The organism is Halopiger djelfimassiliensis (genome assembly GCF_000455365.1).
GTDB classification, from domain to species: Archaea; Halobacteriota; Halobacteria; order Halobacteriales; family Natrialbaceae; genus Halopiger_B; species Halopiger_B djelfimassiliensis.
This window is the reverse complement of sequence record NZ_HG315685.1, coordinates 103,786-161,456: the sequence shown is the minus strand read 5'-3', so window position 1 is coordinate 161,456 and position 57,671 is coordinate 103,786. Positions and strand designations below refer to the sequence as shown.

At 63.4% G+C, this 57,671-nt stretch carries 45 protein-coding genes, 2 tRNA genes and 1 pseudogene (1 of these 48 running past the window's edge); 24 read left to right on the top strand and 24 right to left on the bottom strand.

From position 1 onward, the window contains the following. Positions 1-276, top strand: the 3' portion of a protein-coding gene (locus tag TX80_RS06645; RefSeq protein ID WP_049923175.1) for a DUF2391 family protein. Its footprint begins 294 nt before the window's first position; only the last 276 of its 570 coding nucleotides appear in the window; its start codon lies beyond the left edge, outside the window; the stop codon is at positions 274-276. Positions 277-292: 16 nt separating this feature from the next. Here TX80_RS06645 and TX80_RS06640 read toward each other — a convergent pair whose 3' ends face one another. Then, positions 293-565, bottom strand: coding sequence for a hypothetical protein (locus TX80_RS06640; RefSeq protein WP_049923174.1), 273 nt, complete (start codon positions 563-565; stop codon positions 293-295). Positions 566-683: 118 nt separating this feature from the next. Here TX80_RS06640 and TX80_RS06635 point away from each other — a divergent pair, with 118 nt between their 5' ends. Both TX80_RS06635 and TX80_RS06630 read left to right on the top strand, forming a co-directional pair. After that, entirely contained in the window at positions 684-1,256 is a 573-nt protein-coding gene (locus TX80_RS06635; protein WP_049922350.1) for a magnesium transporter, read from the top strand. Next, entirely contained in the window at positions 1,253-1,852 is a 600-nt protein-coding gene (locus tag TX80_RS06630) for a magnesium transporter (protein WP_049922349.1), read from the top strand. Before TX80_RS06635 ends, TX80_RS06630 begins: the two co-directional genes overlap by 4 nt. 16 nt (positions 1,853-1,868) lie before the next feature. On the opposite strand, the gene TX80_RS06625 is transcribed toward TX80_RS06630, so the two are convergent. From TX80_RS06625 to TX80_RS06615, 3 genes are all read right to left on the bottom strand, one after another. Next, on the bottom strand, positions 1,869-3,764 hold the full coding sequence (locus TX80_RS06625) for a cation:proton antiporter domain-containing protein (protein WP_049922348.1): 1,896 nt from the start codon (positions 3,762-3,764) through the stop codon (positions 1,869-1,871). A 302-nt stretch (positions 3,765-4,066) separates the two neighbouring features. Beyond that, a complete protein-coding gene (locus TX80_RS06620) occupies positions 4,067-6,058 on the bottom strand; it encodes an AMP-dependent synthetase/ligase (RefSeq protein WP_049922347.1) in 1,992 nt (663 codons plus the stop codon). A 135-nt stretch (positions 6,059-6,193) separates the two neighbouring features. Then, on the bottom strand, positions 6,194-7,114 hold the full coding sequence (locus tag TX80_RS06615; protein WP_049922346.1) for an MBL fold metallo-hydrolase: 921 nt from the start codon (positions 7,112-7,114) through the stop codon (positions 6,194-6,196). A gap of 174 nt (positions 7,115-7,288) precedes the next feature. Here TX80_RS06615 and TX80_RS06610 point away from each other — a divergent pair. Further along, a pseudogene (locus TX80_RS06610) lies at positions 7,289-8,323 on the top strand (ATP-binding protein); the annotation flags it as partial. 215 nt (positions 8,324-8,538) lie between these two features. Here TX80_RS06610 and TX80_RS06605 read toward each other — a convergent pair. Continuing rightward, positions 8,539-9,447: a cation diffusion facilitator family transporter gene (locus tag TX80_RS06605; RefSeq protein WP_049922345.1), complete on the bottom strand. Its 909-nt coding sequence runs from the start codon at positions 9,445-9,447 to the stop codon at positions 8,539-8,541. A gap of 252 nt (positions 9,448-9,699) precedes the next feature. Between TX80_RS06605 and TX80_RS06600 the strand changes: the two genes are divergently transcribed. The 5 genes from TX80_RS06600 to TX80_RS19345 all read left to right on the top strand — a co-directional run bounded on the left by TX80_RS06600 (position 9,700) and on the right by TX80_RS19345 (position 12,162). Continuing rightward, complete coding sequence (locus tag TX80_RS06600; protein WP_049922344.1) at positions 9,700-10,113, top strand: fluoride efflux transporter FluC; 414 nt, start codon at positions 9,700-9,702, stop codon at positions 10,111-10,113. 50 nt (positions 10,114-10,163) lie between these two features. Further along, entirely contained in the window at positions 10,164-10,550 is a 387-nt protein-coding gene (locus TX80_RS06595) for a fluoride efflux transporter FluC (protein ID WP_049923173.1), read from the top strand. A 144-nt stretch (positions 10,551-10,694) separates the two neighbouring features. After that, positions 10,695-11,264, top strand: a complete 570-nt coding sequence (locus tag TX80_RS06590) for a magnesium transporter (protein ID WP_049922343.1) — start codon at positions 10,695-10,697, stop codon at positions 11,262-11,264. Further along, positions 11,264-11,842 carry a magnesium transporter gene (locus TX80_RS06585; RefSeq protein WP_049922342.1) on the top strand — a complete coding sequence of 193 codons (579 nt, stop codon included), beginning with the start codon at positions 11,264-11,266 and terminating at the stop codon, positions 11,840-11,842. The genes TX80_RS06590 and TX80_RS06585 overlap by 1 nt, the downstream gene beginning before the upstream one ends. Before the next feature lie 179 nt (positions 11,843-12,021). Then, positions 12,022-12,162: a hypothetical protein gene (locus TX80_RS19345; protein ID WP_195893048.1), complete on the top strand. Its 141-nt coding sequence runs from the start codon at positions 12,022-12,024 to the stop codon at positions 12,160-12,162. A 13-nt stretch (positions 12,163-12,175) separates the two neighbouring features. Here TX80_RS19345 and TX80_RS06580 read toward each other — a convergent pair whose 3' ends face one another. Beyond that, on the bottom strand, positions 12,176-13,384 hold the full coding sequence (locus tag TX80_RS06580) for a potassium channel family protein (protein WP_049922341.1): 1,209 nt from the start codon (positions 13,382-13,384) through the stop codon (positions 12,176-12,178). 115 nt (positions 13,385-13,499) lie between these two features. Here TX80_RS06580 and serS point away from each other — a divergent pair, with 115 nt between their 5' ends. From serS to TX80_RS06560, 5 genes are all read left to right on the top strand, one after another. Next, positions 13,500-14,879, top strand: coding sequence for a serine--tRNA ligase (gene serS / locus TX80_RS06575; RefSeq protein WP_049922340.1), 1,380 nt, complete (start codon positions 13,500-13,502; stop codon positions 14,877-14,879). Positions 14,880-15,249: 370 nt separating this feature from the next. Further along, positions 15,250-17,505, top strand: coding sequence for a tetratricopeptide repeat protein (locus tag TX80_RS06570; protein WP_049922339.1), 2,256 nt, complete (start codon positions 15,250-15,252; stop codon positions 17,503-17,505). A 6-nt stretch (positions 17,506-17,511) separates the two neighbouring features. Continuing rightward, positions 17,512-18,486 (top strand): hypothetical protein, encoded by a 975-nt coding sequence (locus TX80_RS06565; RefSeq protein WP_049922338.1) that lies wholly within the window; start codon positions 17,512-17,514, stop codon positions 18,484-18,486. A gap of 9 nt (positions 18,487-18,495) precedes the next feature. Further along, on the top strand, positions 18,496-18,627 hold the full coding sequence (locus TX80_RS19940; protein WP_268258133.1) for a hypothetical protein: 132 nt from the start codon (positions 18,496-18,498) through the stop codon (positions 18,625-18,627). Beyond that, positions 18,627-20,297: a HEAT repeat domain-containing protein gene (locus tag TX80_RS06560; RefSeq protein ID WP_049922337.1), complete on the top strand. Its 1,671-nt coding sequence runs from the start codon at positions 18,627-18,629 to the stop codon at positions 20,295-20,297. The genes TX80_RS19940 and TX80_RS06560 overlap by 1 nt, the downstream gene beginning before the upstream one ends. A 147-nt stretch (positions 20,298-20,444) precedes the next feature. Here the strand turns inward: TX80_RS06560 and TX80_RS06555 are convergent, their stop codons facing one another. Both TX80_RS06555 and TX80_RS06550 read right to left on the bottom strand, forming a co-directional pair. After that, a complete protein-coding gene (locus TX80_RS06555; protein ID WP_049922336.1) occupies positions 20,445-22,631 on the bottom strand; it encodes an elongation factor EF-2 in 2,187 nt (728 codons plus the stop codon). A 183-nt stretch (positions 22,632-22,814) separates the two neighbouring features. Then, positions 22,815-23,531 carry a hypothetical protein gene (locus tag TX80_RS06550; RefSeq protein ID WP_049922335.1) on the bottom strand — a complete coding sequence of 239 codons (717 nt, stop codon included), beginning with the start codon at positions 23,529-23,531 and terminating at the stop codon, positions 22,815-22,817. A gap of 194 nt (positions 23,532-23,725) precedes the next feature. Here TX80_RS06550 and TX80_RS06545 point away from each other — a divergent pair, with 194 nt between their 5' ends. Next, positions 23,726-24,481 carry a DUF5781 family protein gene (locus TX80_RS06545; RefSeq protein WP_049922334.1) on the top strand — a complete coding sequence of 252 codons (756 nt, stop codon included), beginning with the start codon at positions 23,726-23,728 and terminating at the stop codon, positions 24,479-24,481. A 164-nt stretch (positions 24,482-24,645) separates the two neighbouring features. Here the strand turns inward: TX80_RS06545 and TX80_RS06540 are convergent, their stop codons facing one another. Both TX80_RS06540 and TX80_RS06535 read right to left on the bottom strand, forming a co-directional pair. Continuing rightward, positions 24,646-25,254, bottom strand: coding sequence for a 30S ribosomal protein S7 (locus tag TX80_RS06540; RefSeq protein ID WP_049922333.1), 609 nt, complete (start codon positions 25,252-25,254; stop codon positions 24,646-24,648). A 2-nt stretch (positions 25,255-25,256) separates the two neighbouring features. Next, positions 25,257-25,685, bottom strand: coding sequence for a 30S ribosomal protein S12 (locus TX80_RS06535; protein ID WP_049922332.1), 429 nt, complete (start codon positions 25,683-25,685; stop codon positions 25,257-25,259). 298 nt (positions 25,686-25,983) lie between these two features. Between TX80_RS06535 and TX80_RS06530 the strand changes: the two genes are divergently transcribed. Further along, positions 25,984-26,637 (top strand): 4-vinyl reductase, encoded by a 654-nt coding sequence (locus TX80_RS06530; protein WP_049922331.1) that lies wholly within the window; start codon positions 25,984-25,986, stop codon positions 26,635-26,637. Between the two features lie 235 nt (positions 26,638-26,872). On the opposite strand, the gene TX80_RS06525 is transcribed toward TX80_RS06530, so the two are convergent. From TX80_RS06525 to TX80_RS06495, 7 genes are all read right to left on the bottom strand, one after another. Next, on the bottom strand, positions 26,873-28,384 hold the full coding sequence (locus TX80_RS06525; RefSeq protein WP_049922330.1) for an aldehyde dehydrogenase family protein: 1,512 nt from the start codon (positions 28,382-28,384) through the stop codon (positions 26,873-26,875). A gap of 446 nt (positions 28,385-28,830) precedes the next feature. Continuing rightward, entirely contained in the window at positions 28,831-29,292 is a 462-nt protein-coding gene (locus TX80_RS06520; protein WP_049922329.1) for a NusA-like transcription termination signal-binding factor, read from the bottom strand. Between the two features lie 3 nt (positions 29,293-29,295). Beyond that, complete coding sequence (gene rpoA2 / locus TX80_RS06515) at positions 29,296-30,495, bottom strand: DNA-directed RNA polymerase subunit A'' (RefSeq protein ID WP_049922328.1); 1,200 nt, start codon at positions 30,493-30,495, stop codon at positions 29,296-29,298. Next, complete coding sequence (locus TX80_RS06510; protein WP_049922327.1) at positions 30,488-33,409, bottom strand: DNA-directed RNA polymerase subunit A'; 2,922 nt, start codon at positions 33,407-33,409, stop codon at positions 30,488-30,490. Before TX80_RS06510 ends, rpoA2 begins: the two co-directional genes overlap by 8 nt. 9 nt (positions 33,410-33,418) lie before the next feature. Continuing rightward, the gene (gene rpoB / locus TX80_RS06505; RefSeq protein ID WP_049922326.1) at positions 33,419-35,248 is read right to left on the bottom strand and encodes a DNA-directed RNA polymerase subunit B; all 1,830 of its coding nucleotides are present in this window, start codon (positions 35,246-35,248) and stop codon (positions 33,419-33,421) included. Positions 35,249-35,254: 6 nt separating this feature from the next. Then, complete coding sequence (locus TX80_RS06500; protein WP_049922325.1) at positions 35,255-36,835, bottom strand: DNA-directed RNA polymerase subunit B''; 1,581 nt, start codon at positions 36,833-36,835, stop codon at positions 35,255-35,257. Further along, the gene (locus TX80_RS06495) at positions 36,836-37,063 is read right to left on the bottom strand and encodes a DNA-directed RNA polymerase subunit H (protein ID WP_049922324.1); all 228 of its coding nucleotides are present in this window, start codon (positions 37,061-37,063) and stop codon (positions 36,836-36,838) included. Positions 37,064-37,376: 313 nt separating this feature from the next. On the opposite strand from TX80_RS06495, the gene TX80_RS06490 reads away from it, so the two are divergent. From TX80_RS06490 to TX80_RS06475, 4 genes are all read left to right on the top strand, one after another. Then, positions 37,377-37,449 (top strand) — tRNA-Asp (locus TX80_RS06490). Positions 37,450-37,611: 162 nt separating this feature from the next. Then, on the top strand, positions 37,612-39,987 hold the full coding sequence (locus tag TX80_RS06485) for a methyl-accepting chemotaxis protein (protein ID WP_049922323.1): 2,376 nt from the start codon (positions 37,612-37,614) through the stop codon (positions 39,985-39,987). Positions 39,988-40,069: 82 nt separating this feature from the next. Beyond that, positions 40,070-40,142, top strand: a tRNA-Asp gene (locus tag TX80_RS06480). Positions 40,143-40,412: 270 nt separating this feature from the next. Further along, on the top strand, positions 40,413-42,530 hold the full coding sequence (locus TX80_RS06475; RefSeq protein ID WP_049922322.1) for a bacterio-opsin activator domain-containing protein: 2,118 nt from the start codon (positions 40,413-40,415) through the stop codon (positions 42,528-42,530). 265 nt (positions 42,531-42,795) lie between these two features. On the opposite strand, the gene TX80_RS06470 is transcribed toward TX80_RS06475, so the two are convergent. From TX80_RS06470 to TX80_RS06445, 6 genes are all read right to left on the bottom strand, one after another. Then, positions 42,796-43,542, bottom strand: a complete 747-nt coding sequence (locus TX80_RS06470) for a protein-L-isoaspartate O-methyltransferase family protein (RefSeq protein ID WP_049922321.1) — start codon at positions 43,540-43,542, stop codon at positions 42,796-42,798. Positions 43,543-43,614: 72 nt separating this feature from the next. Then, entirely contained in the window at positions 43,615-44,268 is a 654-nt protein-coding gene (locus tag TX80_RS06465) for a protein-L-isoaspartate(D-aspartate) O-methyltransferase (RefSeq protein WP_049922320.1), read from the bottom strand. Between the two features lie 105 nt (positions 44,269-44,373). Then, positions 44,374-45,846, bottom strand: a complete 1,473-nt coding sequence (arcD, locus tag TX80_RS06460; protein ID WP_049922319.1) for an arginine/ornithine antiporter ArcD — start codon at positions 45,844-45,846, stop codon at positions 44,374-44,376. 420 nt (positions 45,847-46,266) lie between these two features. After that, positions 46,267-46,920, bottom strand: coding sequence for an HVO_0476 family zinc finger protein (locus TX80_RS06455; RefSeq protein WP_049922318.1), 654 nt, complete (start codon positions 46,918-46,920; stop codon positions 46,267-46,269). A 45-nt stretch (positions 46,921-46,965) separates the two neighbouring features. Continuing rightward, positions 46,966-47,547, bottom strand: coding sequence for an LURP-one-related/scramblase family protein (locus tag TX80_RS06450; protein WP_049922317.1), 582 nt, complete (start codon positions 47,545-47,547; stop codon positions 46,966-46,968). Between the two features lie 121 nt (positions 47,548-47,668). Next, the gene (locus TX80_RS06445; protein WP_049922316.1) at positions 47,669-48,625 is read right to left on the bottom strand and encodes an aminopeptidase; all 957 of its coding nucleotides are present in this window, start codon (positions 48,623-48,625) and stop codon (positions 47,669-47,671) included. A 171-nt stretch (positions 48,626-48,796) separates the two neighbouring features. Here TX80_RS06445 and TX80_RS06440 point away from each other — a divergent pair, with 171 nt between their 5' ends. Then, positions 48,797-49,810, top strand: coding sequence for a type II glyceraldehyde-3-phosphate dehydrogenase (locus TX80_RS06440; protein ID WP_049922315.1), 1,014 nt, complete (start codon positions 48,797-48,799; stop codon positions 49,808-49,810). Positions 49,811-50,046: 236 nt separating this feature from the next. Then, entirely contained in the window at positions 50,047-50,448 is a 402-nt protein-coding gene (locus TX80_RS06435) for an Hsp20/alpha crystallin family protein (RefSeq protein ID WP_049922314.1), read from the top strand. A 29-nt stretch (positions 50,449-50,477) separates the two neighbouring features. Here the strand turns inward: TX80_RS06435 and TX80_RS06430 are convergent, their stop codons facing one another. Further along, positions 50,478-51,347, bottom strand: a complete 870-nt coding sequence (locus tag TX80_RS06430; protein ID WP_049923172.1) for an ATP-grasp domain-containing protein — start codon at positions 51,345-51,347, stop codon at positions 50,478-50,480. Between the two features lie 335 nt (positions 51,348-51,682). Here TX80_RS06430 and TX80_RS06425 point away from each other — a divergent pair, with 335 nt between their 5' ends. Together TX80_RS06425 and TX80_RS19340 are read left to right on the top strand one after the other, a co-directional pair. After that, positions 51,683-56,890: a S8 family serine peptidase gene (locus TX80_RS06425; protein ID WP_049922313.1), complete on the top strand. Its 5,208-nt coding sequence runs from the start codon at positions 51,683-51,685 to the stop codon at positions 56,888-56,890. Between the two features lie 13 nt (positions 56,891-56,903). Continuing rightward, on the top strand, positions 56,904-57,671 hold a 768-nt coding region (locus tag TX80_RS19340), incomplete at its 3' end, for a hypothetical protein (RefSeq protein ID WP_230198683.1).

The window sequence follows — 57,671 nt, the reverse complement described above, 5'->3', positions numbered from 1 at the left end:
CTTGCGAACCTCGCGCTCACCGTCGGGTTGGTCATCGGCATTCTCTATATCGCCGACTTTCGGGAGGTCAGGATCACCGATCCCTACTTCGGCGTGCTCCCCCGTCGACCCGTGTGGGTCCTCGCGATCGCCTTCGTGACGGCGGCGGGGCTGATGACTCTGTGGGGCCAAGTGACGTGGGGCGAGCCGTGGCGCAACGTCTGCCAGGTGTCGGTCGTCTTCACCGCGATGGCGATCGGCGGCTCGCTGGGGGACATCCTGCCCGGCGAGAACTGAACTGCGGGCGACTTCGTCAGTCCGACGGCTGCAGCTCCGGCACGTCCTCGGCCGAAGCGTGCGTCTCGTCGTCGAGGACGACCTCGAGACGATCGTCCTCGATCAGGCGGTCGATCTGGTCGTGGGTGAACCGACCGTTGCACTCCTCGCCGACGAACGTCACGTAGCGTTCGGTCCGTTCGACGACGGTTGCAAGGGAGTCGCCCGTCCGGTAGTAATACCTGACCGTCGTCCCGAGATGGAGGGCGTCAGCGGTCGTCCGGGCGTACGTCCAGCGGGGAAGGACCATACCCGAGCACGCTCGGACGACGATATATCTCTTGTGGAGCGCCGGGACGGACTCGGCCACGAGTTCCACGCGGACGTCAATACTTAATGGAGCGGAGACGCACGTTCGGACAGATGAAATGTTAGGCCACGATTCCGCCATCGACGTCTACAAACAGGCGTTGCCAGTCATTCTCATCAGCCTCGTGGCAGGACTGTTCGCCGGTACGTTGCTCGGGACCGAGACCATGCGCGAGGGCATTGCGAGCGTTCCCGGCGTTCTCCTGTTGTTGCCGGCGTTTCTCGCGACCCGCGGCGGCGTGTACGGCTCCCTCGGCGCGCGCCTCTCGAGTGGCCTCCACCAGGGACTCATCGAGCCGCGGTTCGAGTGGAACGGCCGCCTCCGGAACGCCATCGTCGCCTCGTTTCTCAACGGGATGATCGTCTCGGTGTTCATCGCCGTCCTCGCGTGGGGCGTGTTGCTCGCGCTCGGACGGGAGGGCAGCCTCGTCGAACTCGTCATCATCCTGTTCGTCGCCGCACTGTTGAGCGCCGTCGCGATGCTCGGCGTGTTGCTGACCGTGATATTCAAGGGGTACCGTCGGGGGCTCGATCCCGACAACGTCATCGGCCCGGTCGTCACGACCGTCGGCGACGTCTTCGGGATCGTGTTCCTCCTGATCGGCATCGCCGTCACCGAGGTGATTCTGTGAGCGCCGGCAGCGACGTGTTACACGGCGAGGAACTCGAGGACGGCGTCGGGGACTGGACCGTCTGGAACATCGTCACGACACTCGTACCGCTTTTGGCCGCGCTGTCGATCCTGCAGATGATCTCGGGGACGGTCCTCGAGAGCTTCGAAGAGCAGTTGCTCGAGAACCCGGCGCTGCTCGTTCTCGTACCGGTGATGATCGGCACCGCGGGGAATCTGGGCTCGATCATGTGCGCACGGCTGTCGACGCAGTTGCACCTCGGGACCCTCGAGTTCTCGCCGACAAATCCGAACATCCGGGCTAACGTCGGTGCAGTCATGGGACTTGCGGCGACGGTGTTCGTCCTGCTCGGAATCGCATCGTGGGCCATCGGCCGGCTGCTGGGTGGCACGCTCGGACTCGGCACGTTGTTGCTGATCACCATCGCTAGCGGCATGCTGCTCGCGGTCTGGGTCGTCGTCGTCAGTACGAGTTCGGTCTATCTCTCCTATCGACTCGGCTACGATCCCGACGATACGACGATCCCGGTCGTCACGAACGTCTGTGACATCACCGGCGTGCTCATTCTCTTCGGCGTGGTCTCGGTCGTTCTCTGAGCGGCGTTTCGATCGATCAGACGGGTTCGCCACAGCGTTCGATCGCTTCACGGACCGCCTCGGTCCGTCCGATGAGCGTCACGTGATCGCCGCGTTGTAGTTCGACGTCGGGCGTCGGCACTTCGCTCGTCCCGTTGCGGCTCACGAGCGCGATGAGCACGCCGTTGGGGAGTTCGCCGCCGACATCGACGATCTGTCGACCGACGAGGTCGTCGTCGGTGACTTCGATCTCCTGAACGTCACCGGACCGCCCGAGTTCCGACATCCAGTTCGAGAGCGCGGGGCGTTCGATCACGTTGTCGATCGCCCACGCGGTCGATTCGGCCGCCGAGATCGTCTCGACGCCGAGGTCCTCGAACGCCGACGCGTTCGAAGGTTCGTTCGCCCGGGCGATCACGTTCTCGACGTCGAAATTCGACTTCGCCAGTTGTGCCACGAGCAAGTTCGCGTCGTCGTCGCCGGTCGCCGCGACGACGGTCTTGGCGTTCTCCGCGCCCGCCTCGCGTAACACCTCGACATCGGTTCCGTCACCCTCGCGGGCGGTGAACCCCTCGTTGCGAAGCTGTTCGAGGGCCGTCTGGTCCGCCTCGATGATGACCACGTTTTCGCCGCGCGCTTCGAGCCGTTCTGCCAGCGAGCGGCCGACGCGGCCGCCGCCGATGATGAGTACACGCATGGGTATCACGTCGAGTTTTTCCGCGATCTGTCTGGCGAATCCTCCCTCGAGGATGACTGTCACGAGGATTACGAGAAAGACCGTTCCGACGAGCAGGTCCGCACCAGCTACGTTCGTCGGCTCGTTCCCCGGCCCCTCCGTCTGCAGCCGGATCGCGAACAGCGTCGCGACCGAGGCCGGAATGATTCCTCGCGGGCCGACGAAGCTCACGAACAACCGCTCTCTGAACGTAAACCGCTCGCCGCGGGTCGAAAGAAAGACCAGCAGCGGCCGCAAGACGAACATGACGACCGCGACGACGGCCACACCGCCGAGCCCGAGCGCGAACAACTGATCGAACTCGAGAAGGGCCGCGAGCGTGATGAAGACGAACGAAAGAACGAGCAGGGTAATATCGCCCTTGAACGCCTCGACCTCCTCCTCGTAGGGAAGGTTGGCGTTACCGAGGATGAGTCCGGCCGTCGCTGCGGCCGCAACGCCAGCCTCGGAGAAGATGTAATCTGCCGCGCCGAAGGCGACGATCGCTCCCGCCAGCGTGAGCAGTCGCGCGTTCCGCGGCGCGTCGTCGGGCGAGATGTCGACGTACTGAAGCACCGCCCAGACGACCGCGGCGACGACGACGCCGACGAGCAGCCCGGTTCCGAGCCGCTCGGCGAACAACTGGAGGTAGATGTCGGCAGTCAGTTCGCGGACGGTCATGGCCTTGAACAACACGACCGCGAGGATCGCCGCCGTTACGTCGTTGACGATCCCCTCCGTTTCGAGGGTCGCTGCGACCCGATCGCGGACGGGAACGACCTTCAGGATCGGCGTAACGACCGTCGGGCCGGTCGCGACCAGTAACGCGCCGATCAGTAACGCGATGTCCCAATCGGCACCGAGGAACACACGGACAGCACCGGCGGTCCCCAGCAATGCGATCGCGGCACCGACCGTCACGAGCCGTAACACGGCCGCCGGGGCCTCCCTGATCTTGTCGATCTTGAGGTGGAACGCTCCCTCGAAGACGATGATGGCGACGCTCAGTCCGACGATCGTCGAGAGACCGCTGCTCCCGCCGAAGGAATCGACGGTCAACACGCCCAGCCCTTCCGGACCGATGGCGATCCCAGCAGCGATGAGAAAGAGGACGCTCGGTACTCGAAACCGCGCCGACAGGAGTTGGGAGAGAACACCGAGTCCCACGATCGCAGCGACCAACACGATGAGGTCGCTGCTGGCCTCTGCACCCGTCATATTCCGGCGGATCGGTCAGTAGACGACCGGCGCTGCGACGCTGCTCTGTCTTCCATTCATATTAAAACGAATTACTCCAGTTGGTTAACTCCTACGAGACGCCAGTTCCGGTCCCTCGATCGGAACCACAGCGAACGGGACCGCACGGACTCGTTACCCCGTGTCTCGAGACCGTGTGCCGATACTCGCGGTACAGGACGGTGGCTCGATACTGCCGTCCTCGACGGTGAACAAGGGAGTGACGCGCCCTCCATGCCCGAAGGGACGTGGTATCCGTACCGAGATATCGAACGAACAGCGGGTCAGGCGTCCTCGTAGATCCGCTCGACCCGGTCCTCGAACTCGTCGAGGATGACCCGGCGTTTCTTCTTCATCGTCGGTGTCAACATGTCGTTTTCCTCGGTGAACTCACGGGGAACGAGTTCGAACCGCTTGATCGTCTCGTGGCTCTCGAAGTGTTCGTTGACGCGGTCGACCTCCTGCTGGATGTAGTCGTGGACGCGCTCGTCGTCACACATCGCCTCGGGATCGTCCGGCAGCTCGATCCCCTCATCGGCGGCCCACTCGCGGATGTGATCCGTGTTCGGAACCAGCAACGCGCCGATGAACTTCTCGCCGTCGCCGGTGACCATCGCCTGCTCGACGACTTCGCTGGCCGCGAACTTGTCCTCGATCGGTCCCGGCGCGACGTTCTTGCCCGTCGAGAGGACGATGATCTGTTTCACCCGGTCGCGGAACTCGACGTAGCCGTCGGGACGGCGATGGACGATGTCGCCGGTACGGAACCACTGTCCGGACCCCGGGTCCGTCGCGTCCACGCCGGTCTCGCTGTCCGGAACGTCCGTGGTAAACGCACGTTCGGTCGCGCCGGGGTCGTTCCAGTACCCGTCGGTGACGTTCGGTCCCCGAACGAGGAGTTCGCCGACCTCGCCGGGATCGTCGAAGGCGTCCTGATCGGCGACCGACTCGTCGATCGCGATGTCGACGTCGGGGACGGCCGGCCCGATGGTTCCGATCTTCGGCGCTTCGGGCGGGTTAGCGGTGACCACGGGCGAGGTCTCGGTCAGCCCGTATCCCTCGTAGATCGGCAGCCCCATCGCGTGATAGAGCCGACAGAGATCCGGCGAGAGGCTGCCACCGCCGCTGATCAGGAGGTCAATCTCGCCGCCGAGAGCCTCGCGGACCGTCGAGAAGACCAGCGTATCGGCGAGCGACTGTTTCGCCGACAGCACCGGTCCGGGCGCGTCGGCCTGCTGGTACTCGAGGCCGACGTCGGTCGCCCACTCGAAGAGTCGCTTCTTGATCGGCGACTCGCTTGCCTGTTCGCGGATCGCGTCGTAGATCTTCTCGTACACCCGGGGAACGCTGGTCGCCGTATCCGGCTGGACGATGGCGAAATCCTCCTGTAAGGTGTCCGGACTCTCCGCGTAGGCGATACAGCCGCCGCTTGCAAACAGCAGGAAGTGGCCGGCAGTCCGTTCGAAGACGTGTGCAAGCGGCAGGTACGACACCGTCTGGACGGTTTCGTCGATGACCGGAACGTCGTCGTCCTTGTCCGGGCGCGGCCCGTAGCGCTTGCGGATCTGGTTGACGTTCGAGCGGAAGTTCGCGTGCGTAAGCCGGACGCCTTTCGGCTTGCCCGTCGTCCCGCTCGTGTAGATCAGACTCGCCGGATCGTCAAGCTCGGGAGCGTCGACCCACTCCTGATAGGTCTCGAGGTCGAACGCCTCCGCGCCGCGGTCGTAGACCGCATCCAGCGTCAGCACGTCGTCGCGGTCGTCGTACCCGTCGATGTCGTCCATCGAAACGATGAACTCGAGGTCGAGATCGTCTTCGACCTCGAGGACCCGCTCGAGAAGCGCCGCGTTTTCGACGACGACGCCGTCCGCGTCGGGATCGTCGAGCAAGTACTGGACCTGGTCCGGCGACGAACTCGTGTAGACGGTCGTGACGACTGCGCCCGCACAGAGCAAAGCGAAGTCCGTCTGGGCCCACTCCATGCGTGTGTTGGCGAAGATGCCGATCCGGTCGCCCCGTTCGACGCCGAGATCGCGGAACCCGGCCGAGAGTTTGCGGACGATATCGCGCAGTTCGGCGTAGGAAATCGGACGGAACTCGCCGGGCGTCGCCGCTGGCAGGACCGAGTCGGTCAGCGCACGGTCGTAGACTCCTCCCTTGTATCGCTGGGCCGGTCGGTTGGCGTGCCGTTCGGCCGTGTCCTCGAACAACCGCCCGAGCGTCGTCGTCCCGATCACCTCGTCGTCGTACTCTCGTTCGGCGTCCCGCCAGTTCATATGTGTGAATTACTCGCTCACGCGATAAAACGTGATGAAACTGGTTCCATCGGTCACTACGTTTATCGTTTCGAATGCGGCCGCCGAAACGGAGGTCGGTTCGGGTTCCGATCCCGTTGTCCCGCCGGAGCGTGGCTACGACCGGTCGTCGAGATATCCCAGTACGCCACGGACGTTCATCGCGGTCTCGGCGCGGGCCTTTCGCTCGCCCCAGACGTCGACCATCCCTGTCTCGGCTGCGAAGTGGTCGATCACCGCCTCGTCGGTCTCGAGTTCGGCGCGTTTCGCCTCGACTGCCTCGACCCACGCCTCGAGGACGGTTCCGTACTCCTCGAGGACGTCGTCGACGTCGTCCCCGATCGCGCGCGGCCCGAAGTGCGTATACAGGAGGACGTCCGGATCGATCGCCGCGAGGGTCTCGAGGTCCGCGAGACACTCCTCGAGGTCGAAGTCAGAGGGCGGGGAGGTCTCCCGAATCGCCTCGCGTTCGGGCACCCAGATGCCGGCGGCGTCGCCGGTAAAGACCGCGTCGTTCGCCGGATCCTCGAAGACGACCTGGTGGAACGCGTGGCCGGGTGCCTCGTGGACGCGCAGTTCGTGCGTTCCGAGGTCGATGACGTCGCCGCCTTCGATTCCGACGAGTCGGTCCTCGGGGATGGGTTCGGGGTCGGCGTAGAACTCCCACTGGTCGCCGACGGCGTTTTTCGTCCCCGCGACCAGTTTCGCGGGATCGGCAAGCAGGCTCGCACCGGCGTCGGAAACGTAGACCTCGGCGTTCGGACACTCGCGTGCCAGAAACCCGGCTCCGCCGGCGTGATCGAGGTGGATGTGGGTCACCGCGATCACGGCCAGCTCCTCGCGCTCGATCCCGACCGTCTCGAGGGCATCGAGGATCAGCTCGTAGTTCGTTCCGATCCCGGTTTCGACGACGGCGGGCCGGTCGTCGTCGAGAACGTAGACGGCTCCGTACTCGTCGGTGTCGTACATGCCGGTATCGAGGTAGTAGAGGTCCGAACAGTCGCCGGTCGTGACCTCGCGGACGTCTCCGACTTCCATACCGGTAGCGCGTCGTCGGAGGGGTTAAAAGCTGGTGTCGAAATCGGCCGCTCGAGCGAGCCACGGGAACGCGCCGAAACGCTGGGGACCGTCGAACTGGCCAATAAAACCTTTATCCGATGCTCGCTTGACTACGGTAGATGAGACAGACGGGAGCCGATACCGACTCACGGGGTGACCGGCGTGCTGGCTGACCGGCTGTCCGGGGGCACCGGCAAGGCGTGTATTCCGTGGCTGGTAAGCGGATTCGGTGTGCTCTCGTTCGTGCTCTTTCTCGTGTGGGCCGCCGTACTGTTGACGCGATCCGACGTGGCGGCTCTAGTGTTGGGTATCGGCCTCGTCGGGGCCCCTGCGATCGGCCTGACCGTGGCCGGCGTCCGACTCGAGCGAAGCGGTGTTCCCGCCGAGCGGTACGTCCGGATCGCCGCGTGGTGTTTCGGCGGGGGACTCGGGTTTCTGGCGATCAACCTCCCGGCGATGATCCTCTTTCCCTGGTACGAACTCTCGGGAACCGTCTCCTGGGCGCACTTCTCGATCAACGTCGGCGCGGTCGGTGGATTCGCCGTCGGCTACGTCGAGGCACGCGCGATCCAGCGCGAGGTCGAGGCGACGGCCGCGACCGTCCGCGCCGAACAACTCGAGGCGGAACGGGAATTGCTGACCTACCTGAACGATCTCCTGCGACACGAGGTGTTAAACGCCGCGCAGGTCATCGAGGGGAACGCAACGTTGCTGTTGAACGACTGCTCCGACGAGCAAACCCGGGCCCACCTCGAGAAGATCAAACACCGGAGCAACGACCTCTCGGACGTGATCGACGACGTGCGAGCGATGTTAAACGCGAACAAGAATCACGATGCGACCGGCGTCGTCGACCTCTCGGAGCTGTTACGCGGGGAGGTGTCCGCACTCAGGGCCCGGTTCGACGAGGTCGATGTCGACACGACGATCCCGGACGGCGTCACCGTCGTCGGGAACGAGGGCCTCGAGCTGCTCTTTTCGAACCTGCTCGAGAACGCCGTCGAGCACAACGACAACGCGACGCCTCGGGTGACAGTGACCGTCGAGACGGCCCCCGAAACCGTCACGGTCAAAATCGCGGACAACGGACCGGGGATCGCCGAATCGACCAGAGAAACGCTGTTCGAACGGAAGTCATCGAACCACGGGCTGGGGCTCTATCTCGCCCGGATACTGGCGACTCGATACGGCGGGTCAGTGGACCTCGCGGAGACGGGGCCGGACGGAACGACGTTCACCGTGATGCTTGTGCGTCCATCCACGCGTGATCCCGGACCGGTGAAAGACACCACGGACGAAGCGACCACCGAGACGCCCGCTCTCGAAACGCGGTCGCTACTCGAGTTCCGTCCCCACCGCCGGAACGGCGGATCGATCGCGTCGGCTGTCGTCCGTCCGTTCGATCACGACCCATCCGAGCGTTCCTTCCACTCGCCGATTCCGGACGGATCGAGGTGGACGTGTGCGTCCCCGACGTCGTCGAGGCTCCGGAGGCGGTCGACGAGCTCCGACTCGACGTCGTGGGCCTTCCGGAACGCCATGTCCCCGTCGACTTCGACGTGGACCTCGACCTCGAGGACGGGACCGTCGTAGAACACGGTCAGGTCGTGAACGCCCTGCACGTCGGGATGGCTCCGCAGGGCCGCGTTGATCTCGGAGCGTTTCTCACGACCGGGCGCGGCACCGATGAGGTAGTCGACGTTTTCCCGCCCGATCTCGATGCCCTGATAGACGACAAGCAGGCTGACGAGCCCGCCCGCGAGGGGGTCGAGTACCGGATACCCCGCGAGGACGCCGAGGATCCCGACGATCGCGGCCACGGAAGTGTAGATATCGTTGAGACAGTCCTTTGCGAGCGCCGTGAGCGCGGTCGACTGGAGTCGCTCGTTGATGCGGACGGTGTAGCGATAGACCAGATACATGTCGACGATCGCAAACCCGAGCGCCGCCAGCAACAGGATGCTGAAATCGATATCGGTGCCGGTAACGAGTCCGTCGACGGACTGATAGAGCAGGTTGAGGCCGAGAAGGGAGATGACCGCGCCGACGAAAAGCGCCGTCAACGGCTCGATGCGATCGTGTCCGTGTGGGTGTGTCGCATCGGGTTCGTCGAACGCGCTTCGTCCCCAGACCAGCACGACGACGCTTGCGACCAGATCCGCAAGCGAGTGTGCCGCGTCCGCGAGTAGGGCGACGCTGCCGAAGAGATACCCCACACCGCCTTCGGCGACGATCTTACCGACGTTTCCGAGGACGTTCACCCACGACGCCCGCAGGAACTCGTGCCGGCCGCCACCCTCCCCGTCCGTCATGGTTTGGTTTAGAGCGAGTCTAAACTTGGATCTTTTCCTTCCGGCGGTGGTCGGTCACGACGGTCACGGGGAGACACAGGCGGTATCGGCGCTCGAACCACGCGCGTTCCGGAACGCTCATTGCGTTCCTGTGGCAACCACGCTGCAACCGGGCGATGGGGCCCGCCCGACCCAACCGCCGATCCCTCGTCGACCGAACCGGGAAGCTTTTCGCTCCGGGGGCGGCTGACGGTCCCTGATCGACACTCAGCCATGGCAGCCGACCACTCCCTCGTTCGACTCGAGACGCTCGCACTGATCGCTATCGGCGGTTTCGCCGGCTCGAATCTCCGGTTTTTCGTCTCCGGGATGCTGCCCGAGATACCGGCTGTCGTCCTCGTCAACGCCGCCGGAAGCCTCGTCCTCGGATTTCTCGTCTACGAGGCGGAGTACACGGGACTCGTCGGTACCACGTCGCGGGTCGTCTTTACCACTGGCTTTCTCTCGTCGGTGACGACCTACAGTACCTTCGCGGTCCAGACAGCACTGGCGGCCGACCCCGTCACGCTCGTCGCTCTCGTCGCCGGGAACTACGGACTCGGGTTCGCCGGCGTCCTCGCGGGACGGACCCTCGCACGACGGGTTCGCGACGGTCCCGTCTCTCCCGCCGGGGGTGAGACGGCGTGACCCTCTCGGTCTCCCCTGCGGGGGAGGAACTCCTCCGAACGTGCGCTGCCCTGCTCGGCGCGGCCGTGGCCGGAATTACCGTCGATCCCGAACCCGCCCACGTCGTCGGCACCGGCGGCGCGATCGGTGCCCTCTTTCGCCACTGGGTCTCCACGCGGTTCTCGAGCGAGCGGGTCCCGTGGCCGACGCTGGCCGTAAACGTCGTCGGGAGTTTCGCCCTCGGACTCGCGGTGTTCGCCGGCGTCGGCGGGTCGACGATGCAACTTGTGGGCGTCGGGATCTGTGGCTCGGTTACCACCTTCTCGTCGTTTTCGGTCGAGACGATCCGCCGATACGAACGCGGCGACCGACTACTGGCCGTCGCGTACGCAGCGGGGACCCTCGCGCTCTCGCTTTCGGCGATCGGTATCGCTTGGGTCGTCGTCGCGATCAGCTAGTCGACCGTTTCAGGTATCAATCACATCCGGCAGGTCGTTCTCGCCGGTCGTTTCAGGGTACCCGGTCGCCACCGGGCGCTACGGGCGGGTTCGCGTCCGCGTCGGTCCCGGTACGTTTAACATCGAACTGAACGATCAACTGATATGAGCGTTCGCGGCGACGTCTGGTCGATCTATCGGGAGACGCTCCCGATCCTGTTCGTCGCACTCGGGGGCGGACTCTTCGCCGGGCTGGTTCTCGAGGGACTGCTCGAGAGCGTCGACCGGTTTCCCGGTCTCCTGGTGATGGTGCCGGTGTTTCTCGCGACCCGGGGGAACGTCTACGGGGCACTCGGCGGACGCATCTCGAGCGGACTCCATCAGGGGTTGCTCGAGCCGCGCTTCGAGTGGGACGAGCGCCTCGTCAACGCCGTGTTGGCGTCGGCCATCAACGGCATCGGGATCTCCCTCGTCATCGGCGTCATCACCTGGCTGACGCTCGTAACGCTTGGATGGGAGGTCGCGGCCCTGTCGGAACTCGTCGGGATCATGGTCATCGCCGGCGTATTGACGTCGATCGTGCTGATCTTCGGCCTGCTGGCGCTGATCTTTACCGGGTACACCTACGGCTACGATCCCGACAACCTCGTCGGGCCGATCGTGACGACGCTCGGTGATATCTTCGGCATGCTGTTTCTGCTGTTCGCGATCGACCTCATCGAGGTGATCGGCTAATGGATACCCAGCGGGGATCGCTTGGCACGTGGAACTGGAAACGGATCGTCGCCAGCATGTTTCCGCTGCTCGTTGTCCTCTCGAGTATCGTACTCTGGGCCGGAATCACACTCGAGAGCGCCGAAGCGATGCTCGAAGAGTACGCACTGTTAGCGGTGATGGTGCCGACGATGGTCGACATGGGTGGAAACCTCGGGTCGATCCTGAGTTCGCGGCTCTCGACACGGTTTCACCTGGGGACGACGGAGATCGACCCGCGCGACCGGGAGCTATGGGCGAACGTCATCGCGATACTGGCGCTGGCGGCGACGATCTTTACCGCACTGGCCGTCGGGACGTGGCTGCTCGGACGGGTCGTCGATTCGTCGCTGCCGATGTCGACGCTGCTTGTCATCTCGCTCGTCAGCGGGATGTCGGTTACTGTGATCGCGATCGTCTTCAGCTTCGGGGCGACCTATACCTCGTATCGACTGGGTATCGACCCCGACGATACGACGATCCCGATCGTCACGAACGTCGTCGACGTCTTCGGAATGCTCATCTTCATCGGCGTTTCGGCGCTCGTTCTGGGGGTTTGACTCCGAGCGGACCAGGGACGGCCACCGCGGGACGCGAGCGACACGGAAGCGTCGGCTCTCCGTCCGTCGACCGTCTGACTGACATTCAAGGATAATGGCGTAGGCGTCGAAAACATGCCACGAACGCGACCGCCCACCCACCCCTCGACGAACGCAACGCGCAAAAAGCAGGGAGAGCGATGATCGAACTCCAACGGTCGAGACGGGTTCGGATGGTCGTCCGGGCGCTCGTTCCGGTCACCATCGCGCTCGGTATCGCCGTCCTCGGCGCGTTCGTCTACCTCGAACTCGTCTCCCTCCTGCTCGAGTACGCCGGTTGAGTTGCGGTCGGGGTCAAGCCTGGGCCAGTTCCTCGAACGCCGCCGCGGACGTCCGGGTCCCCTTCGAGATGAGAACGTCCCCGCCCTGTAACTCGGCGTCGCCGTCGGCGACGAGCAGCCACCCCTCGTCGGGCCGGCGGATGGCGATGACCGACATCGTCGACTCGACCTCGGGAACGCCGGCCGTGATCGCGGTGCCGTCGAGTTCGCTTCCCGGCTCGACCGCGACCCGGGTGATGATCTCGTCGCTTTCCTGTACTGCCAGCTGGACGACCGGGTGGACGTCGATGTCCCGGAGGACGCCCTCGCTGATGTCGATCGCCGCGTCGCTTATCACCTCCGTGCTGCTTCCCAGCCGGATCAGCCCGCGAAGGACCACGGGATCCTCCGCGTCGGCGGCCGCCCGGAGCGTCCAGGCCTCGAACCGCGACTGCATGGCGTCGACCTCGACCTCGAGGTTGCGGACCTCCTCTGCCAGTTTCGCGCTGTCGAACAGTACGCTGCTGTAGGCCAGATCGACCGCAAGCTCCGAGAGGTTCTTCATGTGGACGATCGTGTCGACCGCCCGTTCGAGGTCCTCGATACCGGGATCGTCGACGGTCGGCGTCTCGTATTTCTCGCCGGTCAACGTCTCACAGACCTCGCCGATCGCCGGGTCCGGCCCACGGAGGAGCGCGACATCGTCGCTTGCGACGGTCGTGGTCGGGCCGGGATTGAGCAACCACTCGTCACCCCGACGGAGCGCGATCACGCGCACGCCCGTCTCGGACTCGAGGTCGATATCCGCGAGGGTGCGATCGGCGTACTCGGAGGCGGGATCGACGACGCCGCGAACCAGCGTCTCCGCGGCCTCCGGCAGCGCTGCCCGCATAGCCTCCGGAAGCCCCATCTCCTCGAGAACGATCTTCGCGATGTCGCCGGCCGCATCGCTGATCTCGTCGGCGGCGGAGACGATCCCCATCACCGGGGCGAGTTCCTCCGCGTCAGCCGGCTTACGGACGGCCATCATGAGGCTCATCCGCGCGCGGAGCTCGAGGACGTTCATCCGCTCTTCGAGGCGGATGACCTCCTGTGCGAGATCCGCGTTGCGGTGAAGGACCGCCGAGTACGAGAGGTCGATGAGCAACTCCGCGGTGTCTTTCATCTCGACGAGCACGTCCTTGACGCTGACGGGCTCGTACTCGACCGATACCGACGACGCTTCCCCCTCGAGCGGGTCCATACTCCGAAAGACGGGACCCCACGGAAAAAGCGTTTCCCGCGATGGCTGCGACGGCCACCTCGCGTGACGCCGCTTTCCGACACGGTTTTGGACCGGCATGGAGAACCCACGGGCAATGATCGACCGGACGTACTTGCGCGAGAACCCCGACGAGGTCCGCGACGCCCTCGAGAACCGCGGGGCCGACGTCGACCTCGATGCGGTGCTCGAGATCGACGAACGGTGGCGGGAGCTGAAAGCCCGCGGCGACGAGCTCCGTCACGAACGCAACCGTATCACCGAGAGAATCGGCGAACTGGTCGCCGAGGGCAAACAGGACGAGAAAGACGAGGCCATCGAGCAGTCCAAGGAACTCAAAGCGGAGATCGAAGCTGTCGAAGCCGAGGCCGCGGAGCTACAGGACGAACTCGAGGAGCACATGCTCGAGATCCCACAGATCCCCCACGAGAGCGTCCCGCCGGGGGTCGACGAGCGCCACAACGTCGAGGACCGGCGCTGGGGCTTCGACGACCTCCGGGAGGGGCCGGCGGAGGTCACCCCACACTACGAACTCGGCGAGGAGCTGGACATCATCGACGAGGCACGCGGCGCGAAGACCACCGGCTCCGGCTTCTACTTCCTCAAGGGCGACGGAGCCCGCCTCGAGCACGCCCTGATCCAGTTCATGCTCGACGTCCACCGCGAGCAGGGTTACGTCGATCTCTTCCCGCCGGTCCCGATCAACAGCGCGTCGATGCGCGGGACCGGACAGCTCCCGAAGTTCGCCGACGACGCCTACCGCATCGGCGACAGCAACGACGAGGCCTACGACGACGACGACCTCTGGCTCTGTCCCACCGCCGAGGTGCCGGTCACCAACATGTACGCGGATGACATCCTCTTGCAGGACGATCTCCCGCTGAAACACCAGGCCTACACGCCCAACTTCCGCCGGGAGGCCGGCGAACACGGCACCGAAACTCGAGGAATCGTCCGCGTCCACCAGTTCAACAAGGTCGAACTCGTCAACTTCGTCGAACCCGAGAACAGCTACGACCGCCTCGAGGAACTGCTCGGGGAAGCCGAGGAAGTCCTCCGCCGACTGGAGCTCCCATACCGCGTGCTCGAACTCTGTACCGGCGATCTCGGGTTCAAGGCCGCAAAGCAGATCGACCTCGAGGTGTGGGCCCCCGCCGACGACATGGACGACGGCCCCGAACAGGGCGGCCGCTGGCTCGAGGTCTCGACGGCCTCGAACTTCGAGGACTTTCAGGCTCGACGCGCCGGCCTGCGGTACCGGCCCGAGCGCCACGAGTCGGCCGAATACCTGCATACCCTGAACGCCTCCGGGCTGGCGATCCCGCGGGTGATGGTCGCGATCCTCGAGTACTACCAGAACGAGGACGGCACCGTCACGATTCCCGAGGCCCTGCGGCCGTACATGAACGGACAGGAAGTCATCGAGGGTCACGAGAAGGTCGGCGAAGCTGCGCTCGGTGCCGGCGAACGGGAGTAGTCGTACAGTCCGTACCCGCACTTCCAGTTTCGCACCGGTTTGGAGATCGAACCGTTTCGTTCGGGCTACTGAACGACGGTCGCCGACGACTTTTCGAGACTCACTACCTAGCTGCGGAAGCTACGCTCGCAATATGACGACAGAGATGGCGTCATAACCGCCATTCGGCTGTCGAGGAGGATATCGGGAGCGCAACGCTGAATCCGACTCCCGGAAATGATCTACTCGGATACATTCATAGTATTTAACTAATACTACGTCAGGATATAGTATATCGGAGCTTCGGGAGTAGAAACCATCTCCGGGTCCGATCAAGAACTGCTAGTCGATTGATTACAAATACTATAGAGATACCATATATGATCGTATTATGATAGGGGAGGGGGCCGACATCGAAACGATTCGAGCGACCCTCGATCGACTCGAGACAGCGGAGGACACCGAGACGCTCGCGGCGGCACTTGCCGACGCGATCGCCGAGATAGACGAAGACGAGCAGCGAGCGTCATGGGTCGAACGCCTCGAGAGCCTTCACGCTGAGACCGAAACCGAGGGAACTGCCGAGGCATACGGACGGTCACTCGCCGAGTTAGTAACGATTCATGGAGAAAACGGAGCACTCGACGCTATCGCTGACCGAGTAGACTCCCTTCGACAGGTCCACAACGAGTTTCGAACGGAAGCGACTGCCAAACATCTGTCGGACGGGTTGGTGGCCGAAGCGAAGTATCAGCAGCAACTCGAGACGGGGGATCCGGGAACGACTCACTCGAACCTCCAGTTCGTCGACAACGTATCGCGGGAGTTCCCCGGCGAGGAACTCTTCACGCGACTCGCCGCAGCCCTGTGTTGGGCTGCTCGAGCCAGTTACGATAGCGGGGATTACGACGATGTCCGGCGAAAAGCAAACCGAATCGACGGGCTCTACCAGCAGTATCCGACCGACGAGATGGCTTACTGGCTGGTCGAAGGGAAGCATCCGAAGGTCTGGATCGACTGTCACAACGACGCGTTCGAGACCGTCGAACGGGAGATCGAGAAGGTCGAGGAACTCGTCGACGAACACGATCACTCCGATCTCCCCAATCGCCTCGCACACCACTATCGAAACGCGGTCTACGTCCGGTTCGATGCCGATCAGCCACGGGAAGCGGACCGACAACTCGATCGGATCGAATCGTTCTACGAGGAGTACGCCGATTCCAACGGCGTTCCGAGGTACTATGCGAACGCGTTGCGGCGTGCAACGACCTACTACGCCGACGACGGACAGTTCGAGACTGCCACCGAACTGCTCGAGCGACTTGAAACGCTCTACGAAAACCATGAAGCCGATAGCGGGACCACCAAACCGTTCGCACGCGCGCTGGCGACGATCGTCGAGGTACGCACCGGCCGAGACGAACACGAACGTGCACGTGATCGGTTCGAGCGCCTCCGTGAAATAGTGGCCGACGAACCCGATGCGGTTGCATCACCGTTCGGTGAGGCAGTCGATGCGCGAATCGAAGCAGCGCTCGAGGCCGGGAACGTCGACGAGGCACAAGCGATCCTCGAGACGTTCCGGAACGTCGCAGAGGAGTCAGCAGACCGACGGCTCGCAGCCGAACTCCGGATTCGGGTCGCTCTCACTCGCGGGGAATGGGGGTTCGACGAAGATGCCTACGAGGTAACCGTCGAAGAACACGACGACGACGCAGTGACGGTGACCGTCGACGACTGCTTCGGCCTCGAACACCGCGTGACGGTCGAAACGGCGTCGGACGGCATCGTCAAAACACACACTGGAACGGGCGATATTCCGGACAACTGGAACGACATGTCGCCACTTCAGCAGGTACTCGGCGGACGAGTCCGCGGGTTCGCGTACCACTGGATCGATCTGGAAGTCGTGGACGTCATGGAACCACACCACCGGATCCGAAACGTCGAGCGGGCCAAGTCGGTAGTCGAATCGCTCTCTACGAACGAATTCGAGACCGAGTTCGGGACGTACATCGATCAACACGGGAGCCACTTCGCCGACGGCACGCCGTTTATCGACCCCGTCGAGCGACCACTCGATCCGACATCGGTCGACATCGACGAGGCAGACATCCGGTACGAACTATGGATCGGGATCGAAGACGGGGATCTCGAAGCGGTTTCGGACATCCAGATCGCGGTCATCGAGGACGGCGATCGCGAAGTCGTCGTCGAGGCTGACAAGCCGGACGCGGCCGACGGCCTTGCACGTATCACGATGGAACCGCGGCCCCTGTTCGATCCGGAATATGCACAGGACGTTCTCGTCGAGCAACTGACCCGCCAGGTTCGCGATCGGTATATCAGCTACGGACAGGAGCCGCCGGAAGCGGTCCGTCTTCTCGGACCCGGCCGGTACTCGATGACCTCCCTGTACGATCAGAACGACGAACTCCCCGACATCCACGATCCGACGGCCGAGATGCCGGGATACGAGCGTGGCTGGACCGACGACGAATTACGTTCCGAACAGTTGCACAACCACATCCGTCAGTCGTTCATCGAGGAGGCACGACTCGTCAGAGACGCCTACGCGGCGGAACCCGGACTCGAACTGGCGACACCGGAAACGACGGATCCGGACACAACACTCGAGGGGTGAACGGAGATGGAAGCTACCATTACAGCAACCGGAAGACAGGCGGACATCGTTGTACTTGACAATCGAGACCGGAAGCATACGATTACACTCGAGGGCGACGGCACGATTTACGCCCACGAGACCAGCGCCTACCCGAGCGATCCGGCTGATCGAACGCCTGCGGAAAACGAACTCGTCAGGCAAGCACGTCGGTTCGCCAGGTACACGCTGGCCAACGAAGAGGGGGAACTGCTGGCACTACCGCTCGTCGAACATCCGGATCTGCTCTTGACGAGCTATCAGTTGATCGATCACCTCTCGCGTGAACGGTTCGACGAACTGTTTCGAGACATCGCACTCCAGTTTGCGAGTCACACGAGCGACGAGATCACACCGATCACACCGCTTCCAAGAACCGTCGACGAGGACGATTTCGTCTTCTATCGGGTCGATCTCTGGATGGGCCCGTCGGAGGACTTCTCGATGCAAGCGTACAATTCGTACCTCGAGTCGGTGGATCTCGGTATGGTGGAAGGGTCGCTGAACGCACTCTTCAGCGGCAATCAGTTAAACGTCGGAATTGAATACATCAAGAACATCGGAAAGACTGCGGCGACAGAAGGGAGTGAGCCGCTCGATCTACTCAGTTTTCACGCTCGGTCGACTATCCGGCCAGTCGTCGTCAAACCCGACGGAACCGTCATCGAACCGCCAGCCGGGGCTCCGATCAATGAACCACCCACTGCGCGAATCGAACTCCCGCCGTTCGATCCCGGAACCAGACGCGAGTTCCAGGAGTTTCTGGCCTATCACTTCCTCTGTCGTGCACGGGATACGTACCTTGGAATGGGACTTGAGCCGCCACGAGAGGAGGTCAAGGTGCGTGGTCCCGGTATCCACGAGTACACACAGCGGTACCGAACGCTTGACGTATACGAGTCGTACCACGATCCGGACGCCGAGATATCGACCTGGAGTCCACGAGAGATAACACGGGAGTGATCGACGATAATGACCGACCAACGGACACGGACGACAGCACAGAATCACGGGATGACGAACAGACTGCTCACGATGCCGCGACAGCGAACAACCCTGACCTGGATCGCAACCGATCTATCGATGACCACGGAGGAACACTGATGGTCGCAGAGTGGCTCCTCGAGGCGGAAGCGCAACCACCGGAAGTGCCGGCAGACAGCGACATCGCGGATGCGCTTGCGGCGCTCAAACGAAACCCGATGGATACGGACCAGTTGCCGAAGATCGATTCGGGACTGGCAAGTGACGATCTGAGTGAAGTGTACGGGGCGATACGGTGTCTTAACCAACTCGTCGACCACACACCGAATGCCGTTGAGCAACGCCTAGAAGACGTCTTGGAAGCCGTCTCTGAGACCGAAAATAGGTTTTTGGTGTCCGAATATCTGGAGCTAGATGCCTCGTACTGTGAAATAGCCGGAAGCGCGACGGGCGACGTCACGGAATATACCGGTATTATCGGCCCGGAACAGAACCCATCGATTCGAGGGCCGGCGATGGTGAGTCTCTCCTACAGCGTCAAGGAGAACCCATTCGGGTTCAGGCACGTCAACGAGGACGTCGCGACGGCGATCATCGACGCGTATCCGTCGGTTCAGGTCCCAGCCATCCGGACACTTAGACACGCCGTTACGTCGAACACCGGGACCGACGGCGGCGAGTACGTCGACCGATTGACCGAAGCGTCGTCCTCACCCGACGACGAAGTACGGGCAGCGGCCCTCGAGACGCTCGGCGAGATCGCAACCCGTGAACCCGACGCAGTTCGCGACGCCGTCGAGGAGATCGTTGCCGCGCTTGACTCACCCGTCCCGGAGGTACGCTCGAGTGCGGTCGAAACCGCGTACAATGTCTCGCTGTTCAGCCAGGAGTCGCTCACGACCGCGATCCCAACGCTTCTCGAGATTGCGGCGGACGAGACCGAAGACGACGAGATGCGGCTACTCGCCGGATTCGCTGTCGTCTGGACCAGTGCGTACCCCGGCGCGGTAGAGTATATCGATCCGGCATCGGCACTCGAACTGGTCGACGAGGAAGCCGGCAGCGATCTGGCACAGATTGGAGCCTACGCCGTCTACTTGGTCGCCGATGACGATCCATCCGCGGTCGTCGACATCGTTCCGACACTCGTGACACGGCTAGAAACCGATCCGATCAGCCGGCGAGAGGCCCTCGACGACCACGCCGGCGCACTCGGCAACTTAGCCACCGAACGACCCGATGCAGTCGAGTCGGTTGCCGAGACGCTCGTCGACGCGATCGACGAACCTACGTCAGATACAGACATTCTGGGGCGCGAGCTGGCACACATCGCGTTACGAGCACCGGCGGTGGTCGCCGAAGCACTCGATGTCCGCGGCGAAACGAAATGGCCCGAGGACGGTCTCGGTGATCACGGCCTCGCCCCCTGGCTGTGTCGCGGATTGCTGGCCGACGTTACTCCGGGCTACGTCGATCCGGTGTCGGAACGAACCGAAAAACTGATCCAAACCGTTGCTACTGCGCACGAAACCGAGCAAAACGCCGGTGTTGCAGGGGACTGTCTGAAACGGATCGCCCGTACCGCTCCGTCGCTGCTCCACCCATACGTCGAAACCATCGAGGAAGGGTTGTGCCTCGATGCACCCCCACTTCGACGGGATTACGCCGAAGTGCTCGCGATACTCGGTGAACGGGACGCACTCAGACAGCCACCGCTACCCTGTCAAACCCTCGAAGCGGTCACAGAAACCGCTATCGAATCGGTCGATCGGGACCGTTCCGAGCCGTAACGGTCTCCACGAACGATTCGTCGGCACTCGGTCACCAGGTTCGGGACCGATCGCTCTCGCGGGCGGTACACCCCGCATTCGAGTACAGTTATCCCGACCACTCGAGTGAGCTATCGGCGCGCGAAACGGGAAAACGGAATCGGACGCTTAGAGGTAGTCGATCGACGGCGGCAGTTCGAGCTTCATGCCCTTGCGCTCGCGGATCTCCATGATCTTCTCGCGCTGGAGCGAGTCGGACATGACCTCGAAGCCGGCGTTTTCGGTGTTCCAGGAGGCACGACCCTCGGTCGCAGACCGGATGTCGCTGGCGAAGCCGATCATCTCGCCGACGGGCGCGATGCCCTCGACGACCATCAGATCGCCTTCCTGGTACATGTCGTCGACGCGGCCACGGCGGCCCTGAATCTCGCCGGAGGCGGCACCCATGTGGTCGTTGGGCACGTCGATACGGACGTCCTGCATCGGCTCGAGCAGCTTGATCCGTGCATCGATCAGCGCCTTGTGGACGGCCTCGCGGGTCGCGGGGATGACCTGTGCCGGACCGCGGTGGATGGTGTCCTCGTGGAGCTTGGCGTCGTGCAGGCGGATGAGCGAGCCCTGAACCGGCTCGTTGGCCAGCGGCCCGTTATCGAGGGCCTCCTCGAGCCCCTCGATGACCAGTTCCATCGTCTCGTTTAAGTGCTGGATACCCTTCGTGTCGTCGATGAGGATGTTGGTCCCGTGGATGTGTTCGACGTTCTGGGACGTGTCCTTCTCCATGCCGGCGTCCTGCAGGGCTTCGCGGCGCTCCTGCTCGGGCATGTCCATCGTGGCCTCGCCGCGTTTGACCGTCTCGACGAGGTCGTCGCTCATCGGCTCGACGGAGATGTAGAAGCGGTTGTGGCGGTTCGGCGAAATGCCTTCGACCTCGTCGCTTGCTTCCTGGGGAGCCTCGCGGAAGACGACGATCGGCTCACCGGTGTTGACCGGGATACCCTGGTTCTTCTGGATGCGCTGGGTGATGACCTCGAGGTGGAGTTCACCCTGCCCGGAGATCAGGTGCTCGCCGGTGTCCTCGTTGATGTCGATCTGGATCGTCGGGTCCTCCTTGGAGACCTGCCGCAGCGTCTCGATGAGCTTCGGCAGGTCGTCCATGTTCTGTGCTTCGACGCTTTTCGTGATGACCGGCTCGGAGATGTGCTCGATCGACTCGAACGGCGTCATCTCCGTGCTCGAGACCGTCGAGCCGGCGATGGCGTCCTTGAGACCGGTGACGGCGGCGATGTTCCCGGCGGGGACTTCCTCGACTTCCTCGCGCTCGCCGCCCATGTAGATCCCAACGGACTGGACGCGGTTCTTGCCCGCGGTACCCGACACGTAGAGCTCCTGGCCCTTCTCGAGGGTGCCCGAGAAGACGCGGCCGGAGGCGACTTCGCCGGCGTGGGGGTCCATCGCGATGTCGGTGACCATGAAGACGACCTCGCCGGTCTCGTCGACCAGGCGCATACCCTCCGCGAGTTCGGTGTCGTCGTCGCCGCGCCAGATACGCGGAATACGGCGGGGCTGTGCGTCGACCGGGTTGGGGAAGTGCTCACAGACCATGTCGAGCACGACGTCCGACAGCGGGGTCTTCTCGTGGAGTTCCTGGCGCTTGTCGGCGCGCTCGAGTTCCATAATCTCGGCGAAGTCCATCCCGGTCCGTTGCATCGACGGCATGGAGACGCCCCACTTGTAGAGGGCGGATCCGAATCCGACGGTACCGTCCTCGACGGAGACGGTCCAGTCTTCGACGTCGTCCATGTCCTCGGTCATGCCGCGGATCAGTTCGTTGACGTCGCGGATAACCGAGAGGAGACGCTCCTGCATCTCTTCGGGCCCTTCCTGCAGCTCGGAGATCAGGCGGTCGACCTTGTTGATGAACAGGGTCGGCTTGACGCCCTCGCGCAGCGCCTGTCGCAGCACCGTCTCGGTCTGGGGCATGGCCCCTTCGACGGCGTCGACGACGACCAGCGCACCGTCGACGGCACGCATCGCGCGGGTGACGTCGCCGCCGAAGTCGACGTGGCCCGGCGTGTCGATGAGGTTGATGAGGTGGTTGGTCCCCTCGTACTCGTGGGTCATCGACACGTTCGCCGCGTCGATCGTGATCCCACGTTCCTGTTCGTCCTCCTCCGTGTCCATCGCGAGCTGTTCGCCCGCGGTCTCGTCGGAGATCATGCCGGCACCGGCCAGCAGGTTGTCAGAAAGCGTCGTCTTCCCGTGGTCGACGTGAGCGGCGATGGCGATGTTCCGGATGTTCTCCGGTTCGTCCATCAGCCGTTCACACTCTTGGACGATCTTCTTGCGTCGGCCCATATACCCCTCATTACCGGTACCGGGGTCAAAAGGGTAGTGTTTCTCATCCGGCGTATGGACCCCTCGAACGTGGCGAACGTCCACTTTGCGCGAGTGAATAGCACGCAAGTTATCGAGGCGATCGCGCCTATCCGAGTTTCGTCGGCTCGAGGCCGTCAGCCGTCGATGACTGGAGATCGACCGTCAACAGTCCGGCGGCCGTTCGACCGTAAACTCCTCGTCGAAGGAGTGCAACGACATCACATCCTCGCCGTCGCCGGTTCCGACCCCCGTGGGCGTCATCTCGACGCGGACGATCCGCCCGTCGTCGTCGCGGACGTAAACCGTCTGGGTGGGTTCGCCCATCACGGGACCGTCGGTGTCCCACGCCTTGCGGGTCTCTTCGGTTGAGAACTCGTAGACACGGGCGGTTTCGCCGTCGAGTGACGTCGTCTCCGCAGCCTCTTTGCCGTCGACGATCTCGATCGTGTTGTCGTAGAACCCGCTGAACGACCCCATCCCAACCGTAGAGAGTTCCTCCTCCGAGAGCGTACGACAGCCGTCCTCTCTACTGCTGTAGAGTCTCCCGTCGATTTCGGCCCATTCCGTCCGGTATTCGGTTCCGTTCATGTCGGTCGTCTGCTCTACGTACCAGTCGCCGCTGTCGGCCACGTATCCGGAGGAAGTCGACGCGACCGACATGCCCCCCATTTCGATCGACCCTTCCCCGTCGAAGGCATACGACGTGACGGACGCGAAATCAGTTCCGCCCCCGCCCGTGGTACTGTCGCCGCCGTCTTCGTCATCGCTCGCAGTGAGATCGGTACATCCCGCAACCGCGACCACAGCCATACTGCCGCCGACCGCCCGCAGCGTCCGCCGGCGAGTCGTCTCCGCCCTGTCGGTTCGTTGTTCCACCATGTGCTAGCTACCCGTTCAGTCGGGCAACGATCGGATAATTTTTTCTGTGTCCCCAACCGTTTAAACCCCGGCCGCGGACGGCGGTTCCCGACTCACCGCTTCTGCATTCGATCGGGAGAACGGCGGGCACGGCGGGCTCGCGTGATCGAACGGACGCAAGAACCTTAGGCTCCGAGCCCCTGTTATCGCTACACATGGATCTTCGCGTGAAGGGGTCGGGTCCCGCCTCACCGTTTCTCAGCGCTCGCGACCTCTTCGAAACCGAATACGATCTCTCCCTGCCGGTTTACGTCCAGTTGCAGGACGACCCCGACGAACGAACCTGGGCCGGCCACCACGAGGATCGCCACGTCCTGAACATCTCGAGACAGGCTGCCTCGAGCGCCATGGCCCGCGAACTCGCCCTCCACGAGTTCGCTCACATGGCCAGATACGAGCAGGAACACCCGTCGCATACCCAGTCGACGGAGGAGGTCCTCTTTCTCGCGCTCGCCGGGAAAGAGGTCGAGCGGCGAAAGCTGGCGCACTGCTACCAGATCGCAAACCACATGAAAGACATCTACGCCGACGACATCACCCTCGCCGTCGGCCCCGGAGAGAAACTCCTCTCGTACCTCGAGTCGAGCCTCGCGATGGCCGTCGCCGATCGGCCAGAGACGCCCTCCCATCCGGGCCTCGAACGTCTCTCTGCGAGTTCGGACCCCGAGATTACGGCCGTGAACGCGGCGTTTGCGGTGGCGCTTGCGGAACGACACGATCTCGTCGACGAGTCCCATCGCCTCTATGATCTCGCGCACGCGGCCGCGATGGACGCCCCGACCGTGGCGTTCGAGGAGTTCAAACATCGATTCCGTGAACTGGCGCGCGAACCCGATACAAGCACTTACCGACAGGTGCTCGTCGACGCGACGCGATCCTACGTCGGCGGGGAGGGCGTCGCGGCGGACTGACTCGGTCCGCCCTGCCGTGATCGAACCGTCATCCGACACCGGGACGGAACGCTATCGAGCACCGTCGAACGAAAACGGTCTTCGATCGGCAACCGACAGTCCCGCTCGAGGCGGTCGCTACGAACATCTCGAGTCGGATCGAAAACAGAGAGACGAAAACCGCGTTAGCGTGCAGCCGCCGCGACGCGCTCTTTCTCTTCTTTTTGACTGACCGCGTAGGTCTGGACGTCGTAGTTGGCCGCGCCGATCAGCTGGCTGGCGATGGCCTCCTCGACGGACGTGGCGGTCTTGAACGAGTCGTTGTGAACGCCTTCGGCGAGGAACTTCAGTGCCTGGTCGACCCGACGCTGCGGGGCGACGTCGACGGCTTTCGGGACCGAGATCCCGCCGTATTTCAGGCGGACGGTCTCCTCACGCGGGGCGGAGTTTTCGACGGCCGTCACGAGCACCTGAACCGGGTTTTCTTCGGTGCGTTCGTGGATCAGTTCGAACGCTTCACGGACGTAGTTGAGCGTCTTCTGTTTCTTGCCCGTGTTCTCCTCGGTCTGCATCAGGCGGTTGATGAACCGCTCGACGATCGAGATCTGGGACTTCTTGAACTGCTTGCTGGCGTGTCGACCGGCGGTGTGTGCGACCGGCGTCACGGTGATGTACCGCTCGGTCGAGGGGTCGCCGTACTCGATTTCGCCGATCTCCCATTCGCCGAACAGCTTCGCGGAGACGTCCGCACCGCCCGCAGGGGCGTCCGGATCGGGTTGGTCTTCTGCTGCCATGATTATCGCACCGGTTTTTCAGCGTTTCCGCGGACGAGTTCCTTCAGCGCGACGCCGTTGACCTTGTCAACCTTGTAGTTGACGCCCGACAGGTCACCCATCGCGCGACCCTTCGCACCGCCGATCCCGGCGATGGTGACTTCGTCGTGCTCGTCGATGAACGAGATCGCGCCGTCACCGGGACAGAACGCGGTAACCTGCTTCCCGTTTTTGATCAGCTGCACCCGGACGCACTTTCGAATCGCCGAGTTAGGCTGTTTGGCTTCGATGCCGACCTTTTCGAGTACGATACCGCGAGCCTGCGGAGCGCCCTCGAGCGGATCGGACTTCTCGCGGAGGCCCCGTGCGCGGCGCGCGTAGTCGGAGTCGGACCACCGCTGCTCCTGGCGGTCCTTCTTGAGCTTGCGCGCGGCGTACTTGCCGTTTGCCATAGTACCCGTCGCTATCCGACGAAGGCACTTAAACGACCCGTTTCGAGTCGACGTTACGGCTCGAGAGCGCTCGATGGGGGTCGACGAGGCGATCTGAGATCGTTTCACGGCCAAGCGACAGCTCTCGGGCTGTCCGCCGGGACGACTCCCCACGCGAACGGCAGGTTCGGAGCGAACGATCGGCCACGGCCGTCGCCCGCCGATCGCCCCAGCCTCGAACCGTCGATGGCACACGTACCATCAGATATTATAATTAACTAAAAGTTATTAGTCAGATGGGGCGCATTCTGCACTCGTTATGACCACGATTCCGACGGTGTTCGTCACCACGTCCTGGTTCAAGCGACTCGTTGGGCTCTCCGACGAGGAGGCACAGTCCGGTGATGGCTCGCCAGTAGTTGCGGATCGAATCGGATTCGACGGATCGCTCGAGGACGCCGAAGTGATCGGTCGGAGCCCCCAGTCGTATATCGCCGCAGGCGAATCGGTCTCGTCGTTCGTTGGGAAACAGATCACCAGCAAACTCGCCGAGTACGGACTCGAAGAGATCGAGCCCGACGAGTGGTATCCGCTCGAAATTCCGCTCGCCATGCTGTACGATATGCGCGACGAGTACGGCGGCGTCAGAATGCGAAATATGGGACAGAACGTCCCCGAACACGTCGAATTCCCGCCGGAGCTCTCCGAAGTCGACGAGGCGTTAGCGTCGATCGATGCGGCGTATCACCAGAACCACCGCGGGAGCGAGATCGGTTCCTACGAGTTCGAGACAGAAGGGCCCAACGAGGGAGTGATGATCTGTGAGAACCCGTACCCCTGCGAGTTCGACAAGGGACTCATCAAGGGCGTCGCAAAGAAGTTCGCCAACAACCCCGTCACGGTCGAGGAAGTCGGCGACCAGTGTCGGTCCGACGGCGACCAACACTGCGAGTATCACGTCGAGTGGATCTGATCGCGTCCACGCGGTAACTGACCGTCGCCGATCGACCGTTCTCCCCGCAGTTCCGTTGCTCGAGGTATCCGTCAGTGGCGTCCGGATATCCTGCCAGCACGCGTCGTTGTACCGACCGATTCCAGCCCACCGGTGTCGCCGAACCTGACGGTCCTCGAGCCGTGCGACGATCCTCGGGCTGGAACCCTCACCCAGTCTGATGACTGGGCGGCTCCACAGCCCAGCGCGTGCCGACTCAGTACGGATACTCCCTCGGTTCGCGCTGGATCGAAATCCACTTCAGCGTCGTCAGGGTCTCGAGGATCCACTCGTCGTTGTACCGACCGATCCCCGAGGCACCGACGCCGCCGAACGCGACGTGGGGTTCGTCGTTCAGCGGCTGATCGTTGATGTGGACCATCCCCGTCTCCATCGCGTCGGCGACGTCACGCGCCCGAGCGACGTCCGTCGAGTGGACCGATCCCGACAGGCCGTACTCGGTGTCGTTGGCGATCCGAATCGCCTCCGCGTCGGTTTCGAAGGGGATGACCGGCGCAACCGGTCCGAAGTGCTCGTTACAGGCGACCGGCATGTCGCTGGTGACGTCGGACAGGACCGTCGGCTCGACGAACAGGCCGTCGTAGCTGCCGCCGGCCTCGACCGTCGCACCGCGGTCGATCGACTCCTCGATGAATCCGACGATCTTGTCGCGCTGGCTCTCGTTGATCACCGGGCCGACGAGCGTCCCTTCCTCGAGCGGATCACCGATCGGGAGCTGTTCGGCACGGTCGGCAAGTCCCGCCACGTACTCGTCGTACAGTGATTCGTGGACAACGTGTCGGTTGATCGAGATACACTCCTGTCCCTGGTGGGTGAACGACCCGAACGCGCCGGCGTCGATCGCCCGCTCGAGATCGGCGTCCGACAACACGACGTGGGCGTTGTTTCCGCCCAGTTCGAGCGCGGGTTCCGTGTAGGATCCGATGGCACGCTGGCCGACGCCCCGTCCGACTTCCGAGGATCCGGTAAACGACATCACCGACGGAACCGAGTGCCCCGAGAAGTGATCGCCGATCTCGTCGCCGTAGCCGGGGACGACGTTTAAGACGCCGTCGGGGAGACCTGCCTCCTCGAAAACCTTCGCGAGCACGAGCCCGCCCGTCAGCGGGGTGTGCTCGTCGGGCTTTAGTACCACGCTGTTGCCCAGCGCGATGGCGGGGGCGACGACGCGGCTGGTAAGATACAGCGGGAAGTTCCACGGCGTGATGACGCCGACGACACCGGCCGGTTCGCGTACGAGCAAGTTCTCCTTGCCCGGGGTAACCGAGTCCTTGCGGCGGCCGCCGTCGCGCATCGCCAGTCCAGCGCCGACGTTCATCGTCCCCTGTGCGAGCTGGATCTCGAAATCGGCTTTCAACTGGACACCACCGCACTCGACCGCGAACAGCGTCGTGAGGTCGCCCGCGTACTCGCCCAGCAGTTCGCACGCCTCGGACACGATCGCAGCACGCTCCTGCGGTGGTCGTGTCGCCCACTCGGATTGGGCGTCCGCCGCGATCGCGTATGCCTCGTCGACATCGTCCTCGGTCCCCTCGGGAACCGTCGCCACGATCGCCCGCGTCGCTGGGTTTTCGACGGCGATCGAATTCCGATCGCCGGCCGGAACCCACTCCCCGTCGAGATAGAGGGCGTTCCACCCGTTTTCCGGCGCGATGCCGAGTTCGTCTACGTCCCTCTCACCGGCGGATAACTCACTCGTATCCGTCATACGACTGCTCCTATCATCGGCAGTTGATTATTGTTTTGGTTGTGACATTCAGAATGAGAATATACAATATCAGATCATAAAAACCCGTAAAACGCCCTGTACTCGCTAATTGCTAGTTTTATTAATATCCAATATGTATAAAAGACATAAAATATATTCATTCTGTTAGCTCAAATTTATGGAGGTTAGGAAATAACACAATCGCCGGTTATGATAACAGTCGAAAAACGGGGCGAGGTTTTCGTGACGCCACCGGAATTCAGCAGTTGACAGACTAGAGAGCGACGAAGGAGTTAGTGACACGTCCCGATGGCAAGAGTAACGACTCCCTGTATTCGTCCGACTCGAGCGGGAGAACGGCCGGCGTATCCAAGAGAAGGGGATCGGATTTCGGTGCGGACTCGAGAGCGACTCAGTGAAGGGAGAGAGAATCGACGCGGCGCCGATTAGAGCAGTTGGATGTCGTCGATCGCGAAGTGACGCTTTGCAAGCCTGCGTGCGGCGTCGATCGTCCGGCCGTTCGAACCGATAGCGACGCCCCGATCGTCCTCCGCGACTTCGACGTACGCGACGGTGTCGTCGTTCTCGCTGATTGTCACGTTGTACACCGCCGCAGGCGCGAGCGTGTTCGCAACGAACGCTTCCGGGTCGTCCGCGTCTTCGACGAGCCGAACCGGAACTCCGACCCGCTCCTGGTATTGCGTGACGGTTCGACCGTCGGGGCCGATCGCCTCTCCCATCCGGCCGCTCGAGACGACGATCAACAGCCGCTCGGCGTCGGTGTTCGAACCGTTCGTCGCGTCGTCGGTTCCGTCTCCGATGAGGAGACAGTCCTGCCCGGGTACACCCGTTACGTCCTCGAACGCGGCGAGGTACTGACGGGCGTCGTCGTCGAGGGTGACCGGCATCGATCAGTCGGCCTGACCGCCGGAGCCGGGACTCGTCGACCCCATCCGAAGGTCGACGTCGCCGGTACCGAGCTTGATCGGCTTCCCGACGATGACGTTCTCCGTGACACCGTCCAGATCGTCGACTTCGCCGTGGATCGCGGCGTTGAGCAGGTGGTTGACCGTCACCTCGAACGCTGCACGGGCGAGTACGGATTCCTTCGATCCCGAGATGCCGTGGCGGCCGATCGATTCGATCTCGCCGCGGTTGGTCATGATGTCCGCGACCAGCATCAGGTGACGGACGTTGACGTCGTCGAGACCCTGTTCGGCCAGCGTGTTGTTGGTCTCCTCGATGATGGCCTCGCGGGCGGCCTCGATACCGAGGTTGCGGTGGATCTCGTGGATGTTGTTACACGTCGTCCGCGAGGCGTCGACGCCCTCGATCTCCAACACTTCGCCGAAGGCCGACCCCTCGGTGTAGAGGACGAACTCCTCGCTGCCGTCGTCCATCTCCTCGCGGCGGATGACGACCCGTGAGATGTCCTCGATCCCCTTGAAGGTGATATCGCGCAGTTCCTCGACGAGCTGGAGCAGATCCCGGTAGGAGGGTTCCTCGGGACCGAACTCGATCTGGGTTCCCTGCTGGACCGTCTTCACGCCGAGGTTGTCCTCGATGATCTCGGCGACTTCCTCGGGCGTGATCATTCGCTCGCGGAGGGTGTCCTCGTTGAGCGAAATCTGGACCCGCATGTCCGCGACGTTCGTCGAGACGTCACCCAGCGCGAGGATCTTGGTCGCCTCGATGTTCCAGACGACCTCGTGGGCCTTCTCGCGTTCGGTTGCGTACTCGTCCTCGAGGTGGACCGTCATCATCGGCGTGTCGGGGGTCTTCCGGGCGTCGACGAGTTCGATCAGCCGCGGCAGCCCCTGTGTCACGTCGATTTCGGCGACGCCGGCGTAGTGGAACGTGTTCATCGTCAGCTGCGTCCCGGGTTCGCCGATCGACTGGGCCGAGACGGTGCCGACGGGATCGAGCGGATCGACCCGCGTGTCGATGTACCTGGCTTCGACGGCTTTCGCCAGTTCGTCGGCGTCCTCGACGGTAACGTTCGCGCGGTCCTCGAGCGTCTCGTACACCTCGTTTTTGAGTCGCCGCGGCAGGTTCGTATCCTCGACGACCGCGATGGTATCGTCGTCGACGTCGTACTCGATTTCAGTCATCGGAGGTCACCTCCGTCCCCTCGAGCAGTCGATTATCCGCATGCTCCGAGAGGTTCGTCGGCTCGGTCGTGGTACCGAGGAACTCCTGTTTCGCTTCTTCGGAGTCGAACTCCGAATCGAGGACGCGATCGGCGATCTGCTCGACGTCGATCTCGTTTTCGTCGCCCGAGGACACCTTGACCGGCGAGGTGCCGTCCTCACCGAACTCGAACTGGACGATCGTGTCCGAGGTGTCCCGAACAGTGCCGTCGTACTGGGTCTCGAGTTCCGAGAGGGCGTTGATCAGCCGACGCTGCAGGTAGCCGGACTTCGACGTTCGGACTGCAGTGTCGACCAGCCCCTCGCGGCCACCCATCGCGTGGAAGAAAAACTCCCGCGGGGTCAGCCCGGAGGTATAGGAGTTCTCGACGAAGCCGTGTGCTTCCGCCGAGAGATCGTTTGGCTCGTAGTGGCTGAGGGTCCGATCCTCGTAGCCGCGGTTGATCCGTTCGCCACGAACGGCCTGTTGGCCGACACAGCCGGCCATCTGAGTTAGATTCAGCATCGACCCGCGGGCCCCGGAATCGGCCATGACGACGGCGGGGTTGTCGTCGGTGAAGTGTTCGTCCGCGATGTTCCCCGCATTGTCACGCGCCCGCGAGAGCGTCTGCATGATCTTCATCTCGAGCGTCTCGTCGATCGTCCGGCCCGGCAGGCTCTCGAGTTCGCCGCGTTCGTAGGCCTCGATGAGTTCCTGGACCCGATCGTAGGCGTCGTCGATGGTCTCGTCGATGCGGGACTGGGCTTCCTCCGGAATCGTCTCGTCGTCGATCCCGATCGAGAACCCGAAGTGCATGATCGCCCGCATCGCGAGCGTCGAGACCTCGTTGATGAAGATCCGGGCGCGGGTGTTGCCGTAGATCTTCGTGATGGTGTCGACGATCTCGCCGCCGAACTCGCCGACCTCGTCCTCGGCGATGGTCCCGTCGATGAGTTGCCCGTCCTCGATGACGACATCGTCGCCGATGGTGCCCGTGAACTCGAGGTTCAGATCGTCGGGCAGCAGTTCGGAGAAGACGTCGTACCCGGTCCAGAACGGCTGTCCCTCGTCGTCGATGCCGCTTGGCTCGGGCAGTTCGTCGATCCGGGTGGCCCGCAGCAAGTCCAGCGCCTGCGTCTCGTTGAACCGCGGGTTGTCGTGGGTCAGCAGGTACATCCCGGAGATGTGGTCCTGAATCGCGCCGATAATGTTCTCGCCGAAGCGAGGGCTTAGAATTTGTTCCTGCACGCGCATGAGCACGCGCGCCTCCGCGCGAGCCTCCTCGTTCTGGAGGGCGTGCATGTTCATCTCGTCGCCGTCGAAGTCGGCGTTGTAGGGCGGACAGACGACGGTGTTCAGCCGGAAGGTCTTGTACGGCATGACCACGACCTCGTGGGCCATGATCGACATCCGGTGCAGCGACGGCTGGCGGTTGAAGATGACGATGTCGCCGTCGATGAGGTGGCGGTTGACCTCCCAGCCGGCCTCGACCTTCTCGGCGAGTTGCTCGCAGTTCTTCTCGGTCACCTTCAGGCGACGGCCGTCCGGCCGCCGAACGTAGTTGGCACCGGGATGGCCCTCGGGGCCGTTGGAAACGAACCGCCGGGCCTCCTCGAGGTTCCGCTCGGTGACGTTCATCGTCTGGGTCATCTCCTTGGCGACCCGATCCGGAACGCCGACCTCGTTGAGCGAAAGCGTCGGGTCCGGCGAGATGACGGTCCGGGCCGAGAAGTTCACGCGCTTCCCGGATAGCGACCCGCGGAAGCGGCCCTCCTTGCCCTTCAGGCGCTGAGAGAGGGTTTTGAGCGGCCGTCCCGAGCGGTGGCGGGCCGGCGGCGTCCCCGAAATCTCGTTGTCCATGAACGTCGTGACGTGATACTGGAGCAGTTCCCAGAGGTCCTCGATGATCAGCTGGGGAGCCCCGGCTTCGCGGTTCTCCATGAACCGCTGGTTGATCCGGATGATGTCGACGAGTTTGTGCGTGAGGTCGTCCTCCGAGCGTTGCCCGTTATCCAGCGTGATCGACGGTCGCGCCGTAACCGGCGGCACCGGGAGGACGGTGAGGATCATCCACTCGGGACGGGACCGGTCGGGATCGATGCCGAGAACCTCGATATCCTCGTCCGGAATGTCCTCGAACCAGTCCCGGATGTCGCTCGGCATCAGCTTGTTCGTGTCCTCCTCGGTGAGATCGATGTCGAGTGCCTTCTCGATGGCCTTTCGCTGGCTCTCGCGCGGGCGGAACGAGCCCGAGAGGATCTCGTTGACCCGGCTGAGTTCGATCTCGGTCTCCTCGGCGAGTTCGTCCGGGGACATCCGCTCGCCGTCCTCCTCGCCCTGCATCGCCGCGGCGATGCGCTGGGAGTACTCGCTGGTCAGTACCTGCTGGACCTCGTAGTAGGTGGTCGGCTTCTCGTGGTCGATGTCGTACTGGATTTCGCCACAGAACGGACACCGGTCCTTCTTCCGGGCCTGCCGAATGGCGGCCTTGGTGACGTCGTTGAGGTCGCGGCCGAGTTTGCGCGATTCGTCGATCTGGCCGCGGAACTCCTCGCGCTCGTCCTCGGTGAGCAACAGCTTCGAGCACTCCCGACACGTCCCACGCAGGAGCCGCCGAATGAGTTTCGTGAACCCGACATGGATAACGGGAGCTGCCAGTTCGATGTGCCCGAAGTGGCCGTTACACGACCCGGAGTGTTTGCCGCAGGTCTTGCACTCGAGGCCGGGATCGATAACCCCCAGACGCGGATCCATCAGCCCCATGTCGATGGGGAACCCGTCGTCGTCGTAGGTGTCGGCGGTGATGATCTTCGTCGCGCTCATCTCCCGGTACTCCTCGGGCTCCATGAGCCCGAAGTTGATCGATCCGATGTCTTTTGGTGTGGTGTTTCGCATGGTGGTTGCTTAGACGGCGTCTTCCAGTTCCAGTCGCGGCGCGATACCCAGAGCCTTCATCTCGTCCAGCAGGAGCTTGAACGCGTAGCTCATCTCGATCTCGTGGATGTCGGTCTCCTCGTCACAGTTCGGACAGTAGACGCGCCGTTGTTCGACGTTCTCGACCGCGCTCATCCCACAGTTGCCACAGACGTGGATGAACTCGCGGTCGGACTCATCGAGCAGCCGTTCTTTCAGCGTCATCGCGGCCCCGTGACCGATGAACACGTCGCGTTCCATCTCCCCGATACGGAGACCGCCCTCGCGGGCACGTCCCTCCGTCGGCTGGCGGGTCAGCACCTGCACCGGCCCGCGCGAGCGGGCGTGCAGTTTGTTCGAGACCATGTGGTAGAGCTTCTGGTAGAAAATGATCCCGACGAAGATCTCGGCCTCGATCTTCTCGCCCGTAATGCCGGAGTACATGGTCTCCTTGCCGGCGGAGTCGAACCCGGCTTCCTCGAGTCCCTTGCGGAGGTCCTCTTCGTCCTCGCCGAGGAACGGCGTCCCGTCGACGCGACGGCCCTCCATCGCGCCGAGTTTGCCGCCGATCATCTCGAGGATGTGACCGACGGTCATCCGCGACGGCAGCGCGTGGGGGTTCAACACGAGGTCCGGCACGACGCCGTCCTCGGTGAAGGGCATGTCCTCCTGTGGTGCGAGGTGGCCGACGACCCCCTTCTGGCCGTGTCGCGACGCGAACTTGTCTCCCAGTTCGGGGATGCGCTCGTCGCGGACGGAGACCTTCGAGAGCTTCGAGCCGTCCTCGCCCTCCATGAGGGTGACGGTGTCGACGACGCCGGACTCGCCGGATCGCATAGTGACCGAAGTCTCACGGCGCTTCTGTGGCGAGAGGCCGCCCATGTCGTCGGGTTCCTCGAGGAACCGCGGCGGGCTCGTTTTCCCCAGCAGGACGGAGTTCTCGTCGACTTCCGTCTCGGGGTTGACGAGGCCGTCCTCGTCCAGATGAGCGTAGGCTTCCTCGCCGCGGGCACCGCGGACGTCCTGAGAGGGGATCTCGAAACGATCCTCCTGACCGCCGGGATATCGCCGTTCCTCGCCCTCGTAAGTCCGGAAGAAGTGCGATCGGGCAAGCGCCCGTTCGACGCTTGCCTTGTTCATGACAAGCGCGTCCTCGATGTTGAACCCCTCGTAGCTCATCACGGCGACGACGAAGTTCTGGGCTGCGGGCCGGTCGTCGAAGCCGATCTGTTCGGTAGTCTGGGTCTTGACCATCGAGAGCTGTGGGTAATGCAGCAGGTGCTGGCGCGTATCCGGTCGGATCCGGTAGTTCGCCGACGGCAGCCCCAGCGACTGCTTGATCATCCCCGCACCCATCGTAATACGCGGACTCGCGTTGTGCTCGGGGTAGGGGATCATCCCCGCACCGATCCCGAAGATCAGCGACGGGTCGATCTCGAGGTGCGTGTGTTTCTCGGTGAGATCGTCCTCGTCGACGGCGACGAGGATGTCCTCTTCCTCCTCGGCGTCGATGAACTCGACGTAGCCGTGGTCGACGAGGTCCTCGAACTCGAGATCGCCGTTACGGAGCGCTTCGATCTCCTGGTCGGAGATGCGGGGTTCGCCGTCCTCGACGACCAACAGCGGCCGCCGGGCACGACCCGCGTCGGCGTTGACGATCACTTCGCGGGTACGGTCTTTGACCGAGACGTTGACCATCTCGGAAACGTCGCCGATGCGTCGTGCTTCTCGGATCTGTTCTGCGAGTTCGTGCGGGTTCGGGTGCGTTCCAACCAGCGACCCGTTGACGTAGACTTTGGCGTCTCGTTCTTGGCTACTCATGATTGATCAGTCGTCTGCCGGCGATGTCGATCGTTCGATGCTCTCGATGCCCGGAATACCCTCGACGCCCATCGAGGCCAGTTCGCGTTTGAGTTTGCTCTCGTCCTCGACGTTCTGGGAGAGTTCCATCGCTTGTGCGAAGTTCTTTACCAGCCCACAGTTCGGTCCTTCGGGCGTCTCGGAGGGACAGATGCGACCCCACTGGGTCGCGTGCAGGTCACGCGCCTCGAAGTGGGGCTGCGAGCGCGAGAGCGGGCTGCGAAGCCGACGCAGGTGCGAGAGCACGCCCATGAAGTCGGTCCGGTCGACGAGCTGGCTCACGCCGGAGCGGCCGCCGACCCAGTTGCCGGTCGCGATCGGGTGTTCGAGTCGCTCCGTCAGGACGTCCGATCGGACGACCGTCGAGACCGAGAGGTTCCGGTTGCGCATGTTCGCGCGCTCGAGCTGGTATTTCACGTCCCGGGCGAGCTTGTTCAGCGCCGTCCGGAACAGATCCTTCATCAGATCGCCGCTGACCTTCAGGCGTTTGTTGGCGTAGTGGTCCTTGTCGTCGGCCTCGCGTCGGCCCAACGCGAGTTCGAAACAGGCCTCGGCCATCCGACAGAGGTAGTGGGCCTTGTTGATTCGGACGTCCTCCTCGGGGACCCCGTCCTCGTGGAGATGGGGCAGGAGGTAGCGGTCGATGACGTAGTTGGCGCGCTTGAGCTGGTAGTTTTTGCCCTGGCCGGAGGCGACCCGACGCCCGAGCGCCTCGATGGCCTCCTCTTCGGTCTGGACGTCCGCTTCCTCCAGGTTCTCGAGCATGTACTTGACGACCTCGGGATCGTTCGAGACCTTGTGGACGATCTCCTCGTCGGACTCGAGGCCCAGCGCACGCACGAGCGTCACGAAGTTGATCGATCCCGAGACGGAGGGGAACGAGACCTCGAGCAGCCCGTCACGCGTTCGTTCACAGAGTACCAGGGCGCGGTACCCCCGCCGCTGTGAGAACGTCTTGGCGACCTGAATCTCGTCGCCGTACTTGGTGTCGTACTCGGCGAGGATCTTGTTTGGCGCGAGGTCCTCGCTGGTCATCAGCACCCGCTCGGAGCCGTTGACGATGAAGTAGCCGCCGGGATCGGCCGGGTCTTCGCCGATTTCGATGAGTTCCTCGTCGGAAAAGCCCGCAATGTTACACTTCTCGGAACCGACCATGATCGGCATGCGACCGATCTTGGTCTCCGTGGAGTCGACGACCCGCTGGTCACCCTCCTCGCCTTTGACGATAGACATCTCCATGAAGACCGGCGCGGAGTAGGTGATGTTCCGGAGGCGGGCCTCCTGCGGGTACAGCAGTTCCTCGGAGCCGTCCGCCTCGCGGACGCGGGGCGTGACGACGCGAACGTCGCCGAGTTCGACGTGTACCGGCTCCTCGCCTTCCTTGTCGCCGATGTCAGTGTCGATCGTCTCCTTCTCGTCGACGACTTCCTGCATGCCGCGGTTGAGGAAGGCGTTGAAGGAGCGATAGTGGTGTTCTGCGAGCCGTTCCCTCGAGAAGTATTCGCGCGAAATGTCCCGTCGTTTGTCTCGGTCGAGTTCCATTGCCATTTATTCCACCACGAGTCGGTATACGACTGCCTGATCGGTTGTCCGTGAGTCGCGAACGATCTTGATGACGTCGCCGACCTCCGCCTCGTCCGGCAGGGCGGGGTCGTTGCGTTTGATTTTGGGCAGGTCTGTACGGTCGATATCGTACTCGGAGAGCACCTCCTCGAGCACGTCCTCCTCGAGGACGGTGTGTTCCGGAACGAGTTCGTGTTGGCTTACGTCTACCATGTGTTGATGATGTGCGTGTGGGCTATCGGGAGAGAAGCGGCTGTCACGAGATACTACAGCCAGATACCGTCGGGAAGCATTTAACGGTTACTAACTCGATCCAAAAGCACGGCTAACCAACCCCGGGCGAACCTGACCGGAGTTGCCGATCACACGTGTCAATACCCGGTTATCAGTTAAATTCCTTGTGGGTCGTGTGAGTAATTGGCATAGATACCTCCTCGAGCGGCCGAAATCGTGTCCCGATTCGCCGTACCACACGGGGTTCGATTGGAAAGCCTTAATACTCTCACCCGGAAACGATGAGTTGCGAGCCCGGGTGGTGTAGTGGCCCATCATACGACCCTGTCACGGTCGTGACGCGGGTTCAAATCCCGCCTCGGGCGCTTTTCCGATACTCGACTTCGACAGCGGGTCGCTCGTTCTCACGGCTGGACGACTGGAGCCCTCGCGTCCAACTGCCGGTGTGCTATCGGTACCCTCCGACCGCGAAGTCGCGCACTCGAGGGGCCATCAGGTTTAATGATTATATATCGAATTACCAAGATATGGATGCGAGACGGGACGGTAACCCCGACGGCCGTTCGATACGGGGGGTATACGATACGTTGCGGGGGCGATACGTCTTCAAAATCGGCGCGGCGATTCTCGTCGTCACGGGGTTGCTCCTCGGAGTGGGCTACATCACGTTTTCCGGCGTTCAGGCGAGCGTCGAGAACGACGCCGAGGAAACGCTGCTCAAGTCAGCCGATCGAGAAGCCAGCGGTATCAACGAATTCGTCCAGGACCGAAACGCCGACGTCGTCCGTCTCTCGAAGGACGAGACGATCACGGACGGCACCGAGGACGAGATCCGCACCGCACTCCGGACGAACCTCGAAATCCTCCCCAGCGACGTCCAGTCGATCCACTACTACAATATGGAGACGAGTACGATCGAAATCAGCACACAATCGGAGCGGGAGGGCCAACAGGTGGTTCAATCGGACCGCCCGTGGGCGGTCCGTGCCGTCTCGTTCAGCGGCGTCGACGGCGCCCGCTCGTTCGAACCGTACGAAATCGGCGGCGAGAAACGGATCGGATTCGTCAGCCCGGTCGAGGGACAACGGACACGCGCGATAGTCATCACCGTCGATCTGACCGAACGGGGAGCACTACTTACGGCACCCGTCGAGGGAGGGACGATCGAAGTCGTCTCCACGAGGAACGGACGGGTCGCGCTCGCCGAGGACACCGGGAAAATCCTCGGCGAGTACGCCATGCTCGAAGCACTACCCCGGCTCGAGGAGGAGGTTACGGAGCCACGAACCGACGTGGTAACGGCGAGCCACGACGGGATCGAAGACGATCAGGCCGTCGTCGCGACGGTCCCGATCGACGAGAAATCGTGGGTCGTCACCGTCGTCGCCCCGCGGAGCACGGTCTTTGGAACCGTCGACGAAGTGACACGAAGTCTCATGGTTCTGATCGGGATCTCGCTGCTCGGTTTCGTCGCGGTTGGCGCGGTCATCTCCCGGGATATCAACGGTTCGCTCGAGGAGTTGACCGAATACGCCGAAGCGATCGAGAGCGGTGATCTCGACGTGACGATCGATCAGTCCCGGAGCGACGAGTTCGGCGAGTTATCGACGCTGTTCGTCCGGATCCGGGAGACGCTCAAATCACAACTTTCGGACGTCAAACGGCGCGCACAGGAGGCCGAAGCGGAACGCGAGCGAGCCGAGCAGGCCAAAGCGGAGGCCGAAACGGCGAAAGCGACGGCACAGCAGGCCAAAGCGGAGGCCGAAGCGCTGAACACACACTTGGAATCGAAAGCGGCCGCCTACCGCGATACCATCGAGGCAGCCGCCGACGGCGACCTCACGAGGCGACTCGAGACGGACAGTCAGAGTCAGGCCATGACCGAGATCGGCGAGGCGATCAATCAGATGCTAACCGACATCGAGCAACTCGTGGTCCGGATCCAGCACGTCGCCCAGGAGGTCGACGATCGGAGTTCGGACGTGACCGCTTCCACCGAAGAGATCGAGGCCTCGAGCGGCGACGTTGCCGAAAGCATCGAGGAGATTTCGGCCGGCGCGGATACCCAAAGCCGGAAACTCGAGACCGCAGCCGAGGAACTGACTGAGCTTTCCGCGACCATCGAGGAGGTTGCGTCCTCGTCGGAGACCGTCGCGGAGCAGTCGGAACAGGCCGCCACGAGGGGGAAACAGGGCCAACGGGCCGCGACCGAGGCAATCGAGGAGATGGACCGAATCGAATCGAAAGCTGCGGCGACCGTCGACGAGATGGAGACCTTGCAGCGCGACGTCGAACGAATCGGCGAGATCGTCGAGGTGATCGACGACATCGCCGAAGAGACCAACCTGCTGGCGATAAACGCATCCATCGAGGCCGCGAACGCGGAGGCGTCCGGAGACGGGTTCGCGGTGGTCGCGACCGAAGTCAAGTCGCTCGCGGAGGAAACCGCTGTGGCGACACGGGAGGTCGAACAACTCGTCGAAGCCGTCGAGGAGTCGACGGAATCCGTTGCTGACGACATGTTCGAGATGCAGGCCGACATCGAAGACGGGAGGGAAACCATCGACGAAGCCGCCGAGACGCTCGAGTCGATCGGCGACCGGATCGACGAGGCCAACGCCGGCATCCAGTCGATCAACGAGGCGACTGACGAGCAGGCGACCTCGGCCCAGGAGGTCGCCACGATGGTCGACGACATCACGAGCGTCAGCGATCGGACGGCAACGGAGGTCCAGAACGTCTCCGCTGCCGCCGAGGAACAGACGAGTTCGATCCAACGAATCGCGACCAGTACCGAGTCGCTCTCGGATCGTGCAGAGGAGTTACAATCGCTGGTCGGTCGCTTCGAGACACGGGCCGAAACGATGGGGACAGGAAAGCCCGCAGCGCCGGGAGACGACTGACCGGATCGTCCCCGCGATCGGGGTGACTGCTCCGAACAGAACAAAACCCTTAATACTCTCACCCGGAAACGATGAGTTGCGAGCCCGGGTGGTGTAGTGGCCCATCATACGACCCTGTCACGGTCGTGACGCGGGTTCAAATCCCGCCTCGGGCGCTTTTCCGATACTCGACTTCGATAGCGAACGGCTTTCTCCAGCGATCAGTCGGTGATCGAACATTGTGCAGGTTCGAACCACGACAAGTTCCTTTCGACGAACACCGGTCACCGATCGACCTCGGCCATCACCGTCCGCGAGCGCTCGGTTCCGACGCGACACCAGTGTGAGTGCGAACGGTATCCATCATCGATTCTGAAATACTAATTATTTAGTATTCGGTCCGTGATGCCTCCACAGACAGTGACTGCTGCTCAGGGACTCGACCAATGACGAACCAGATTACCGTCCTCGTTGTCGACAACGAACCGGGGTTTCCCGAACTCGCCGGGGAGATGCTCGAGCGCGAACGCGACGAGATCGTTGCCGTCCCAGCGAGAAGCGGCACCGAAGCGCTCGAAATACTCGCTCAGCGATCGGTCGACTGTATCGTCAGCGACTACGAGATGCCGGAGCTGACGGGGCTCGAGTTGCTCGAGCGGGTCCGGGAGGACGACCCGGATCTCCCCTTTATCCTCTTTACCGGACGCGGATCGGAGGAGGTCGCAAGCGAAGCGATCGCCGCGGGCGTAACCCAGTATCTCCAAAAGGAGTCCGGGGAGGAACAGTACACGCTGCTTGCAAACCAGATCACCAACGCCGTCCGCCAGTACCGGACCGAGACTGAACTGCGGGAGAACGAACGGCGGTACGAGCGGACGCTAGCGACGTTACACGAGACGACGCGGGATTTGATGCGGGCCGGCACCAAAGCGGAGATCTACCAATCGGCGGTCGACACTGCGGGCGAGATCCTCGACGTGGTCGTCGCCGCGGCGTACACGTTCGAGTCGACGGACGGCGTTCTCGAGCACGCCGCCTCGACCAGCGATGCGCGGGAACTCGTCGATCCCGAACGGACCTTCGAGCGAGGCGAGGGGCTGGTATGGGACGTGTTCTCCGACGGGGAAAGCGCCTATTACGAGGACCTGACGCGGGAAGACGGGATCACGACTACCGAGACGGAAACGCTGAGCCGAAGCGAACTGATCGTTCCGCTCGGCTCACACGGCGTGTTGGTTGCGGGTGCGACGGATGTCGACGGCTTCGACGAGACGATGACCGAACTGTTGCACATTCTGGCGGCAAACACCGAGGCAGCGCTCGATCGCGCGGAGCGAGAGCAGTTGCTCCGGGAACACGATCGGACGCTGACCCGACAGAACGAGGAGTTGACGCGGCTCAACCACATCAACGGGATCGTACGCGAAATCAACCACGGCGTCGCCCAGGCCTCGACGCGGACCGAGATCGAAACGACGGTCTGTGACCGGCTCGCGGACACCGAGCGCTATCGGCTCGCGTGGATCGCCTCGAACGACGACCAGCCGCCCGAACCGGCGGTCTGGGCGGGGGTCGACGCGACGTACGTCGATCGCATCCGGGCCGACGGCCAGTGTGCTCCCGAAACGGCACTGATCCGGGAAACGCTCGATACCAACCGAGTACAGCTCGTACGCGACGTCCTCGAGGCCGATGGCTGGGACAGGCGACGAAAGGAGGCGCTTACGTACGGGTATCAGACGATACTCGCAGTTCCGATCACCGACGGCGACCGACAGTACGGCGTCTTGCTCGTCCACGTCGAGGGAGTCGACGCGATCGGCGACGGCGAACGCGAGGTTCTTGCCGAACTCGGCGAAACCATCGGGCATGCGATCCGTTCGGTCGAGCGAACGCGGGCGATGCTGACGGATAGTCGGCTGGAACTCGAACTCGAGTGTGGGGACTCGGGACTGTTGCTCAACCGCCTTTCGAAGCGGATCGACGGGCAAATCACCCTCGAAGGCGTGATCGATCGCGGCAGCGGGATCGTCGCCTTCGTAAGCGTCCCGTCGACGGCGGAACTCGACGGCCTCGAGTCCGAGCGAGCGTCGATCGAAACGCTGTCGGTCGTTTCGGAAGGGGACGACGAAACGCTGTACGAAACGACGATCACGACGACGCCGTTTCTCGAGGTGTTGCGGTCGTTCGACGTCCAGTGGCGGGCAGCAAGAGTCGAAAACGGAACGGCGACGCTGGTGTTCGAGGTGCCACAGGGAATCGATACGCGGTCGCTGGTCGAGTCGATCAGGGACGTCTACCCCGAGACGGAACTCGTCGCGAAACGCGAGACGACCACCCGATCGGCACGACAGCTCGATACCCATCTCGAGGAACGGCTCACCGACAAACAGTTCGAGGCCCTGCAGGCGGCCCACTACAGCGGATTCTTCGAGTGGCCCCGCGAGAGTACGGGGGAGGACCTCGCGGCCGCGCTCGACGTGTCACCGCCGACCTACCACTACCACCTGCGAGCGGCCGAACGGAAACTGGTGCGGCTGGCCTTCGAGAGAGACTCTAACTAATTAGTACTGTCCTCTAGAGGGTACTAAACAAATAGAAATTATATTTAATCACCGGCGGTCCGTACGACCAAGTGGCGATCTGCGGTAGACTGTCGCCACCCCCAATCCCCCACCCCCACTTTCCGAGGCACTCTCGACCCGAGAGCGGTCAGTGTCGCTCATCGTCGCTGATCTGGTCCCGGCCCGGACCGCCGAGGTCGGGGCCAGCGGACCGGGCTGTCCGCAGTCCATCGACTCGAGTGCCACGGAATCGAAGCGACGGCCGTCAGTGTGACTGGACGTCCTCCCACTCGATCCAGTCCTGTTCCCAACCGCGCCGGGATTCGGCGCGGCGTCGCGCACGCTCGCGGTCCTCGCGGGCCGTTCGATCGCGTTCTACGGCCCCCGACTGCTCGCCGTCGACCAGCAACGGGTCGAACGAAACCGCCTCGAACTGCTCCCGGCCGCCGTCGGCCGAGATCGCTTCGAGTCGCTGCCGGTTGGCTCCCCGCGGAAACACGAGTCGGCCGCCGTCTGTCAGTTGTTCGAGCAGCGCCCGAGGCGGATCGACGGCGGCGGCCTCGAGCAGGATTCGGTCGAACGGGGCGTACTCCGGGAAGCCGTCCGCTCCGTCGCGACGATCGACGAGGACGCCGTCGTAGCCTGCGCTGGCGAGGTTCTGCCGCGCTTCGATCACGAGCGGGCGAGCGATGTCGACGGCGTGAACGTTGGTTTCGCCGACGAGTTCGGCGGCGACGGCCGCCGTGTAGCCGACGCCGGCACCGACGATCAACACCGTCTCGTCGTCCTCGATTGAAAGCACCTGCAGGAGTCGGGCGACGGTGCTCGGGGCGAGCACACGGGTGCCGAGAGTTTCGTGTTCGCGATCGGCGTAGGCCGTTCGCTCGTCGTCGACGAACTCGTGACGGGGGACGTCACGCATCGCGACGGCGACGGCTTCGTCCTGAAGGACGTCCTTGGCCGCGGACTCGAGTCCGTCGACCATGTCCTCTCGCAGTACCGCGGGGTCCATAGCCGGGCTACCGCTCGGGAGAGTATCAATGGCCCGCTTGCGCGACCCGGCGGTTCACGCGGGCACGGCCCTCTAGCCGCGCATCTCGACGAACCGAACGCCGCCGTATTCGGTGCGCTCGAGCGAGCCGTCCGCTCGTTTCTCGGCGTGGACGAGCGTCTGAAACCCGGTCCCGATCGGCGCGAGTAACTGGCCGCCGGGCCGGACCTGCTCGACGACGGGATCGGGAAGCGCCGACGTCGCACAGGTGAAATACGCAGCGTCGAACGGGGCGTGTTCGGGCCACCCTTCACGACCGTCGCCGACGCGGACCGAGACCGCACCGTACCCCGCCTCCGCGAGGGAGTCACGCGCCCGGTCGGCGAGTTCCTCGCTGTACTCGACGCTGTAGACGTGTGCCGCCCCCACGAGTTCGGCGGTCACCGCGGCGTGGTAGCCACGGCCGGTACCGATCTCGAGGACGTCGTCGCCGTGCTCGAGGTGGAGTTTGTCGGCCATGATCGCGACCATATGCGGTGCGCTGATCGTCTGTCCGTCACCGATCGGGAGCGGCCGATCGGCGTAGGCGCTTGCTCGACGATCCGCCGGGACGAACTCGTGACGGGGGACCGACTCGAGGGCCTCGAGAACGCGTTCGTCGTCAACGCGCGAGGCGACGGTTCGGACCATACGCTTGCGGGCGGTCTCGTGGTCGTCGGACCCGTCGGGACCGAACCGATCGAACATGCGGCTATCCTCGGAACGCACGGCCAATAGAGTGTGGGACGCGAATGCCGGGTCGCGTCCGGCGGCGGTCGGTAACTGCGACCCGCGTTCGAACCGCGAGGCCGATCACTTACCGCCCGCCGTGGGCGTTGCCTCCTCCGTCGGGACGCCCGCGTCGGTCGCATCCGCCTGCTGGTACGTGATGTTCCAGCCGGTGAGTCCCATCACCACGAGGATAAGCGGCGACAGGAATCCGAGGAAGTAGTAGGGTGCATACTGGAACGTCCCGACGCCCAGTGTCCCCGCCATGAAGACGGCACCGCTGTTCCAAGGGATCAACGCGCTGGTCACCGTGCCGGACGCTTCGACCGCCCGTGACAGGTTCTCGCTTTTGAGCCCCTTCTCCTCGTAGAGTTCCCCAAGGGTGATTCCGGGGACGACGATACTGATGTACTGTTCGGCGGCGAGGGCGTTCATCGAAATCGCGGAGACGGCAGTGACACCGGTGAGACTGGCGGCCCCCTGAGCCAGCCGACCGAGGTGGTGTGCGAGGACCGCGATGACCCCGGTCCGTTCGAACATGCCGCCGAGCGCGAGCGCCGAAATGGCGATCGTCACCGCCCACGCACCGCCGATCATGCCACCGCTTTCGAGCAGTCCGTCGACGACTGCCAGTCCCGTTTCGGGTTCCGTTCCCGACTGGGCCACAGCCCAGACCGCGTCGAACGCCGATCCCTGGAGTGCGTACGACGTTATGGCCCCGGAAAAGACGCCCGCACCGAGGGCGGGAATGGCGGAGACGCCGTAGATCGCCAGAGCGAACGTCACGACCAGCGGAAACAGCGAAAGCGGCGTGATGTGATACGCTCCGGTAAGTGCCGTCTGTATCTCCGCAACCCGATCGACGGGAATGGACCCCGACGCCCGAATGCCGAGGACCGCATACAGGAAGACACAGATCACGAACGCGAGCACCGTTCCGTTCCGCATCGCGTTGATGTGATCGTACAGATCCGTGTCCGTAACCGCCGCCGCGAGGTTCGTCGTATCGGACAGGGGGGATTGCTTGTCGCCGGCGTACGCTCCCGACAGGATCGCCCCTGCCGTCATCGGTTCCGGGAGGCCGAGTCCGGATCCGATCCCGATGAACGCGACGCCGAGCGTCCCCGCCGCCGTCCACGACGACCCGATCGCGAACGTGATAACTGCGGTAATGATCGCCGTCATGGGGAGGAAAATCGCCGGCGTCAGTAACTCGAGTCCGTAGTACATCAACATCGGAATCGTCCCCGCGTGGATCCACGTCGCGATCAACGCGTAGACGATAAAGAGGATGAAGATGACCTGCATCCCCATGACGATGCCGCCGGAGATACCGTCGTACAGCTCTTTCCAGGACGTGTCGAACCGGTAGTAGCTAAACAGTCCGGTGAACGTAATCCCCCAGAAGAGCGGAAACTGCGGGTCCATCCCGTAGATCCCGATCCCGATCGCGAGAAAGCCGATCATTCCCACGACGGGGATGAGCGCCTCGAGCAAGGACGGGCGATTCTCCGGATCGATCTCGTCGTATAAACGGACGGAATACTCGTCGGACATAGTGGATACGTTATTTCGAATCGTGTGGCAGTGAGGGACCCGACGTCCGCAGTTGGGCTACCGGATCGTCAACCGAGAGTTGGACGGTTATGCGCCGAGACGACACCGTGCCCGCATCGAGCCCACCCGTTTGCCAACACATGACAGTTCATCCGTCGCAACAATTAGTTATAAAGACAGTGATGTTCTTCTACTATACCCTTGTTTTATGTACTCTGATAGCCCTCTAATTGATATCTCATCAATTCAAATATTTTAATTAGGTGCTTGTCGGAAACGGTCGAACGATACCGGACCGAACGATGAAACCGATGGACGACGGAGAACTCCGTGTTACTTGCAACACCCTGTAGCTCGGTGTCGTCGGAGTGAGCGGCAGGATAACGAACCGGTCGAACGACGTCACCGAGGGGCGACGGATTACCAGGCCGACCAGGCGCTGGTCGTCTGGTCGTAGGCGTAGACGCGCTTGACGTCTTTTGCGAGTACCGTATCCCCTTCCATTTCGTATCGGTCACGATCGTAGCCGGAGGCGTCGTCACGAACGACGAACGCGTCGATTTCGAACTCGTCGTCGCCGAACTCCTCGATCTCCCCGACTTCGAACTCGTAATCGCCGGGGACGTGGACCGTGATACTCCGGCTGTCGTCCCGGGACCCGTCCTGTGGATGGACGGTGACGTTGACCGCGACGTTGTCGACCTCGCGGCTCCAGACGGTTTCGATGTCGTCGGCCGGAGCCTCTTCGGTTCGCCGGTGGCCATCGAGCTCGACGCTCGTGACGCGGACGGTCGAGAGGACTTCCTCGGTCTCGAGGATAAACTCGTCACCGACCGAGACGGTCTCGTCTTCTGGCGCGGTGACGTTCGCCGTGAACGACTCGCCGCCCTGAGAGACGACGACATCGAGGGTAACCTCGGAGGGACGTTCCGGTTGCACTTTGTGGACGTGGCTACACTCGCTACAGCGGACGGTGACGGTGCCGCCCCCTTCGGTGAGTACTTCGTGGACCGTCTCGAGGTCCGGCGAGCACGAAGGACAGGGCGTCGGAACCCGATCCGGGAGTTCGCTCATACCACGTCGTAGACGCCACGCACCTAAAAGGCGATTGGACCGACGCTAGTTCCCCTGAATCGCGTCGATCACCATCGCCGCGGCGATGATGGGCTCTTTCGGGACGCTGCTTGCGTCGTCGATGACGATCTCGTAGCGGTCCCGCAGCGAGAACTGCCCGTCGATGGAGCCGACGTGTGCACCCTCTTGGTCTGTAATCTCGTACTTGTGCGGGATAAAGCCGCCGAACGGAACGATGTTCCGGGCCAGCGTCACGGCCGCGCCACGGGAGTTGATCTCGGCCAGTTTCGCCTCGGTCGTCGCATCGCGGATCTTCCAGGTGTCCTGAAAGATCGAGTAGTCGTTGTCCAGAATGACCAGATCCTCGCCGGTCTCAGCGTCGGAGAGCACGTAGTTGCCTGCGACGTCGATGATGCCGCCGGCTTTCACCGTGAACACTTCGTTCCCGTCGCCGTCGGTAAAGGGGAACTCCTCTTTCATCTTCAGCATCTTCTGTTTCCCCTTGAGAACGGTATTCCCGTCGGCATCGAGCGCCTTGTACTTGTTCCGGATGAATCCCTGTTCGACCGTATACTGGTCGTCAGAGAGGTCGATTCCTGCAATATCGTACGATCGCGTATCGCTCATCGAGAGAGCAGTTACACTACCGTTACTTGAAACCCAATGATACAGACACATCAAGAAGTGAACCAACGTTCCGAATGACGTACTGTTCAGAGATACAGCCGCGGGTTGCGTACCGGACGGATCAGTTCCCGTCCGTCGTCGGGAGTTCGATCGCGTCACCGTCCGCGAAGACGGTCGGATCACGGATGATGCCGTCGAGGTGGATCGGCGCTTCCGTCTCGCCGCCGATCCCCGCGTCGTCGCCGATCGCGATGTGGACGGTGCCGGCGGCCTTCTCGTCCAGCAGGACCGAGCCGACGAGTTCATCGACCGCGACGTTGGTACCGATCCCCAGTTCCGCGAGGTTGTACGCCGCGTCGCCGACCGACTCGGCCGCATCCTCGACGGTTTGCCGGATCTCGTCGTCCGAGATGTCCGTGACCAACCCGTCTTCGACTTCGAACGTGAGCGTCTCGTCGTCCTCGAGCAGTCCGTGGGGCATCATCGTCCCGTCGACGACGAACGTACCGTCGGCGGTTTCGGGGCTGACGAACACCTCGCCGGCGGGGAGGTTCGACATCGCTCCCGGTTCGTGGACGATGCCGGTGTCGGAGCGCCACTCCCGGTCGCCGATTCCGAACGAGATGTCCGTGCCGGCGGGGGTCGTCACCCGGACCTCGTCGGCGTCGGCGACCTGCTCGCGGACGGCCGCACAGTGGGCGGCGATCGACTCGTAGTCCGCCCGGAGTCCGGTCGTAAAGACCTCCTCGGTGATCCCCGGAAGGGTCGCGACGCGTGCACCGGCCTCGTTGGCTTCGGTCCGAGCGCGGGTGTGACTCAGGCTCTTGGTCGTCGGCGCGAGCACGACGTCGCCGTCGGCCATCGCCGCCGCGACGGGTGCAGGCGGCTCGCTTCCGTGGGTTTCCCCCGGCGGATAGCGGACGATGACGGCGTCGTCGGTGATCTCCCGTGCAGCCTCGTAGATCGCTTCGCCGATCGGTTCCCGCTCGTCGTCGGTGACGACGACGCAGGATTCCTCGGCCCCGAGATCGAGACACTGTCGAACTGCCGTTTCGGCAGCGGCGTCGCGTTCGGCCATACGCACACGTGCGAGCGACCGCCCGATAGATCCTTCCATTCGTGGCCCGCTATCGCGACGGCCGAGTGACGCGTTCGGCAGCGAGATCGGGAGGAAAAACTCCACTGCGAGTAAAAATCAGCCGGAGACCCTCGAAACGATTATCCCGCTCGGTGGTCCACTCCCGGATACATGATCCAGGTCGCGATCAACGGCTACGGTACGATCGGTAAACGCGTCGCGGACGCCGTCCGGCAACAGCCCGATATGGAGGTGCTGGGCGTCGCGAAGACCCGCCCGAACTTCGAGGCCGAGACGGCGATCGAGAAGGGGTTCCCGCTGTATGCGGCCGTCGAAGAGCGCGCCGATCAGTTCGACGAGGCCGGCCTCGAGATCGCCGGTCCCGTCGACGACCTCGTGGCCGAGGCCGACGTCGTCGTCGACGCCACACCCTCCGGGATCGGTGCCGAGAACAAGGCTCTCTACGAGGAGCACGGAACGCCGGCGCTCTATCAGGGCGGCGAGGACGCCGAGATCGCCGACGTCAGTTTCAACGCCCGATCGAACTTCGAGGACGCGACCGACGCCGACCACGTCCGGGTCGTCTCCTGTAACACGACCGGTCTCTCTCGAGTCATCGCGCCGCTTCGGGAGGCTTACGGCGTCGAGAAGGTCCGTGCGACGCTGGTGCGTCGCGGCGGCGATCCGGGCCAGACCTCCCGCGGCCCCATCAACGACATCCTCCCGAATCCGGTCACGATCCCCTCCCACCACGGCCCCGACGTCGAGACCATCTTCGACGGCCTCGACATCGATACCCTCGGGATGAAAGTCCCCGCGACGCTGATGCACATGCACAGCCTGAACGTCACGCTCGAGGAGTCCGTCGACGCCGCGGCCGTCCGGGAGTTGCTGGCCGCGGAGTCGCGACTGTTCCTGATTCCCGAGCGGTTCGCGATCGACGGCAGCGGCAAACTCAAAGAGTACGCTCTCGACGCGGGCCGTCCGCGCGGAGACATCTGGGAGAACTGCATCTGGGAGGAGTCGATCTCGACGGTCGGTCGCGACCTGTATCTCTTCCAGGGAATCCATCAGGAGTCGGACGTCGTCCCCGAGAACGTCGACGCGATCCGGGCGGTGCTTGGCGAAGCGGACGCCGAAGAAAGCATCGAGACGACCAACGAAACGCTCGGAATCGGACTGTGAATCGCCTCGGGGTCAAGCCCCGGGGCATTCGCCTCGACCGCCTGTAAACGGAAAGCAACGCGAGTTCACCGCGGCCACCGTGCGCGAGGTACTTCACGCGCCGATCACACAGCTGTCCGTCTCGGATAGCAACCGGCGTCGTGTCAGACATCCGAACACCGTTTCTTGGGTTCCAGTCGCCGAGAACAACTAGCGTCGACAGAAAGTTTTTGCCACACGGTCACCTACCACCGAACATGCGTAGAGACGACCGCGACGAACCTTTCGACGACCTCTTTCGCGAGATCGAGCGGATGATGAACGAGATGATGAACGGTGCCGACGCGAACGTCAATTTCGATTCCTCGAGCGGCGTCGAGAACGGATTCGGTATGGACACCCACGTCGACATCCACGAAACCGATGACGAGATTCGGGTCGTCGCCGACCTCCCCGGCGTCGAGAAGGAAAACATCGAACTCGAATGTGACGGCAAGACGCTGACGATCTCGGCCGGAAGCGAGCACCGCCAGTACGACGAACGCGTTTCCCTGCCGACCCGCGTCAACGAACACACCGCCTCCGCGACCTACAACAACGGCGTTCTCGAGGTCGTCTTCGACCCGGCAGAGCAGTCCTCGGGGATCAGTCTCGAGTAACGCGTCAGTCGCGGTCGCAGTCGTTTTCGCTACCGATTCGCAACCGATCGAATCGCGTCCGCAAGCCGGTCGTAAAACCCCGGTTCGTACTTCGTCTCCTCGTCGATCGTCGGGCGGGCGTTCGTCTCGTTGACGACGAGTCGCTCGTCCGTCTCGAGCAGGTCGACCCCCAGAAACGGGATCGAAAGCGTCTCGGCGACCGATTCGGCCATCGCCCGGTGTGGATCGGGGAGGTCGACGCCGGTCGCCTCGGCCCCGCGGTGGACGTTGTGTTTCCACTGGCCGTCGGCGACGGTCTCGTCGGGAAGTCGGCGCTCGACCGCACCGACGTACTCCCCCTCGAGCACCATCACGCGGTAGTCGGTCGCGCCGGGCAGGTACTCCTGGACGAGAAACGATCGGTCCCCGGTCGCGCGGTAGTCGTGGACCAGCGAGAGGTAATCACAGAGGCCGAGAAACGAATCGAGATCATGGGCCTTCGCGACGCCGACGCCGCGAGTCGTCGAGTTCGGTTTGACCACCACCGGAGGGTCAAATCGTTCGAAGACCGCCGTCAGCTCCTCGGTTCCGACGTCGTTCGAGACGTAGACCGATTTCGGAACCGGGAGGTCGGCCCGCTCCAGTCTGGCGAGAACTTCGGCCTTGTTTCGTGAAGTCAGGATCGCCCCGCGGTCGTTGAGCCACGGAATCTCGAGCAGGGCATCGGCGACCCCACCCTCCATGAGTCGGCCGGGATAGACGAAACCGACGTCGTACTCGTCGGCCGACCACGGCGGGTCCCCGAGCGGCACCACACGCTCGCTCGCGGGCACGTGATGAACCCGTATATCGCGCTCGGCAAGGGGATCGCGCATCCGGTGGAACGTCTCCTGATCGTTCGCCACCGCGAGATCGAGCATGGTCGAGACTCGGGAGCAGAGGAGTAAAAGGGACTCGAGACGGACGAGGCTGGATCGCCGTTCCGGGACGATCCCGGAATCGACCCGCGGGTCGCGTTTTCGATCGGAGCCACAGGTACGCGTCGACGGCAGCAAGCGGACTGCCGGAGCGGCCGTTCTTGCCGGGTTTCAGGAGGAAGGGGTCGCTGATCGGTCGCTACCTGCCTCGTATCGGGCGTTCTCCGCCATTATTTTAGGCCATCCAAAAACCAATGGTTTTATAAATTTTAGGTTTGCCTAAAATAGTGTATCGGTAAAGACATGATATCGAGACTATCACAGAAGGGGGAACGAGTATGAGCGGTTCTATCGGACGGCCGTGGCTCGAGAGCGGACTCGCTCTCGTTCTCGCGGTTTTGATGGTCACCGGCGCGGTCTCGCCGGTTGCGGGTGCCGCAGTAGCGACCGATCACTCCGTGCACGATTCGTCACGGACGCTCCGTGTCGATACGGATCGAGCGGTCGCGGCGGACCTCACGGAAAACGGGACCGATGAAACCCGGTCGTCGGACAACGAGACGACACCGGAGACCGGAACGGGGGAACGAAACGAAACACCGGACTCGGACGCCGATGACGGGGACGGATCGGATACCGGAGCGTCGGATGACGAGACGAACACGTCGGACGACGGGACGACTCCGGATACCGAACCCTCGGCGGATGACGGGGTTTCGACGGCCAACGAGACAACGGATAACGAGACGACGGAACTCAACGAGACACCCCCGAACAACGAAACACCAGCGGACGACGGGACGCCGAACGGGACGGTCACCGAGACTGCACGTTCGGGGAACGAAACCGAAGAGGTGATCGTCCGCGTCGAGGACTTCGAAATCCCCGGTGCGTCGGCGATGTCAACGGAGGGGGTCGTCGAGGAGTTGAAAGCCCGAGCCGAAAGCAGCCAACAGCCGATCATCGACTACGCGGAGTCGACGGACGGCGTGACGATCCGCAACACGTACTGGCTCACCAACGCCGTCCTCCTCGAGATCGATACGACCGAGGTCGACGTTCGGGAGTTGGTCGACCAAGAGGCCGTCACCGGGGTACACGAGAACTTCGAGGTTGAAGCCCCCAATCCGACCGAGAGCACCGGTGTCTCGACCGCCGACGCCGGGACGACGTACGGGCTCGAACAGATCAACGCGACCGAAGTCTGGGAGAAACACGGAACGCGAGGAGCCGGTGCGGAAGTCGCCGTCCTCGATACGGGAATCGATGCGAGCCATCCAGATCTGGAGCTCTCGACCGATGATCCGACCGACGAGACGTACCCCGGTGGATGGGCCGAGTTCGACAGCAACGGCGACCGCATCGAGGGCTCGACGCCGTACGCCAGCACCGACCACGGAACCCACGTCTCCGGCACCGTCGCCGGCGGCGACGCGAGCGGGACGGCCATCGGCGTCGCGCCCGATGCGGAGTTGAAACACGGACTGGTCCTTCCCGACGGCACCGGTTCGTTCGCCCAGATCATCGGGGGAATGGAGTGGGCCGTCGAGGAGGACGTCGACGTCATCAGTATGAGCCTCGGCGGCGACGGGTACCGCAGTACGCTCATCGAACCGATACGGAACGCCGAAGACACCGGAACGGTCGTCGTCGCCGCGATCGGAAACCACGGCCCCGAGAGATCCCACACGCCGGCGAACGTCTACGACGCGTACGCGGTCGGCGCGTCCGGTCCGAACCGGGACATCGCGAACTTCTCGAGCGGCGAACGCGTCCGGACCGATCGCGACTGGGGCGACGCCCAGCTCGATCACTGGCCGAACGAGTACGTCGTTCCCGACGTCTCAGCACCCGGCGTTGACACGTACAGCACCTTACCGGGCGGTGAGTACGGGGAAAAGTCCGGCACTTCGATGGCGACGCCACACGTCTCCGGCGTCGCAGCGCTTATGGTGTCGGCGTCGGGCGGCGATCTCTCACCCGACGAGATCAAGGACGCGCTCGACGACTCGGCGACCAAACCCGCCGGCGCTCCGGAACGGAAGGATACCCGGTACGGCCACGGGATCATCGACGCGATGGCCGCGACCACGGCGGTTGCAGCCGAACAAGGTGTTGACGGGACGGTCACGAACGCCGACGGGGAGCCGCTGACCGGTGCCTCGGTTCGGCTGGACAACGGTGCCGAAACGACGACAAACGAAACCGGTGCCTACCTCGTACGGGCGCTTCCGGGAACGTACGAAGTCACGGTCTCGGAGTTCGGGTACGAGTCGTCGACGGTCGAGGTCGACGTCGGCGAGGAAACGATGACCAGTCACGACGTGGCCCTTGAGCCGACGCTGGCGACCGACGTTACCGACCCGCAGGACGAGAAGGTCAAAGCCGGCGATGTCGCGTCCGTAACCTACCGGGCGGCACACGCCGACACCCTCACCGTCGAGCGAAGCGGTTCCCACGGAAACGTCACGCTCGTCGTCAACGGCGAAAAGCGAGCGTTCGGGACGCCGATCCCGATCGACCCGAGCGACGACGAGACGGTACGGGTGCGCGTCGAAACCGAGGCCGACTCAGGCGGTTCGATCGCCCTCGAGCACACGGTCTCGGGGATGAACGAGACGACGACGTTCACGACCGGTCCGACGACCGTCGTTCCGGATTCGACGTCCGTCGGCATCGTCGACAGTACCGGCTCGAAGTACGCCAAATCGGTCAGGACGGCGATAGACGAGACTCTCCCGACGGAGTATTTCGTCTCGGTCGTTTCGCCGGCGGAGGCGACGGCCAACATCGACAGCTACGACGTGTTCGTCGTCCACAAGGTCGACCCTGACGACGACCTCGAGTCGTTCGTCGACGCGACGGCCGATCCGGAAACCGGCGTCGTCTATCTCGACCAGTGGGGGAACACGAGCAACGGCGTTACGGCGCTTTCGCAGGCGACGCAAAATCCCGTCGTCACCGGCGAAACGACCCAGACCGATCGGCCGGAGTACGAGGTCGTCACGGGTCATCCGATCTTCGACGGCGTCGCCGCCGAGGGCGAGTCAGTCCGGATCCACGACCATTCGCGCGGCGACATTGCGTGGTTCGACCGCTACCAGGGGACGACGCTCGCGACGGCGAGCGACGACGGGACCGAACTCGGAACGGGAATCGCCATCGACGAGTCGACCCAGACCGCCCTCCTCTCGTCGCTGGGACGGGGATCGACGGTCAGAAACTCCGGGATAACCGGCGACGCCGACGCGATCCTGGGGAACGCGATCACGTACACGAACTCGTTGCCGCCGGCGTGGTTCGAGTCGAGACAGCCGGACCACGTCACGCCGGGTGCGTCGTTCGAGACGACCCTCGTCGCCGACGACCTCGAGGACGTCACCGTCAGGCTCACGGATTCGACGACCGCCGATCCCGAGAACCTCACGCTGTCCATCGACGGAACCGAACGGGAGTTCGGACAACGGTACGAGGTCGACGGGAGCGCGGAACGCATCCCGATCGAGGTCGATACGTCCGACGGGACGGTCGGTGCGGTCGGTCTGACGATCGACGTCGCAGGTAGTAACGGGACGGTCGAACTGTTGAGCGGCCGAACCGCGGTGTACGAGAAACCGCTGGTGGTCACCGAAGAGGTCGACACCATTCAGGAGGCGATCGACCTCGCACCACCGGAGACGACGGTCGAAATCCCCGAAGGGACCTACACCAACCCCGTAACGATCACGACGCCGGGGGTCACGCTAACGTCACACGGTGACGAGCGACCGACCGTCGAGGCGGACATCACAAGCTTCTACGATCCGGTCGTCCACGTGGACGCTCCGAACGTCACCGTCGAAGACATCGACGTCGTCGCGAACGGCCAAGCACCGGACGGGATCGAGGTCGATCGGCCGAACGCCACGATCAGACACGTCTCGGTTAGCGGGGCCTCCCACGGCGTGCTCGTCGGCGGCTCTGCATCCCACGCGTCGGGAACGGTCGTCCACGACGTCGAAATCTCCGACGGAGTCGACCTCCTCGCGCTCGGCGTAACCGTCGGCGAGGCCGACGACGTCCGGGTCTATAACGCTTCGATATCCGGACAGGACTCCGGAATCGACGTCTACACGTCCACCGATACCGTCATCGAGAACAACAGTATCACCGACAGCGAAGCGGGGATCACGACGTTCGACACCGATCAGGTCGAGTTCGTCGACAACGAGATCACCGACACGCGCGTCGGCATTCAGCTCGAGGGGTTCGCCGCCCCCGAGACCGTCAGCGGAAACGAGATTTCGAACGTCTCCGAGGGAATCTACGTCGAGGGGATCAACGCGGGCGGTCCGATCGTCGAAAACGAGATCGACGCCCACTACGGGATCTGGATCGAGCGCGCCGACGCCCCCGCGCTCGATATCAGACGCAACGACCTCTCGGAGACGAACGTCTCGATCGGAAACGATCTGGACGGATCGCTCCGGGCACCGCTGAACTACTACGGCGATCGAGTCGGGAACGAGTCGTTCACCGCGGGCGAAGTCGTTTACGAGCCGTTCCTGACCGCCCCGCCGGCGGAAGTCGACGCCGAGGAGCCCCGACGGATCGGCGTCGATCTGTCGCTCGAGGCAGGAAGCGCCTACGGCGTGAGTTTCCCGGGGACGACCGAGCAGACGGTCTCGGACGTACTGGATGCGGAGTTCGACGGCGTCGTCTACGGCTTCGACGCCGACGAGCAGGCGTGGACCCAGTTGACCGGCGACGACAGCGTCGCCGCGCTCCAGGGACTCGTCGTCGTGGCCGAAAGCGACGGTCGGATGACGATCAGCCACTACGCCGGCTCGGACGGACCCGCCACACCGGGACAGCGGTCCCTCTCGGAGGGATGGAACTTCGTCGGCGCTCCCGAGTACGCCGACGCTGACGGAGCGTTCGACCTCGAGACCGTCGATCCGGGACTCGCCATGGCCCCGTTCGACGCCCCCGGCGGTCAGCCCGGACCGGAGGGCGGCTTCGACGGCGTCTATCGGTTCAACGAATCCGAGCCGGCCCCCGCCGTGAGCGCGTACGAGGGGTACTTCGTATTCGCCGAAGGCGACGGAACTCTTCCATCGTATGTCGTCCCGAACCCGTCGATCACCGAGCTATACGAGGGCATCGGCGTGTACCGGGCCGACTCGATCGAACGCGACGCGGCCGAGGACGACAGGGACGGGCCGATCGTACGCAACGAAACCGAGCCGACCGCGGTCGACACCGTCCTGTCCCGAACCGCGGAGATGGATCGCGAAACGACCCGTTCGGTACTCGCACAGTACGTCTACCGCCAACTCGACGGCGGTCCCGATGAGATCGACGGCTCGCCGGGCGGTCTCGACGAAACGGCTGCAGCGATCGTCGACGACGCACCGGCCGAAAACCGGAGTCTCGTCGAGGGTGCGGTGGAAGACGCCCTGCGGCGGGCTCGCGGAAACGCGTCCGCAGACGTCGGTAACCACCCCACAACGAGCACCGAACCTACCCAGGATAGTGCGCCGAGAGCGAACGACGTGACCGGATAAGTCAATGATATCGATGAAAACGCTGCGATCGAGGCGAACGCTACCCGCGCTCGTGGTCGTGATGATCGTACTCGCAACCGGCGCTGCCGGTACCGTTCCGGCAGTGTCCGCGCAAGACGACAGTCCGCCGCCATCGCCGGAAGCGTACTACGGTAACGTGACCGTCGGCGGCGATCCGGCCCCCGCAGGGACCGAGATCACCGCTCGGATAGACGGCGAACAACGGGGACGGCTGGTTACCGACGAAGCCGGAACCTACGGCGGCTCGGGCGGCGGTGAACCGAAACTCGTCGTCAGCGGGAGCCGTGCCGACGACGGCGCGACGGTCACGTTCTTCGTAAACGGCGAGCAAGCGACCGAAACGTCGGACTGGGAGTCGACAGCCGTAACCGAACTCGATCTCACCGTTCCCGCCAACGATGACGGTAGCTCCGGCGGCAGTGGCGGATCCGGCGGCAGTGGCGGCTCCGGCGGCAGTGGCGGCTCCGGCGGCAGTGGCGGCTCCGGCGGCAGTGGCGGATCCGGCGGTAATAGCGACGACAGCGACGACGAGACCGGCGGCAGCAACGGGACCGACGCCATCGGGAACGAACCGGCGGACAACGGCACTGGCACCGCCGACGGAGAAAACGGTACCGACACGCCGACCGATCCCGACGACGGCGACGGAAACGACGATTCAGTCGACGACGACGCGACATCCCCCGTTCCCGGATTCGGGGCCGGGGTAACGCTAGTGGCCGTAGTCCTGTCGGGACTGGGAGCCCGTCGCTTCGACCGT

Excerpts from the sequence above, each read along its gene's own strand:
- TX80_RS19345 (WP_195893048.1), top strand. The coding sequence starts at position 12,022 with ATGATCGAACTCCAACGGTCGAGACGGGTTCGGATGGTCGTCCGGGCG.
- TX80_RS06555 (WP_049922336.1), bottom strand. The coding sequence starts at position 22,631 with ATGGGCCGACGCAAGAAGATCGTCCAAGAGTGTGAACGGCTGATGGAC.
- TX80_RS06565 (WP_049922338.1), top strand. The coding sequence starts at position 17,512 with ATGGAAGCTACCATTACAGCAACCGGAAGACAGGCGGACATCGTTGTA.
- TX80_RS06540 (WP_049922333.1), bottom strand. The coding sequence starts at position 25,254 with ATGGCAGCAGAAGACCAACCCGATCCGGACGCCCCTGCGGGCGGTGCG.
- TX80_RS06635 (WP_049922350.1), top strand. The coding sequence starts at position 684 with ATGTTAGGCCACGATTCCGCCATCGACGTCTACAAACAGGCGTTGCCA.
- TX80_RS06445 (WP_049922316.1), bottom strand. The coding sequence starts at position 48,625 with ATGGCCGAACGCGACGCCGCTGCCGAAACGGCAGTTCGACAGTGTCTC.
- TX80_RS06455 (WP_049922318.1), bottom strand. The coding sequence starts at position 46,920 with ATGAGCGAACTCCCGGATCGGGTTCCGACGCCCTGTCCTTCGTGCTCG.
- TX80_RS06560 (WP_049922337.1), top strand. The coding sequence starts at position 18,627 with ATGGTCGCAGAGTGGCTCCTCGAGGCGGAAGCGCAACCACCGGAAGTG.
- TX80_RS06475 (WP_049922322.1), top strand. The coding sequence starts at position 40,413 with ATGACGAACCAGATTACCGTCCTCGTTGTCGACAACGAACCGGGGTTT.
- TX80_RS06530 (WP_049922331.1), top strand. The coding sequence starts at position 25,984 with ATGACCACGATTCCGACGGTGTTCGTCACCACGTCCTGGTTCAAGCGA.
- TX80_RS06580 (WP_049922341.1), bottom strand. The coding sequence starts at position 13,384 with ATGGACCCGCTCGAGGGGGAAGCGTCGTCGGTATCGGTCGAGTACGAG.
- TX80_RS06605 (WP_049922345.1), bottom strand. The coding sequence starts at position 9,447 with ATGACGGACGGGGAGGGTGGCGGCCGGCACGAGTTCCTGCGGGCGTCG.
- TX80_RS06590 (WP_049922343.1), top strand. The coding sequence starts at position 10,695 with ATGAGCGTTCGCGGCGACGTCTGGTCGATCTATCGGGAGACGCTCCCG.
- TX80_RS06485 (WP_049922323.1), top strand. The coding sequence starts at position 37,612 with ATGGATGCGAGACGGGACGGTAACCCCGACGGCCGTTCGATACGGGGG.
- TX80_RS06465 (WP_049922320.1), bottom strand. The coding sequence starts at position 44,268 with ATGTTCGATCGGTTCGGTCCCGACGGGTCCGACGACCACGAGACCGCC.
- TX80_RS06470 (WP_049922321.1), bottom strand. The coding sequence starts at position 43,542 with ATGGACCCCGCGGTACTGCGAGAGGACATGGTCGACGGACTCGAGTCC.
- TX80_RS06425 (WP_049922313.1), top strand. The coding sequence starts at position 51,683 with ATGAGCGGTTCTATCGGACGGCCGTGGCTCGAGAGCGGACTCGCTCTC.
- TX80_RS06620 (WP_049922347.1), bottom strand. The coding sequence starts at position 6,058 with ATGAACTGGCGGGACGCCGAACGAGAGTACGACGACGAGGTGATCGGG.
- TX80_RS06430 (WP_049923172.1), bottom strand. The coding sequence starts at position 51,347 with ATGCTCGATCTCGCGGTGGCGAACGATCAGGAGACGTTCCACCGGATG.
- TX80_RS06495 (WP_049922324.1), bottom strand. The coding sequence starts at position 37,063 with ATGGTAGACGTAAGCCAACACGAACTCGTTCCGGAACACACCGTCCTC.
- TX80_RS06435 (WP_049922314.1), top strand. The coding sequence starts at position 50,047 with ATGCGTAGAGACGACCGCGACGAACCTTTCGACGACCTCTTTCGCGAG.
- TX80_RS06640 (WP_049923174.1), bottom strand. The coding sequence starts at position 565 with ATGGTCCTTCCCCGCTGGACGTACGCCCGGACGACCGCTGACGCCCTC.
- TX80_RS06450 (WP_049922317.1), bottom strand. The coding sequence starts at position 47,547 with ATGAGCGATACGCGATCGTACGATATTGCAGGAATCGACCTCTCTGAC.
- TX80_RS06500 (WP_049922325.1), bottom strand. The coding sequence starts at position 36,835 with ATGGCAATGGAACTCGACCGAGACAAACGACGGGACATTTCGCGCGAA.
- TX80_RS06535 (WP_049922332.1), bottom strand. The coding sequence starts at position 25,685 with ATGGCAAACGGCAAGTACGCCGCGCGCAAGCTCAAGAAGGACCGCCAG.
- TX80_RS06615 (WP_049922346.1), bottom strand. The coding sequence starts at position 7,114 with ATGGAAGTCGGAGACGTCCGCGAGGTCACGACCGGCGACTGTTCGGAC.
- rpoA2 (WP_049922328.1), bottom strand. The coding sequence starts at position 30,495 with ATGACTGAAATCGAGTACGACGTCGACGACGATACCATCGCGGTCGTC.
- TX80_RS06520 (WP_049922329.1), bottom strand. The coding sequence starts at position 29,292 with ATGCCGGTCACCCTCGACGACGACGCCCGTCAGTACCTCGCCGCGTTC.
- TX80_RS06625 (WP_049922348.1), bottom strand. The coding sequence starts at position 3,764 with ATGACGGGTGCAGAGGCCAGCAGCGACCTCATCGTGTTGGTCGCTGCG.
- TX80_RS06600 (WP_049922344.1), top strand. The coding sequence starts at position 9,700 with ATGGCAGCCGACCACTCCCTCGTTCGACTCGAGACGCTCGCACTGATC.
- rpoB (WP_049922326.1), bottom strand. The coding sequence starts at position 35,248 with ATGAGTAGCCAAGAACGAGACGCCAAAGTCTACGTCAACGGGTCGCTG.
- TX80_RS06570 (WP_049922339.1), top strand. The coding sequence starts at position 15,250 with ATGATAGGGGAGGGGGCCGACATCGAAACGATTCGAGCGACCCTCGAT.
- TX80_RS06550 (WP_049922335.1), bottom strand. The coding sequence starts at position 23,531 with ATGGTGGAACAACGAACCGACAGGGCGGAGACGACTCGCCGGCGGACG.
- TX80_RS19940 (WP_268258133.1), top strand. The coding sequence starts at position 18,496 with ATGACCGACCAACGGACACGGACGACAGCACAGAATCACGGGATGACG.
- TX80_RS06585 (WP_049922342.1), top strand. The coding sequence starts at position 11,264 with ATGGATACCCAGCGGGGATCGCTTGGCACGTGGAACTGGAAACGGATC.
- serS (WP_049922340.1), top strand. The coding sequence starts at position 13,500 with ATGATCGACCGGACGTACTTGCGCGAGAACCCCGACGAGGTCCGCGAC.
- TX80_RS06545 (WP_049922334.1), top strand. The coding sequence starts at position 23,726 with ATGGATCTTCGCGTGAAGGGGTCGGGTCCCGCCTCACCGTTTCTCAGC.
- TX80_RS06440 (WP_049922315.1), top strand. The coding sequence starts at position 48,797 with ATGATCCAGGTCGCGATCAACGGCTACGGTACGATCGGTAAACGCGTC.
- arcD (WP_049922319.1), bottom strand. The coding sequence starts at position 45,846 with ATGTCCGACGAGTATTCCGTCCGTTTATACGACGAGATCGATCCGGAG.
- TX80_RS06525 (WP_049922330.1), bottom strand. The coding sequence starts at position 28,384 with ATGACGGATACGAGTGAGTTATCCGCCGGTGAGAGGGACGTAGACGAA.
- TX80_RS06510 (WP_049922327.1), bottom strand. The coding sequence starts at position 33,409 with ATGCGAAACACCACACCAAAAGACATCGGATCGATCAACTTCGGGCTC.